This is a genomic window from Streptomyces sp. NPDC107471 (assembly GCF_055582845.1).
Map to the genome: position 1 here is coordinate 861,310 of NZ_JBVJPC010000001.1, position 56,005 is coordinate 917,314.

Genomic DNA, 56,005 nt, shown 5'->3' on the forward strand with positions numbered 1-56,005 from the left:
CCCTGGCGGCGCACGTTGTCGATGGCGAGGCGTGTTCGCGGTAAGCGCGAACCGGCCTCGCCATCGTCGTTCCTGCGCGGCTGCGCCGCGCGTGGTGGGGGCTCCGCCACCCACACCCCCTCGCCCGCCGAGCCCTCGGCCGGGAGGTCAGCCGACCGCGATCTCCACGTCCCACGCCCCCGTCGTCGTTCGGCCCGTGACCTTCACACTGACGTCCTCGCCGGGCACCTTGAAGGTCTCGCCGGGCTCGATCGGGGCGTCAGCCAGGGGTGGGTAGACGGAGTTCTCCCAGCAGGCCTCGGTGCGGGGGTGGGCGTCGATCACCTGGATCGGGCCGCCGCCGGACGCCGCGCCGCTGCGGACGCGGTAGACCAGCACACCCTGCCGGCAGATCCCCGCGTCGTTGCCGACCGCCCCGCGCGCCTCGAAGGCGAGCACACTGTCGGACCCGGTGCGCACGACCGCGAGCCGCGTGCCGCGTCCGAGCCCGAACATCCCGGCCCGGTCGGGGCCGGCCCCCACCGGCTCCAGCGTCAGCCGGGCCGGCTTCGGTCCCCGTACGCACACCACCTGCCGGCGCTCCAGCCAGCCCAGCTTCCACTTGTGCCAGGCGAACAGCTCCGGCGCCAGACCGAACTGGCTGCCCATCAGGTCCCAGTCGCCGACGTAGGTGTCCCAGTCGCCCTTGCCGTCCACCGGCCGGTGGTACAGGTCCGGCAGGTCGAAGACGTGCCCGGTCTCGTGGGCCAGCACCAGCCGGTCCGGCGGATGCTTCTCGAACACCGTGACGACCCGGCGGATGTCCGTGCGGTCGGCCCGCAGCGGCACATCCAGGTTGACCACCTTCGTGGCGTCCGAGTCGACGCCCGGCGCGTCCGGATCGGCGACGAAGTAGACGACGTCGTAGCGCGAGAAGTCGACCTGCCCGTCGGCCGCGGCGAGCGCGTCCCGCAGGTAGGCGCCCCGGTCCGCGGCACTCCAGTCGCGCTGTATGGCGTACGCGGTCGACGGCCGCGGCATCCGGATCCAGTGCCGCAGCGGATGCGGGCGCAGCGTGAAGCGGCCGTAGGAGGCGCGTTCGAAGAAGCGGGTGGTGGCCGGGAAGTGGTCGGCGGTGAGCTGGGCGGGGGTGGTGACGGGCGGGGCGTCGGGGAAGGACAGGAAGATCATCACCGCGTCGAGGGCCCGGGCCGGGCGCGGATACGCGGTGTTCCAGGTGTCCAGGCCCTCCGAGTGGTGGGCCTCGGTGCGCTCGAGGGTGCAGGGCGTCGAGGAGAAGGGTCCGGCGACCGAGGGGCCGGTGACGAGGGAGGTGGCGGCGAGGGCCGCCATGGTGGTGAACACGGCGGCGGTGCTGCGCAGTGGGGGACGCGCGAAAGTGCGCGGAAAAGGGCGCGGCAACGGGACCTCCGGGAGCGGTTCACGGGACACCGCACCCAGCCTGTGTTGGTTTGCTGTACTACGTCCTGTTTATCTGCACCGGACGAGTGACTTGGCGTGACCTGCCGAACCGGCCGACACCCCCGAATCACTCACGGAACGTCACAACCGGTCTCGGGCCTGAAGAACCCGTCCAGTCGCGGGCAGAAACGATCTGCCAGAAGGGGTTGCCGGTCCCCCGGAGTGGGCAATGGCTGGAAGGGCCTGGGGGCAGCCTCTATGATCGGCACACTTTCCTGCGCGGACAGCGATCGAGTGCACTGCGGGAGCTAGCGGTGAACGGAACGTCCGAAGGGCCGGCGCCCGCGGCAGACCTCGACGGGTCAGCCGTTACAGAGAGTGACATCGCGACATCTTTTCGTACCGAACCCCCGTCGCATCGCGAGGCCTTCGCGGCGGCGCCGCTGGCCATGGCCGTGGTGAACGGCGAGGGCACGGTGGTCGACGCCAACCCTGCCTTCGGCGAGCTGCTCGGCGCCGTACCGGAGGAGCTGACCGGGACCCCGGCCGCCGACCTGGTGGACCTGGCGTCGGACACCCGCACCTGGCACGCCTATCGCGAGGTGCTGCGCGGCCGGCAGGCGAAGCTGCGCTGCAAGCGCCGGCTCAAGCATCCCGACGGGCACTCCATGTGGGCGCAGATCACCGTCACGCCGCTGGCCACGGACCCGCAGGGCACCCCGGGCGTCCTGCTCTCCGTCGCCGACATCACCGCGCGCCGTGAACTCCAGGCGCGGCTGCGGCACTTGCAGATGCACGACCCGGTGACCCGGCTGCCCAACCGCACACTGTTCTTCGAGCGGCTGACGGCCGCGCTGGAGCCGGAGTCGTACGAACAGGGCGGCACGGGCCGGATCGGGCTGTGCTACCTCGACCTCGACGGGTTCCAGGCCGTCAACGACACCCTCGGCCACCGGGTCGGCGACCGGCTGCTGGCCGCCGTCGCCGAGCGTCTGACGCGCTGCGCGGACGAGGCCGGACAGGACCGGGCGACCGCTCCCCTGGTGGCCCGGCTGGGCGGCGACGAGTTCGCGCTGCTCGTCGAGGACTCCACCGGCACCGAGCAGCTCGCCGACCTGGCCGAGTCCCTGCTGAAGGCGATCCAGGCGCCCTTCGACCTCTCCGGCCACCGGATGTCGGTGTCGGCGTCGATCGGGGTCGTCGAACGGCGGGCGGAGGGCACCTCGGCGACCGGGCTGATGCAGGCCGCCGACACCACGCTGTACTGGGCCAAGGCGGACGGCCGGGACCGCTGGACGCTGTTCGACCCGGAGCGCAACGCCCACCGCATGACCCGCCAGGCGCTCGCCTCCACACTGCGCCCGGCCATCGAGCGCGGCGAGTTCAAGCTGGAGTACCAGCCCCTGGTGGGCATGGAGGACGGCCGGCTGCGCGGGGTCGAGGCGCTGGTGCGCTGGAACCATCCGCAGTTCGGCCTGCTGACGCCGAATCGGTTCATCGCACTGGCCGAGGAGGACGGCTCGATCGTCCCGCTCGGCCGCTGGATCCTCGCCACCGCCTGCCGGCAGGCCCGGCGGTGGCAGCTCGACCACCCCGACGAGCCGCCGATCTTCGTCAGCGTCAATGTGGCGGTCCGTCAGGTCTGGGACTCCGACCTGGTCGCGGACGTGGCGCAGACCCTCGCGGAGACCGGCCTGGCCCCGCACCTGCTCCAGCTCGAACTGACCGAGTCCGCGGTGATGGGTTCGGCGGGCCGCCCGCTCCAGGCCCTCCAGGCGCTGAGCGACATGGGCGTCGGCATCGCGATCGACGACTTCGGCACGGGCTACTCCAACCTCGCCTACCTCAGCCGCCTGCCGGTCTCGGTCCTGAAGCTGGACGGCTCCTTCGTCCGCGGCTTCCAGTACGAGGGTGAGGGCGTCGCCCCGAACCCGGCCGACGAGGTCGTCGTGGAGGCGATGATCCAGCTCGCCCACCGCCTGGGGCTCACGGTCACCGCGGAGTGCGTCGAGACCTCGGCCCAGGCCACCCGGCTGCGCCGGATCGGCTGCGACACCGGCCAGGGCTGGCTGTACTCGCGGCCGGTGTCGCCGGATCGTATCTCCGGGCTGATGGGCGTGCAGGCGTAGGCACTCCGCAGGGGTGCCGCGGTGTGCTGCCGGGCGTCCGCGGCCGTGTCGTGGCCGGTCGCGCGGCTCCCCGCGCCCCTTCCGCGCGTCGCCGAACCGTGACCGGCTCCGCCCGGCCGGCTCAGGGTGCCGTCGGCAGCCCGTAGGCGTCCGCGACCAGCTCGTACGAGCGCAGGCGCACGTCGCCGCTGTGGGCGTTGCCGGTGAGCATCAGTTCGTCGGCGCCGGTGCGCTTGTGGAGGTCGTCGAGGCCGGCGCGGACCTCGTCGGCGGTGCCGTGGATCACGTTGGCGTTCCAGGAGGTGGCGAACTCCTCCTCCATGGGGCTGAACTCGTGGGCCTCCGCCTCCTCGGGGGTGGGGACCAGCCCGGGGCGGCCGGTGCGCAGCCGGATCATGCTGAGCGCGGCGGCGCGGACCTGGCGGCGGGCCTCCTTCTCGTCGTCGGTGGCGAGGGCGGAGACGCCGATGAGGGCGTAGGGCTCGTCGAGGACCGCGGAGGGCCGGAAGGACTCGCGGTACAGGTCCAGGGCCGGGATGGTGTTCTGCGCCGAGAAGTGGTGCGCGAAGGCGAAGGGCAGGCCGAGGGAGCCGGCCAGCCGGGCGCTGAAGCCGGAGGAGCCGAGCAGCCAGACGGGCGGCCGGTGCGGGGACTGGACTCCGCCGGGCGAGGTCGCCTGGACGGGCCCGGGCACCGCGTGGATACGGCGGTAGGGGTGGCCGTCGGGGAAGTCGTCGTCCAGGAAGCGGGTGAGCTCCATGAGCTGCTCGGGGAAGTCGTCGGCGCCCTCGTGCAGCCGGTCGGTGCGGCGCAGGGCGGCCGCGGTGGCCCCGTCGGTGCCCGGCGCCCGGCCGAGGCCCAGGTCGACCCGGCCCGGGGCCAGCGCCTCCAGCGTGCCGAACTGCTCGGCGATCACCAGCGGGGCGTGGTTCGGGAGCATGACACCGCCCGAACCGAGCCGGATGCGGTGGGTGTGGGCGGCGAGGTGGGCGAGGATCACCGCGGGCGAGGAGGACGCCACGCCCGGCATGGAGTGGTGCTCGGCGACCCAGTAGCGGTGGAAGCCGCGGGACTCGGCGAGCCCGGCGATGGCGACGCTGGTGCGCAGGGCGTCGGTGGCCGTGCGTCCGGCGCCGACGGTGACCAGGTCGAGTACCGAGAGGGGTACGGGGGCGGTGCCCTGTGCGGTACCCCGGATCTCGTCTTCCGCCACGGTGGGCTCCTCCTGTGTGTGCCGTGCGCTGTCGCTCTGCGCGTAACAGGGGGACGCCCCCGGTTGTTCCCGGGGTCTGCGCGAGGGGCGGCGCGGGACGGGTCCGCCGCGGCCCTACGGAGCATCAGATTCCGTATCCGGCAAGGGAGTTCACCGCTTGCGGCGGGGTCGCGGGGGTACCCGAAATGCCCCGATACCCAACCGGAGGCAGTTTTCATGACGCGCTCTGAGACCCCGCGACCGAAAGGGCCCGGCACCCTGGAGCCCGGCACGAGACAACGCGACCAGCTCTCCGTCCGCATCGCCGACACCGCCTGGACCGCGCTGTGTGTGGTGGCCGGCCTGTGGGCGATCCTGACCTGCGTGGACGCCGTGCGCGGCTCGGGCTCGTGGGCCTACTGCGTGGTGGCGCTCGCCCTGCTCACCATCGGTCTGACGATGCGGATCGTCGGCATCCGGCGCCGGTCCCGGACCCACCTGTGAGGGGGAACACCATGGACCGCGTCAACACCTTCCTCGGCAAACATCTGTGGCTCCAGTTCGCGCTGTCGGTGCTGGTCGCCGCGGCCATGGTCCTGCTGCTGTTCCCCGGGCGGTCGGCCGGCTCGGTCCTGGTGCGCACGGCCCTCACCTCGGTCGGCGGGATCGCCGTCGTGCTCGCGGTGCGCCGCAAGGAGAAGCGGGCCGCCGGATCGACGGACGGGCTCGTCTCGCTGGACCGCAAGCTGCGCCGCGGCGAGGTCCCCGCCGCGCCCGAGGAGCGGCAGGCCATGCGTGACCTGGTGGAACAGCGCCTGCATCGCACCCGCCACCGCATCGCGGCCCAGATCTTCCTCGCCGTCATGGTGGGAGCCGTCGTGGTGCTGACGGCCCTGACCGCGGAACTGCGCCAGACCCTCGGCTTCACCGTGTTCGCCGTCGTCTTCGTGGGCTGGATGATCGTCCACGGCAACGTCCAGCACCGGCGGCTGCGCACCATGCGCGCGGCGCTCACCGCCGGGGCCCCGCAGGAGTCCCGGCGGTGAGCGCCTGCGGCCGCCCGGGTCAGACCTGGACGATCGGCTCCCTCGTGAACAGCGCCCCCAGCGAGGGAGCGTTCACCCGGCGGTCGGTCAGCCGCAGGGCCTCCCAGACGGTGACCTGGTTGGCGGTGAGGACCGGCTTGCCGAGCTCCTTCTCCAGGGCGGGGATGTGGGTGGCCGTGCGGAGTGCGGTGTCCGGGAGGAGCACCGCCTCGGCGTCCGGCGCGTCGGCCTCCCGGGCCAGCGCGAACACCTCCTCCTCGCCCCAGGTGCCGACCTCCGCGGCGGTGACGATCCCGGCGGCGCGGAGCCGGCCGACCTCGACCCCGCCCGCCCGCAGGAACTCCGCGAACAGGCCCGCCACGTCGTCCGGGTAGGTCGCCGCGACCGCCACCCGTGCGGCCCCGATCTCCTTCGCCGCGTGCACGAAGGCGAAGGAGGCCGAGGAGGCGGGCAGGCCGGCCGTGACGGCCAGGGTGCGGACCTGTTCCTGGGCGTCCTCCCAGCCGTGCACGAAGCTGCCGCTGGTGCAGGCCCAGACGACGGACTCGGCACCCGACATGCGCAGTTCCTCGACGCCCGCGGCGAGCCGCTCGGCGGAGCCCATCTCCAGGAGGGCGTCCACGCGGTGGGCGTCCGTGCCGATGTCGGTGTGCACCACGTCCAGGCGGATGTCGCTGCCCAGGAGCTGTTCGATGCGCGGATAGTCGTCCTCGGCGGAGTGGCCCGGGTAGAGGAATCCGAGTGCGGTCATGTCCAGCCTTCCTGCTGCTGTTCTCCGTCCGGCAGTTCCCGGACTGCCGGCAGACCCGGAATCTCCGGGCGCACGGGACCGGACCTCGCCGCCGGGTCGATCAGCGCCTGGTACGGTCCCACGGCTCGGGTACCCAGTCGGCGCAACGCCGCCCACATGGTCACCTGGTTGGCTGAGATCACCGGGATGCGCAGCTCCGCCTCCAGTTGCGGGATGACGTCGTACGTCGGCAGGTCGGTGCAGCTCATGAACAGCGCCTGGGCGTCGGCCCGTACGGCCTGGTGGGCGCCGGACGTGGTCAGGGAGGGGACGGCGCCCGCCCTGGTCATGGCCGCGCACATGACGCGCTCCCCGGCGATCCCACCGACGAAGCTGCCCGAGGTGCAGGCGTAGGCGACCACCTCGGGGCCGACGGCGTTGAGGGTGCGCACGGCCTCGCGCAGGGTCTCGTGCTCGCTCACGAGGCGGGCCAGGTCGAGGCCGACCTCGACGGGGACGTACGGGGTGCGGGTCAGATGGAGGGAGATCCCGTCCGGGACCGGCCTCACGGTGAGAGACGGGGGGACAGCGCAGCGTGCACAACGCCTGTGTTGACGAAGGTAGGTTCGGGTGCGAGCGTGGTCAATCCGCCCAAGCCACACGCTCCTGAACACCGGGACGGCCGCCGGTGTCCCCACCCGCGCCGGACGCCCGACAGCCCCCGCGTTCAGCACAGAAACGGTGCCTTGATGTCCGTCCCCACCCTTCTGGTCCTCGACGCCGACCCGCTCCCCCGGCTCGGAAGGCTCACCGGCCGGGCCCGTGTCGAGCACGCGGACGAAACCACGCTCGCCGAGCGGCTGCCGTCCGCCGACGTGCTGCTGGTCTGGGACTTCACCTCGACCGCCGTGCGGGACGCCTGGCCGGGCGAGGGCCCGCGGCCGCGCTGGGTGCACACCGCGAGCGCGGGCGTGGACCACCTGATGTGCCCCGAACTCGCCGCCTCCGACACGGTGGTGACGAACGCCCGCGGGGTCTTCGACCAGCCGATCGCCGAGTACGTCGCCGCACTGGTCCTGACGATGGCCAAGGACCTGCCGCGGACCCTGGAGCTCCAGCGCGAGGGCGTGTGGCGGCACCGGGAGTCCCAGCGGGTGGCCGGCACGCGCGCGTGCGTGGTCGGTACCGGGCCGATCGGCCGGGCGATCGTCGCCACCCTCAAGGCGCTCGGCGTCACGACCGCCCTGGTCGGCCGCCGCTCCCGCACCGGGATCCACGGCCCCGACGACCTCGACCGGCTGATGGCCCGCGCGGACTGGGTGATCGCGGCGGCCCCGCTCACCGCGGAGACGCACGGCATGTTCGACGCCCGCCGCTTCGGGATGATGCAGCCCTCGGCCCGGTTCATCAACATCGGGCGCGGTCCGCTCGTCGTCGAGGAGGCGCTGGTGGAGGCGGTGTCCAAGCGGTGGATCGCCGGGGCCGCCCTCGACGTCTTCGCCACCGAACCCCTTCCCGCCGAGAGCCCGTTGTGGCGGGTGCCGGGGCTGATCGTCTCCCCGCACATGAGCGGCGACACGGTCGGCTGGCGCGATGAACTGGGCACGCAGTTCGTGGAGTTGTACGACCGCTGGTCGGCGGGCAGATCACTGACGAACGTGGTCGACAAAGAACGCGGGTATGTACCGGGGCACTGACCGCCGAACAGAGGGGCAGCACATGCAGGACCTCTCGGAACTGACCGCCGTACAACTCGTCGAGGGTTACCGCAAGGGCGAGTTCAGCCCCGTCGAGGCCACCCGGGCGGCCCTGGAGCGGGCCGAGCGGGTCCAGCCGGAGGTGAACGCGTTCGTGCGGCTGACCGGCGAGGAGGCCCTGGCGCAGGCGCGCGCGTCGGCCGACCGCTGGCGGCGCGGGGAGCCGTGCGGGGCGGTCGACGGTGTCCCGGTCACGGTGAAGGACATCCTGCTGACGCGGGGCGTCCCGACCCTGAAGGGCTCCCGGACGATCCCGGAGAGCGGCACCTGGGACGAGGACGCGCCCTCCGTCGCCCGACTGCGCGAGCAGGGTGCCGTGTTCCTCGGCAAGACGACCACTCCGGAGTTCGGCTGGAAGGGCGTCACCGACTCACCGCTGTCCGGCGTGACCCGCAATCCCTACGACCCCGCACGCACCGCGGGCGGCTCCAGCGGCGGTGCCGCGGCGGCCGTGGCGCTCGGCGCCGGGCCGCTCGCGCTGGGCACGGACGGCGGGGGCAGTGTGCGCATCCCGGCCGCGTTCTGCGGGATCTTCGCCCTGAAGCCGACGTACGGCCGGGTGCCGCTCTACCCGGCGAGCGCCTTCGGCACCCTGGCCCATGTCGGCCCCATGACCCGCGACGCGGCCGACGCGGCGCTGCTGCTCGACGTCATCGGGGCGCCCGACTCCCGCGACTGGTCGGCCCTCGGCCCCGCGGCCGGCCCGTTCACGGCGGCCCTGTCGGGCGGGGTGCGCGGCCTGCGGATCGCCTACTCGCCGTCCCTCGGCGGCCAGGTGGCCGTCCGACCCGGGGTCGCGGCGGCGGTGCGGCGGGCCGTGGAACGCCTCGCCGGACTCGGCGCCTACGTCAGCGAGACCGACCCCGACTTCGCCGACCCGGTGGACGCCTTCCACACCCTGTGGTTCAGCGGGGCGGCCCGGGTGACCCAGCATCTCGGGCCGCACCAGCGGGAGCTGCTGGACCCGGGACTCCGGGAGATCCGCGGCCTCGGGTCCCGCATGAGCGCGCTCGACTACCTGGCCGCGGTGGACGTCCGGATGGAACTCGGGCGCCGGATGGGCCGTTTCCACGACTCCTACGACCTGCTGGTCACCCCGACCCTGCCGATCACCGCGTTCGAGGCGGGCCGGGAGGTCCCGAAGGGGTCGGGGCAGCGCCGCTGGACGGGGTGGACGCCGTTCACGTACCCCTTCAACATGACGCAGCAGCCGGCGGCGAGCGTGCCCGTCGGGACGGACGACGCCGGGCTGCCGGTCGGGCTCCAGATCGTGGCGGCCCGGCACCGGGACGACCTGGTGCTGCGGGCGGCGCACGCCCTGTACGAGGCGCAGGCGGCGGGCATCCGGCCGCCCGCCCTCTCCGGTGCGGGGTGAGTGCTAGGCCCGGCTGAAGCGGAGGCTCTCGCCGAGGGCGCCCGAGCGCCAGAGGTCGTTGCACCCCTCGGCCAGGGCGTTCAGCCCCTCCATCACCTGGCCCCGGACGATGCCCGGCACCCAGCCCACGTCGGCGTTCACGAGGAGGTTGTTGCGCTCGTAGAACAGGGCCAGGTCGACCACCGTCGTGTCCGGGCGGACCTCGCGGTCGTAGCCGTGGGACGCCGTGCCGAGTCGGAGACGTCACGGGCGAGCGGGAGCGCGTCCCGTACGGCGGCACAGGTGATCGGCGCCCGGTCGTCGAGGAGCTTTGCGGTCGCGGTGATCCCGCGTTTGACCAGCGAGACTTCGATGTAGCGGTCAGCCATGCACTCCATGGTCCCGCGCGGGTCAAGAGGGCCTCGGATGGAAAACAGGGCTCAAATCGATCCGCATAAGTCGCATCCGGTCGGGTAGCCGCGCCGCCATGGCTCCACCACTGGAACACGGCGAACACATATCCGGGACCACCCGCCGATCGCTGCTCGCGGGGGTGGCGGCGCTCGGCGCACTGGGCGCCGCCGGCTGCTCACGCGTGGCCACCGCCTCCACCGAAGGCGGCGGTGACCTGCTCGACCGACTCAGAGCGGCGGGTGTCGTACGGCTGGGAATCGCCGGTGAGATCCCCTTCGGATACATCGACAAGAACGGCGAACTGACCGGCGAGGCACCGGAACTCGCGAGGGTCGTTTTCAAGCGGCTCGGGGTGAACCGGGTGCAGCCCGTGCCCACCGAGTTCGGGTCGCTCATTCCCGGACTGAATTCGCAGCAGTTCGATGTAGTGGCGGCCGGGATGTATGTCACCCCGGAACGCTGCGAACAGGTGATCTTCGCCGATCCCGACTATCAGATGCTCGATTCCTTCATCGTCCGCAAGGGAAATCCAAAAGGTCTTCACAACTACAAGGACGTCGTCGAGAAGAAGGCGAAGTTCGCCACCGGCACCGGCTATGCGGAGATCGGGTACGCCGTCGAGGCCGGCTACAAGGAGAGCGACATCCTGATCGTTCCCGACCAGGTCGCCGGGCTCAACGCGGTGGAGGCGGGCCGCGTCGACGTGTTCGCCGGGACCGCGCTCACCACCCGTGAGGTGGTGAAGAAATCGGCCAAGGCGGAGGCGACGAAGGCCTTCACCCCGACCGTGGGCGGCAAGCCGCACGTGGACGGGGGTGCCTTCGCGTTCCGCCGCACCGAGACGAACCTGCGGGACGCCTTCAACGTCGAGCTGCGGAAGCTGAAGAAGAGCGGGGAGCTGCTCCGGGTGCTCAAGCCCTTCGGGTTCACACGGGCCGAGATGACGGACCTGACCGCGAAGGAGCTGTGCGGCGGATGACCTCCGGACTCTGGGAACTGGTGCTCAAAGGTGTCTGGACCACGGTCCAGCTCCTGTTCTTCAGCGCGGTCCTCGCCGCCGCCGTGTCCTTCGTGGTCGGCGTCGCGCGCACCCACCGGCTGTGGATCGTCCGCTTCCTCGCGGGCTTCTACACCGAGGTGTTCCGCGGCACCTCCGCGCTGGTGATGATCTTCTGGGTGTTCTTCGTGCTGCCCCCGGCCTTCGGGTGGCAGCTCGTCCCGATGTGGGCGGGCACGCTCGCACTGGGGCTGACCTACGGGGCGTACGGCTCCGAGATCGTGCGCGGGGCGCTCAAGGCCGTCGACCCGGCGCAGCAGGAGGGCGGGATCGCGCTGAGCTTCACGCCCTGGCAGCGCCTCCGGCTGATCCTGCTGCCGCAGGCGGTGCCGGAGATGATCCCGCCGTTCTCCAACCTGCTGGTCGAACTGCTCAAGGGCACCGCGCTGGTGTCCGTGATGGGCATGGGCGACCTGGCCTTCAGCGGCAACCTGGTGCGGCTCGCGCTCCAGGAGAGCGCCGGGATCTACACGTATCTGCTGCTCATCTACTTCGTGATCGCCTTCCTGCTCACCCGGCTGATGCGGGGCCTGGAGAAGAAGCTCAAGGCGGGGGTCGGCAAGGCGCCCACCCGTGAGGTGAAGGTGCCCGAGCCGGTCGGAGGTGGTGTCTGATGGAGTGGGACTGGAGCGCCGTGGGCGACTTCATGCCGCAGTTCTGGGACGGTCTGCTGGTCACCCTGCAGGCCCTCGCGCTCGGCTCGCTGATCTCCTTCGCGCTGGGCCTGGTGTGGGCGCTGCTGATGCGCGCGCCCTCGCGGTTCGTGCGCTGGCCCGTCGGGGTGGTCACGGAGTTCGTGCGCAACACCCCGCTGCTGGTCCAGCTCTTCTTCCTCTTCTACGTGCTGCCCGAGTGGGGCGTGACCCTCTCCGCGCTGGCCACCGGTGTCATCGGGATCGGGCTGCACTACTCGACGTACACGATGCAGGTCTACCGGGCCGGTATCGAGGCGGTGCCGGCCGGCCAGTGGGAGGCGGCGACCGCGCTGAACCTGCCGCGGGTGCGGACCTGGCAGGTGGTGATCCTGCCGCAGGCGATCCGCCGGGTCGTGCCGGCCCTCGGCAACTACGTGATCTCGATGCTCAAGGACACGCCGATGCTCATGGTCATCACGGTCCTGGAGATGCTCGGTGAGGCGCGGCTGTTCGCCCAGGAGCACTTCCAGTTCACCGAGCCGCTGACCGTGATCGGCGTGGCCTTCATCGTCATCTCCTACCTGGCCTCCCTTCTCCTGCGATCCCTGGAGCGACGTCTTGTCCGCTGACACCCCGCTGATGAAAGAACCCGACGCGCACACCAACCCGCCGGTCGACGGCAGTGAGCTGATCCGCTTCGAGGACGTGACCAAGCGGTTCGGGTCGAACACGGTCCTGGACCGGCTGAACTTCTCCGTCGACTCCGGCAAGCACGTGACGCTGATCGGTCCCTCCGGGTCCGGCAAGACCACGATCCTGCGCATGCTGATGACGCTGACCAAGCCCGACGAGGGCACGGTCACCGTCGACGGCGCGAAGCTCTTCCCGGCGCCCGAGAAGCAGCTCCGCGAGGTCCGCAAGAAGATCGGGATGGTCTTCCAGCAGTTCAACCTGTTCCCGAACATGACGGTCCTGCGCAACATCACCGAGGCGCCCGTCACCGTGCTCGGCATGTCCAAGGACGAGGCGGAGGCACGCGCGCGTGAGCTGCTCGACCTGGTGGGGCTCGCGGACAAGGCCGGGGCCCGGCCGACCCAGTTGTCCGGCGGGCAGCAGCAGCGGGTGGCGATCGCGCGGGCCCTGGCGATGCGGCCGCGGGTGCTGCTGCTGGACGAGGTGACCTCGGCGCTCGACCCGGAGCTGGTCGCCGGCGTCCTCGACGTGCTGCGGGACATCGCCCGCACCACCGACATCACGATGCTCTGCGTGACCCACGAGATGAACTTCGCCCGGGACATCTCCGACCAGGTCCTGATGTTCGACTCGGGCCGGATCATCGAGTCGGGCCCGCCGGAGAAGATCTTCAGCGACCCGGCGCAGGACCGCACCCGGGAATTTCTGAGCGCGGTTCTCTGACCGCGATAAGTGAACAGCGTTCAATCTCCGAGGTCCCGGACCCGGGTCATGCCGTTGGCATGTGCCAGCGTGTCAGCGCCCCTGCTGAGAGGCCCCGGTCCGGGGCCGGAATCTCGTCAACAGCCGCTCACTACAAGCCTTTTGCCGGTTATCGTGGAAGGGATCGCTGTCTGGATTACGGCCCAGTAGTAGTGCGACCGAGCGAGCGCAGGGGGAACACCGTGGCGCTGAAGCACGAGCCGACCGCGCCGTACCACTCGGCCCAGGACGCGCTGCGCGTCCTGGAGACCGTGGCACGGCACACCGCCGGAGTCACCGACGTCGAACTCGCCCGCACCACCGGCCTCGGCCCGGAGCGACTGACCGCGCTCCTGAGGATGCTGCGCCGCGAGGGGTACGTCGAGCAGGTCGCCGACGGCGCGTACGTGACGGGGGACGCCCTGACCAGGCTGACCTCCGCGCACGACCGCGACGAGGCCCTGCGCGACAAGCTCCAGCGCACCCTCGACGCACTGCGCGACTCGATCGGCGCGGCCGTCTACATCAGCCGGTACGTCGACGGCGAGGTCACCATCGCCCAGTACGCCGACGGTCCCGCGACCCCGGCGGTCAACGAGTGGGTGGACTTCCGCTCCTCCGCGCACGCGACGGCGCTGGGCAAGAGCCTGCTCAGCCAGCTCGACCACAACGGCCGCCGCGACCACCTCTCCCGGCACCGCATGACCCGTCTCACCTCGCGCACCATCACCAACGACAAGCTGCTGCTCTCCCGCCTGGAGGCCCAGCCGCCGACCGTCCCCCACCTCGATCTCCAGGAGTACGCGGTGGGCACGGTGTGCGCGGCGGTGCCGATCACCGCGGGGTCCTCGGTGGGATGCCTCGCGCTGTCCCTGCCGGTCGACCAGGCGCATCGGCTGCGCCAGGCGACGGACCGGTTGAACCGGAGCGCGGCGCCGGTTCTTCTGTCACTGGCGATCTAGGAGCGGTGCGGGCGCTCGCCCGTGGTCAGAAGCACCCCTTCCGACCGGGTAGTATTTTCTCTGTCGCCAGCCGCCGAAGGCGGAGGGCGAGAGTCATGCGCCGCTAGCTCAGTTGGTTAGAGCAGCTGACTCTTAATCAGCGGGTCCGGGGTTCGAGTCCCTGGCGGCGCACCGGTGAAGGGCCTTTCGTGGGAGCGAAGGGCCCTTCGGCGTTTTCCCAGGTGCCGTGAGGTCGGCTGGGGGTCTGGGGGTCATCCCCGAGAGGCCCTTCGGCGTTTCCCGAGGTCAGTCTCCGGTATGTCTTCCGGCCCGGTGGCCGCCACCACACCGGGTCCGTGCAGTGCAGGCCCTCCTTCCTGAGCCGTGCCCGCTGGACCTTGTGCGTCGCGGTGACCGGCATCCGGTCCACCACCCGTACGAACCTGGGCGCCATCTTCGTGCCGAGGTCGGGCTGGGCCGCCAGGAAGGCCGCGAAGGCGACCGGGTCGAAGGTCCCCGCGATCGTCGCCATCACCTGGTCCCCGGTCACCGGATCCGGCACCGCGTACACGGCGACGGCCACCGCCCCCTCGTAGCGCGCGAGGATGTTCTCGATCATCGCGGCGGCCAGGTTCTCGCCGTCGACGCGGATCCTGTCGTCGGTGCGGCCGGCGAAGTAGAGGTGGTCGTCGCGGTCGCGGTAGAAGAGGTCACCGGTCCAGTACCAGCCTCCGCGGCGCCGCTCCGCCTCCGCCCCGGGGTTGCGCCAGTACCCCTCGAAGGGGTTCGGGCCGGTGTTGACCAGCTCCCCTATCGCCTCGTCCCCGTTCAGCAGCCGCCCGGCCGCGTCGAAGCGCGCGGGCGGACACTCCTCGCCCGTGTCCTGGTGCAGTACGACGAGCCCCGGCCCCGCCCGCCCCACCGCGCCCGCCGGAGTCCCCGGCGCCCACTGGATCGCCGCGCCGCCCTCGGAGGACCCGTACCCCTCGACCAGCCGCACCCCGAACCGCCGCTCGAAGGCCGCCGCGTGCACGGCCCCCGCCTCGGTGCCGAAGCCGAGCCGCAGCGGGTTGTCCCGGTCGTCCGCGCGTTCCTCGGTGGCCAGCACGTACTGGATCGCCCGGCCGACATAGGTGAAGTACGTCGCCCCGTACGCGCGCACGTCCGCCAGGAACCCCGTGGCCGAGAACCGCCGCCTGAGCGCGACGCCCGCCCCGGTCGCGAGCGCGGGCGCCCAGTCGGCGATCACCGCGTTGCCGTGGAACATCGGCATGCAGACGTAGTGCACCCCGTCCGGCCCGAGCCGGAACTGGTCGGCCAGGGAACGCCCGGCGGCGGCCAGCCGGCCCTGGGAGCAGAGCGCGGCCTTGGGGGCGCCGGTCGAGCCGGAGGTGAAGCAGAGGAGCAGCCGGTCCCCGGGCACCGCGCGGGAGGCGTCCGGTTCGGCGCCGGCGTAGGGCGCGAGGAGGGTGTCGTACTCCTCGGTGCCAGTCACCAGCAGGCGGACGCCGGGGAGGTCGAGCCCCCGCAGCAACGGCAGGCGGGACGGCTCGGTGATCAGCAGGCGGCACTCGGTGTGCAGGATGTCGCGGGCCAGTTCGGGACCCCGGCGGGTGGGGTTGACGCCGGCGACCGCGGTACGGGCGAGGGCGGCGGCGCCCAGCCACAGCGGGTACTCGGGGGTGTTGTCGAGCAGCACCCCGATATGGCACCCGGCGCCCGGCAGCAGGTCGGTGAGCAGGGCCGCCCGGGCCGCGGCGCCCGCCGCCACCTCGTGGTGGGTGAACTCCCGCCCCTCGAACCACAGTCCGGGCCGGTGGTCGCCCCACCGGCCGGCGACGAGCTCCGCGACCGTACGCCTCCTGGAGTCCATGGGCGCGTACGGTAGTTGACGGTCCGTCAGATGTGGAGGGCTAGGACAACGCGAAGGCGGCCATGAGGCCGGCGCAGAACAGGACGGCCACTCCGGCGAAGACCACCACCGCGAAGGCGGCGCAGCCGTGACCGCCGCCGCCCGGGCGGGCCGTGGCCACGACGCGGGCACCCTCGGCGTAGTGCACGGTGACGACGTCGCCCTCCAGCACGGTGCCCGGGCCGCCCTCCTCCTCGAAGCGGACGATCCGCCCGTCGCGGGCTCTGAACTCGTACACATGGCGCAGGCTCGTGCGCACCCGGCTGTCGCCGCCGCCGTGCGCCACGGCGTACACCCGCAGGCACCGCCCCTCGGCGGTGAGCCCGCTCGTCCAGGCGCTGCGCATCCGCAGCCAGCGCCGCACCGCGAGGTACGCGCCGGACAGGACCACCGCCATGATCAGGACCGGAATGACGTAGAAGAAGGCACTCATGGCAGATCCCCCGAGGTCAGGCACCGATCACGGGATCGCGTGACCGTGTGGGGGAACCTACCCCGGGGGACGCCTGGACTGTCTCAAGCGATGCTCAGAACGTGACGTCCGAGCAGGCGTAGAACGCGTTCGCCGTGTCGGCGATCGTCCATACCGCGACGATCACATGCCGTCCGCTGAGCCCGGACGGCAGGGTGCCGCTGTGCGAGAGGGTGGAAGGGGGTCGCTGGCCGTTGTAGGGGACGGTCAGGAACGGGGTGAGGTTGAGGTCGGAGCGGGCCAGGTTGTGGTTCTGGTTCCAGCCCGGCTTGGTGACGTAGTACTTGAAGTCGGTCGTGGCGTGCATGGCGGTGAACTGCCAGCGGAACGTGTAGCTCTGCCCGCCCGTCACCTTCGTCGCCGGCCATGCGGCGCCCGACGGTGTTTTCGGCGCACTGAGCTGGCTGAACTGGCTCAGGCCGGCGTTGCATATCTGCCCGTCGGCGGGACCGGAGGCCGGGAAGCCCTTCGGGCCCTCGACGCTCTGCGGCTCCCACTGGATCGAGCCGCAGTTCGCCACCGTGCCGTTCTGGCAGAGCTTCTGCCTGCTGATGGGGAGGTCGGTGTAGCCGTGGCCGCTGGCGCCGCCGGAGGAGAGCACGAGGGCTCCGGTGGTGGCGAGGCCCATCACCGCGGCGTACCACTTGGTCTTTTTGCGCATGCTGCCGCTCCTGGAGAACGTGGGGGAGGTTCAGTGAGCTTGCAGGTCTAGACCAAGTCCCAGATTATTACTGACTGTTGAACATGTCCATACCAACTACGCCCCTTGTTCTCCGCGCCCGGCGCAGAACGCCACCGTCAAGTCCTTCACCAGCGCCTTGCGTTCGTAGTCGTCGAGCTCCACCAGGCCCCGCATGGTCAGCCGGGTCACCGTGTCCTCCACCGAGTCCACCACCGAGGTCAGCATGGTGGCCCGCTGCTGGGCGTCCAGCGCGGCGATCCGGCGGCGGTGCATCGCGGCGGCGACCTCGGGGGCGTACTCCACGCGCAACGGCTGCACCGAGAACACCTCGACACCGACGGGCGCGGTCTCCGCGGCCACCAGCCGGGTCAGCGCCTCCCCCGCCGTGTCGGCCGAGCCCCGGCCGGACCCCGGCGCCTCCACCGGCACCCGGGCGAGCGCGGCCTCGACGCACTCGCGCAGATACGTCTCGTGGTCGTCGACGCCGAGCGTGGCCCGCGCGGTGTCCCGCACCCGCCACACCACCAGCACCACCACCCGCAGCGCGACCCCGCTCGCGTCGGCGGCCGCCATCGGCTCGCCGCGCCAGTGCCGCAGCCGTACGTCGACCCGGCGGCGCAGCAGCAGCGGGTTGACCCACATCAGACCGGTGCGCCGGACGGTCCCCCGGTAGCGGCCGAACAGACCGAGCACCCAGGCCCGTCCGGTCCGGCCGCGGGCCAGTCCCCCGAAGCCGAACAGACCGAGGGCACCGGCTCCGGCGTACGCCCCCCACTGCGCCGGCCCCAGGGCCGCGCCCGCGAACGCCGGGACCCGCAGCGCCTCCAGGGCGAGCCGCGGCAGTACGCCGGCCCACCACGAGGTGACCGCGCAGCCGGCCAGTCCGCAGGCGCCGGCGAGGACGCCCAGCGAGCCCGGCAGCACCCGCGCGGGGCGCTCAGCCAGCCCGGGGTCGACGTCGGGGGCGGGCCGCGGGGCGACCCGGTCGGGCCTGCGCAGCCGGGGCTGTTCGCCGGTGCCCTGCCGGCGGGCCACCACCGCGGGCTTCAGCGGCACCGACACCGGGTCCGGGTCGTCACGGAAGAGCAGATGGACCGGGATCTCGGTGGTCGCCTCGTTCTGGATGAGCCGGGCGGGGCGCGCGTGGCCCTCGGACTCCGGTGTGGATGAAGTGGTCGTACTCATGCGTGTCTCCAGCCTCCGCGCCAGATGTCACCACAGGTGGTTACGAGAAGAGCCGCCGCCAGGTCTCCGGACCCGGGTAGCCGTCCGCTGCGCCGCCCCGCCAGCCCTGGGCGCGCTGGAAGGCCTCGACGCCCCGCCGGTCCGGCTCGCCCCAGCGCGGACCCGGCCCGGTCGTGTAGTACTTGCCGAACCCTTTCTTCACGAGCTGTCTGCCGAGCCGGGTGACGTACTCGTTGTTCGCGCCGGGCCGGAACATCGCGCGCCCCGGGTAGCCGGGCACGCCGTGCGAGGAGGGCACCGACGGGCCGGCCGCCCCCGTCTGTCCGCCCGCCGCTCCGATGTCCTTGCCCCTGCCGGTCACCAGCAGCGTCCAGGTCTGCGCCCCGGGCAGACCGTCGGCGTCCCCGCCCCGCCAGCCCTGCGCCCGCTGGAACGCCTGGGTGGCCCTGCGGTCCGCGTCGGTCCAGCGGGGGCCCGGGCCGGAGGTGTAGTAGCGCCCGGCGCCGCGCTGCACGAGCATGCGGCCGAGCTGGGTGACGTACTTGTTGTTGGCCCCGGGACCGAAGTACGCGGGGCCCGGGAAGGGCGTCGCGTCCGGCGCCTCCGGCTTGCCGTTGTCCGGAACGGTCGTGCCGGGCTCGGCCGGGGCCGGTTCCGCCGAGGCACCCGCGAGCCCCTTGTACCGGTAGGCCACGTACCGGTCCGAGTTGCTCCAGTAGGCGTACGGGGTGGCCTGCTTGCGGGCGTACGGGCGGGTCTCCTCGTAGGCGAGGTAGTAGGTGTGCGTGTAGTCGGTCCAGCCGCCGAAGATGACGACGTGGGAGCCCTGCTCGGGGTTGGACGGGTTGTGGAAGAGCAGGATGTCGCCGGGCTGGAGGTCGTCCTTGGCGATCCTGATGCCGTACTGGGCGAGGCTGCCGGTCCATTCGTTGCCCGGCAGGTTCCAGGCCATGGACACGAAGCCCGAGCAGTCCTGCCGGTAGCCGTCGCCCCAGTAGGCGGACATGCTGTACGGCACCTTCGCGGCGACCCACTGCTTGGCCCGCCGGATGATGTCGGCCCGGGTGGTGGTCGGCGTCCTCGCGACCCCCGGCCTGCCGCCGGGGCCGTGCAGCGGGGCCTTGCGGCCCTGCGGTGTGTCGGGCTCGTCGACCGCGGGTCCGCCCGGCCGGGCCGGGGCGTGCGGGGCGGCGAAGGCGGGGGCCGCGTGGACCGCGCCGAGGGCGGTGGAGGCCGCGGCGGCGAGGATCACGGCCCGGGTGGTGGCGGGGTGACCGCCGGTCGAGCGGGGCAGGACGCGCCGCCAGTGGACGCATCCGGGGCAGTCGCAGTCGCTCGCGGGGTCGATCTCCTCGAACACCGGAGTCTCCATGCGACGCCCCTCACACTCCAGAAAGAAATGTCCGCAACTGTGCACATTCGTCAGTTTCTCAACTGTCGCCCGGACGCGCATGCTGACGGTCCGAATGATGTACGGCGATCCGGAGCACCCTTCCGCGTCGGGTAGAGTTGTGCAGGTCAGCAGGCGCCGCTAGCTCAGTTGGTTAGAGCAGCTGACTCTTAATCAGCGGGTCCGGGGTTCGAGTCCCTGGCGGCGCACCGACGATGACAGGCCTCCCACGCAAGCGGGGGGCCTGTCATGTTTGGACGAGTTGCTTCGGCGCGCCGGGGGCACCGGGTCCGGGCAGTGGCGGCTGGGGGTCCGGGGGTCGTCCCCCGGGAAGACGCAGCATCAGCGGGTCCGGGGTTCGAGTCCCTGGCGGCGCACCGACGAAGAAAGGCCCCTCGCCCAGCGGGGGGTCTTTCTGCATGCGGGGACCTGGCCCGGCGGGGGGCGTTTCCGCAGGGAGGGTTCTCGACCGGCGGGGGCCTTTCCGTAGGGAGGGGTCTCGACCGGCGAGGGGCCGTTCCGCACGGAGGGGGCTCGACCGGTCGCGGCCCTTCCATGCGGAGGGGCGTGAACCGGATCGGGGTGGTGGACGTACGGATGTCCGCAACGACTCCACAAGGCCCCCACAGGAGCCACAATGAACGCGTATGACCGGTAAACACCGTGTTTCGCATCTTGCGATCATGATGAGCACCGTAGAACCCTGGTTTTCAAGATGCTGCGTATACGCGGCAGTTGGGGGGCAAGGAGACGGTTGCCGGTGTTGCGGGGAAAGGGGGCCCCGCCGCTGAGGATGCCGGAGGGGGCGTCTGCAACCGGAAGGTCGCTGTTACCTGTCTAATGCTGTGAAGATTGTGGTGACTGCGGCCCACCACTGATACGTCTGTGAAGGTCGAGGGGGACCAGATCAGCCGTAAGGAAACGACAACACGCGGCCCCGTCCGCGTGTGGGGGGATGACTCATGACGTCGACGCCGACGGGCGCCCGGCAGAACTTCGACCCGTCCGACACCACACAGCTCAGGCTGCCATCGCATCGGACCGGCACACTGCGCCGGATAAAGAAGACGCTTCCGAAGTACGACTACGAGCACTACAGCAGACTGGCCGGTCCCCTCACACAGCCCGACCCGAACCGGCCCTACAAGGTGCAGTACCGCTCGCTGATCTCGCAGGAGCCGCACCGCATCAGAGTCGCCCTGATGCTCGCCGCGGCCCCACTGCTCTCACTGGTCCTGCTGGCCTGGCTGCTCCAGCCCGAGCACTGGACCGAGCGCGACTACCCGGCCTTCTCGTGGCTGCCGGCGCTGGACATCGTGATGCTCGTCTCGATCGGCCTGATCGAGTTCTTCCGCTGCATGAACGTCCTGTCCAACGCGCACGCCACCCTGGTCGCCTGCGACCCGGTCCCGGTGGTGCCCGAGACCGGCACCAGAGTGGCCTTCCTCACCTCCTTCGTGCCCGGCAAGGAGCCGTTGGAGATGGTGACGAAGACCCTGGAAGCCGCGGTCAGGATCCGCCACCGCGGCCTCATGCACGTCTGGCTCCTCGACGAGGGCGACGACCCGGCGGTCAAGGAGGTCTGCGCCCGCCTCGGCGTGCACCACTTCTCCCGCAAGGGCGTCGAGAAGTGGAACCAGCCCAAGGGCCCGCACCGCGCCAAGACCAAGCACGGCAACTACAACGCCTGGCTGGACGCGCACGGCGACCAGTACGACTTCTTCGCCTCCGTGGACACCGACCACGTGCCGCTGCCCAACTACCTGGAGCGGATGCTCGGCTTCTTCCGCGACCCGGACATCGGCTTCGTGATCGGCCCGCAGGTCTACGGCAACTACGACAACTTCGTCACCAAGGCCGCCGAGTCCCAGCAGTTCCTCTTCCACGCGCTCATCCAGCGCGCCGGCAACAAGTACGGCGCCCCGATGTTCGTGGGCACCTCGAACGCCGTACGGATCAAGGCGCTGAAGCAGATCGGCGGCCTGTACGACTCGATCACCGAGGACATGGCGACCGGTTTCGAGATCCACCGCCACAAGAACCCGGCCACGGGGCGGAAATGGCGCTCGGTCTACACGCCGGACGTTCTCGCCGTCGGCGAGGGGCCCAGCGCCTGGACCGACTTCTTCACCCAGCAGATGCGCTGGTCGCGCGGCACGTACGAGACGATCCTCAAGCAGTACTGGAAGGGCTGGTACTCGCTGCCGCCGAGCAAGCTCTTCAACTACACGATGATGATCATCTTCTACCCGATGTCCGCCCTCAACTGGATCCTCGCGGCCCTCAGTTGCGCGCTGTTCCTGGGCCTGGGCGCCTCGGGCGTGAACATCGACCCGACCGTGTGGCTGATGCTCTACGGCAACGCCTCCGCACTCCAGATCGGCCTGTACATCTGGAACCGCCGGCACAACGTCTCCCCGCACGAGCCCGAGGGCTCCGGCGGGGTCGCGGGCATGGTGATGTCGGCGCTCTCCGCCCCGCTGTACGCGAAGGCGCTGGTCGACTCGATGCTGCGGCGCAAGAGCAAGTTCGTGGTGACGCCCAAGGGCGACTCGGCCAGCCCCGACCGGTGGTTCGGCACCTTCCGCTACCACTGGTACTTCATCGCCATCTTCGGCGGCTCGATCGGCGCCGGCATCACCCTGGGGCACTCGCACCCCGCGATGATCATCTGGGCGACCTTCGCCATGCTGATCACCGCGACCCCGATCCTCACCTGGCGGCACATGCTGCGCCAGGCGAGGAAGAAGCCCGCCGCACCCGCCGAGGCACCCCAGGCACCGGTCGTCCCGGCACAGGTGCCGGCTCAGGTCGCGGCGCAGTACCAGCCGCAGCCGCTGCCCGTCCAGCACCCGCCGGCGCAGCACGCCCCGGCCCACCGGCCGACCTGGGCCGCCGCCCCGCAGCCGGGCTCCGGGGGCCCCGCGGACGACGGGGGCAATGACCAGACCATGCAGATCGCCCTTGGTGGACTTGGGGGACGTAAGGAATGAACGACCGTGCAGGCCGCCGCCGCGCCCGTCGACTCGCGATCGGTACGGCGGTGGTGCTCGCGCTGGCCGGGATGAACGGCCCGTGGCTGTACCGCTTCGGGACGGAGAAATACCACCAGTACCAAATCAACAAGCCCGAGTACAAAGCCGAGAACGGCAAGTGGGAGATCGTCGACTTCCCCGAGAAGTACCGGCAGAACACCATCCACGCGGCGCTGCTGCGCACCGGGAAGGTGCTGCTGGTGGCGGGGTCGGGCAACAACCAGGACAACTTCGACGCGAAGAGGTTCGACACCCGGATCTGGGACCCGGTCAAGGGCACGATCAAGAAGGTGCCGACGCCCAGCGACCTGTTCTGCACCGGGCACACGCAGCTCGCCAACGGCAATCTGCTGATCGCCGGCGGCACCAAGCGGTACGAGAAGCTCAAGGGTGACGTCACCAAGGCCGGCGGCCTGATGATCGTGCACAACGAGAACCCGGACCGGCCGATCACCCTGCCCGCGGGCACCAAGTTCACCGGCAAGGAGAACGGCAGGACCTTCGTGTCCAAGGACCCGGTCGTCGTGGAGCGGGCCACGAAGGTCTTCGACAAGGCGACGGGGAAGTTCCTGCGCAACGACCCCGGGCTCGGGCGCATCTACGTCGAGGCGCAGAAGAGCGGCCGGAAGTACGAGACCGGCACCCAGGACAACTACCGGATCCAGGGGCTCACCGGGACGGACGCGCGCAACACCTACGGGATCGCGCAGAAGCTCGCGCTCGACAAGAAGGACTTCCAGGGGATCCGGGACGCCTTCGAGTTCGACCCGGTCGCCGAGAAGTACATCAAGGTCGACCCGATGAAGGAGGCCCGCTGGTACCCGACGCTCACCACCCTGAGCGACGGGAAGATCCTGAGCGTCTCCGGGCTCGACGACATCGGGCAGCTCGTCCCGGGCAAGAACGAGGTGTTCGACCCGAGGACCAGGAAGTGGACGTACCTCTCGAAGGTCCGTCAGTTCCCGACCTACCCCGCGCTGTTCCTGATGCAGAACGGCAAGGTCTTCTACTCGGGGTCGAACGCGGGCTACGGACCGGACAACGTGGGGCGCGACCCGGGCGTCTGGGATGTGGACAGCAACAAGTTCACGAAGATCCCGGGGCTCAGCGACGCCGACGAGATGGAGACCTCCGGGACCGTGCTGCTGCCTCCGGCGCAGGACGAGAAGTTCATGGTGATCGGGGGCGGCGGGGTCGGCGAGTCCGCGCAGTCCAGCAACCGGACGCGGATCGTGGACATGAAGGCGGACAGCCCGAAGTTCGTCGACGGGCCGACCCTGGAGAAGGGGACGCGGTACCCGCAGGCGTCGATCCTTCCCGACGACTCGGTGCTGGTGTCCGGAGGGTCGGAGGACTACCGCGGACGCGGTGACTCCAACATCCTCCAGGCCCGGCTGTACCACCCGGACACCAACACGTTCGAGTCGGTGGCCGATCCCCTGGTGGGCCGCAACTACCACTCGGGGTCGCTGCTGCTGCCGGACGGGCGGGTGATGTTCTTCGGGTCGGACTCGCTGTACGGGGACAAGGCCAACACGAAGCCGGGGGTCTTCGAGCAGCGGATCGAGATCTACACGCCGCCGTACCTGTACCGGGACTCACGTCCTTCGCTCTCCGGGGGCCCGCAGACGATCGCCCGGGGTGCTTCCGGGACGTTCTCCTCTCCGCAGGCTTCCGTGATCAAGAAGGTGCGGTTGATCCGGCCCAGTGCGTCGACTCATGTGACCGATGTGGACCAGCGGTCCGTCGAGCTGAAGTACACGGTCTCCGGGGACAAGGTGAAGGTGACCGTGCCGGAGAACAAGAACCTGGTGCAGTCGGGGTGGTACATGCTGTTCGTCGACGACGACCAGGGGACACCGTCGAAGGCTCAGTGGGTTCGAGTTCCCTAGCGCTGAAATGCTCCCGCACCTGTGCTTTTCGGGTGCGGGAGCATCGCGGCTTGTCGCGCCCCTAACTGCTTGAAGCCCGGGCCAGTTTCAGGGCGTAGTCGGACCACCACTGGCCCGCCTTCGGGCCGCCCTTGCACTCGCCGTCCGACTCTCCCGGGCGCTTGACCCACAGGTACGCGTCGACCAACGGGTCCGCCGTCTTTATGGTCGGCGTCTCCCCCAGGGCCCTGCCCGGCGGGTTGCACCAGCGCTCGTTCTCGTCACCGTCCTGGTACGGGCCGTTGCCGTTGCGGCTGGTGTCGATGACGAAGTGCTTGTTGCCGACCTTGGCGGAGAGCTGCTTGCCGTAGGCGATGGAGTCCTCGGTGGAGTAGAAGTTGGAGACGTTCACCGAGAAGCCGTCGGCCTTGGCGATGCCGGCCCATCGCAGGGGCTCGAAGATCTGGTCGGGGTGGCCCCAGCCGGCGTTGCCCGCGTCCAGGTAGACCTTGGTGTTCTTGAGCGACTTGAGCTTCTCGACGGCGCCGGTGAGCAGGTCGTAGCGCTCCTCGTGGAACTCCTCCTCGGTGCAGCCGTCGACCAGGTGCAGGATGGCGTCCGGTTCGAGGATCACGGTCGCCGACCGGTCGCCGATGCCCGCGGCCACGCCGTCGATCCAGGTCCGGTAGGCGTTGCCGTCGGCGGCGCCGCCCTGGGAGTACTGGCCGCAGTCGCGGTGCGGGATGTTGTAGAGGACGAGGAGGGCCGTACGGCCGGCCTTGTCCGCGGCCTCGGTGAAGCCGCGCGCCTCCTGCTCCGGGTTCTCCGGGCCGATCCACTCGCCGGTCGGCTGCTGGGCGATCTTGCGGATCTGCTCGGCCTCGTCGTCCTTGCCGCTCTTCAGGTACGCGGCGACCTGTTCGGCCGCGTTGCCGTCCGGGTTGACCCAGAACGGGTCGGCCTCCTTGGGCTGCTGGGTGATCCCCGCTGCGGCCTTGTCGCCGCCGTCCCCCTTGTTCGGATCGTCGGGCGTCGAACACGCGGCGAGCAGCAGTGCCGCCCCCAGCACCGCCGCCGAAGCCCGTGCGCGGGCCGCCCTCCTGGCCCCCCTGCTGACGTACATCCAATTCCCCCCTGGGTGCACCGTGGCAAGTCTCAATCGTGACACACCGGTCGCGCCGCCCACGAGCTCGCCCGAGCCTTGTCCAGGAGCTGTTACAGCCCCGAAGGTCGGGGTAGGTGCGCGCCGTACGGGGGCGCTCGTCGATGAAGGGGAGTGCTCAGCGATGCGGTACGCCACCAGGGAGATCCGGCTGGCCTCGGCACTGGTGGAGGCGGCCGACACCCTCGTCGACGGCTTCGAGGCGACCCGGTACTTACAACGGGTCTCCGACCACTGCGTGGAGCTCCTCCACGCGCGGGCGGCCGGGGTGATGCTCGTCGACGGCGGCCGGTCGGTGTCGCTGGCCGCCAGCAGCCGGCACGAGCGGGTGGCGCTGGACCTGCTGGAGGCGCAGCACGGCGGCGGCCCCTGTCTGGACAGCTACGGCTCGGGCCGACCCGTGCCGCCCGTCTCCATACGGGTCGCCCACGCGGACGCCCGCTGGCCCGACTTCACCGAACGGGCCCTCAGCCACGACATCGTGACCACGTTCGCGGTGCCGCTGCGCCGCCGCGAGCACCTGCTGGGCGCCCTCAACGTGTTCGTGCCCACGCTGCCCGACCCCGCCCCGGCCGACGACATCACCACGGAGCTCCAGGTCGCCCAGGCCCTCGCCGACGCCGCCGCCCTCGGTCTGCGGAACCGTCACACCTACGCCCGGTACCGCACCCTGTCCGGGCAGTTGCAGGAAGCCCTGTCCAGCAGGGTCCGCATCGAGCAGGCCAAGGGGATGCTCGCCGAGCGCTGGAGCGTCCCCGCCGACCGGGCGTTCATGGCGCTGAGGCAGTACGCCCGACGCCACCGGCTGCCCCTGGACCAGGTGGCGAGCGCGGTCATCGAGGGTGTCGGGGACGACGCCGGACTGCGCCGGCAGCTCGGCGGCAGCGCTGACGGACCCGTGTAGAACCGAGGGCCACCAGCGGGTGTGACGGAGAGCCACGAGCAGGGGACTTGGGGTCAGTCGGCCCCTAGGCCCAAGCGCTCATCCGTTCTAGAGTCTTCTCATACGTATACGGCCCCAGCCCCTGGCCGAGTCATCACCACCGTGCCTCCAGGCCTCCCGCGCCGTCGCCGGGTTACTCCCGCAGCCCGAGCGTGCGCGGTCGAGGACCAGCCCGGTCGGCGGCTTCGGGGGGAGCGGGTCGCCGACCGGGCCAGGTGGTGCTCCGGGAGTCCTACAGGCCCGTGCCCGTCAGATACGCCGAGACGACCACGTTGGCCGTGTAGCTGCGGCTCGCCCGGTCGAAGGTGCCACCGCAGGTGACCAGGCGCAGTTCGGCGCGGCCCGGCTCGCGGGGGCCGTAGGCCTGGCGGGCGTCGAAGTTCTCGCGGCTGAGGGTCCGCACGTCGTCGACGGTGAACTCGGCGACCCTGGCGTCGTCGCGGATCACCCGGATCGTCCCGCCCGGCCGGAGCGAGCTGATCCGGAAGAACACGGCGGGCCGGGTGTCGGTGTCGAGGTGTCCCACCATCAGCGCGGTCCCGGCGGCCCCGGGCCGCGCGCCGGCCGCGTACCAGCCGACGACGCCGGGCTGGTCGAAGGGCGGCGGGTCGAGGGCGCCCCGGGCGTCCAGGCCCCGGGCCACCACCGGCGCCTGCACGCCGAGCTCCGGGATGTCCAGGCGCTGCGGCCGGGCTCCCGCCAACGGCCGCACGGCGGGCGGCAGTTCGACCGCACCGGGCGGGCGCCCGACCGCGGCCACGTCACCGGCGGCCGGCGCCGACGGGCCGTGCCGTACGTCGGTGACCTCGCGGCCCCACAGCCACAGCCCGAGCAGCAGGACCGCCCAGGTCACGCCGGTCAGCAGCCGTGCGGTCCCGGAGGGGCGGCCGTGCGGGGCGCGGTCGCCCTCCCGGTCGGAGAAACGGTGGGACATCGCCGCTCAGTCCGCCTCGCGGCTCCGGCGGCTGCGGCGCAGCACGACGGCCACCGCCGCGACCCCGGCGAGCACCAGACCCGTCACCGCGTGCCCGGTGCCGGGTCCGGCGGCGTGCGGTTCCATGGCGGACAGATGGGTGGCGGTCCAGCCGCCGCCCGCGTCGACGGGGGCGGCGGGGGACGCCGGGGTGCTGCCACCGGTCGCCGACGCGACGGTGATCCTGCCCCGCACCTCGGAGTCGGCGCAGGTGATCCGCACCTCGTAGGGTCCGGGCTCGATCGAGGAGCGGACGCGGGTCTCGCCGGCGAGGCTGCCGTCCGTGCCCGTCAGCCGGGCGTCCGCGACGAACGCGGCCGAGGCGGCGGTGGCCGTCTTCCCGGCGCAGCCGGTCACCCGCAGCGCGAGGTCGGTACCGGCGGCGGGGATCGACGGGGTCACCGAGACGCTGCCGCCGTCCCCCGCCTGCGCGGGCGGGGCGAGGGCGACGACAGCCAGGGCGGCGGTACAGAGCGTGAGGCGTAGTGAACCCATCGTGAACCTCCAGATATGTGGAGGGTCTCCCGGGACCTGCCGGCCCGCATCCCGAGGGGGCGCCGCGTTGCTCCGTTCGGGTCGGCCTCAGATCCGGTCGACGAGGTCCGCGATGGAGTCCACGACCTTGGAGGGCCGGTACGGGAAGTCCTCGACCTGCTCGGGCCGGGTCAGGCCGGTGAGCACCAGGAAGGTCTGCATGCCTGCCTCCATGCCGGCCAGGACGTCGGTGTCCATGCGGTCGCCGATCATGGCGCTGGTCTCGGAGTGCGCCCCGATGGTGTTCAGGCCGGTGCGCATCATCAGCGGGTTGGGCTTGCCCGCGAAGTACGGCTGCTTGCCGGTCGCCTTGGTGATCAGGGCGGCGACGGCACCGGTGGCCGGTAGCGCGCCCTCGGCGGAGGGGCCGGTCTCGTCGGGGTTGGTGCAGATGAAACGGGCGCCGTCGTTGATGAGGCGGACCGCCTTGGTCATGGCCTCGAAGGAGTAGGTGCGGGTCTCGCCGAGGACGACGTAGTCGGGCTCGTGGTCGGTGAGGATGTAGCCGATGTCGTGCAGGGCGGTGGTCAGACCGGCCTCGCCGATGACGTACGCCGTCCCCTCGGGCCGCTGGTCGTCCAGGAACTGCGCGGTGGCCAGGGCGGAGGTCCAGATGTTCTCGATCGGGACGTCCAGGCCCATGCGGCGCAGACGGGCGTGCAGGTCACGCGGGGTGTAGATGGAGTTGTTGGTCAGCACCAGGAAGGGCTTGCCGGACTCGCGGAGCTTCTTGAGGAAGGCGTCGGCGCCGGGGATCGGAACGCCCTCGTGGATGAGTACACCGTCCATGTCGGTGAGCCACGAATCGATGGGCTTGCGGTCTGCCATGTGCGGGATCTCCTGCCGTACGCGTGTACGCCTTGCTGCGTCGGCCCCAGCCTAGACAGTGGCCGGATCTTGGGGGAACGGCCGGTCGGGGACGGGTCCCTGAAGGTCCGGGGTCAGCGGCGGCCCCGCGCCCGCAGGATCGCACCCGCCGTGACCAGGAGGAGGGCGGCGGTCCCGAGGACGGCGGCGGCCACGGCGGGGCCGGTGCTGGCCAGTTCCTCGGCCGCGTCCGTGAAGGGGAGGCCCTCGGGGGTGGGGGTGGGGTCGTGCGGCGCGGAGCCGATGCCGAAACGGTAGTCGTCGGACTGCCCCACCCAGTCGCCGTCCGCCCCGTGCCGCTGGACCACGGCCGCGTTGGCGGTGACCTCGTTCGGTACGGCGTCCTCGCTGACCGCGAGCCGCACCTTCACGGTGAGCGTCCTGCCCGGCCCCACGGTGAGCCCGGGGCCCTCGAACGCCCCCACGAGCTCGTCCTCGTCGGTGCTCTCGAACCGCACGGCGCGCCTGCGGTGGCCGTCCTGGAACTCCAGCCGGACCTGCGAGGGCTTCAGCGCGTGCCGCTCGTCGACCAGCACGACGACCGGGTGGATCCCCGCACAGGTGTCCCGGGTCGTGTTGACGAGATCCAGATACCAGACCCCGAACTCCCCGCCCTCGTAGACCTCGGGCCCCCCACGAATCCGCGTCGCGAGGGGGAAGGAGCGGCCTACGGGGGCACAGGAGGGGTCGGTGAGGGCCGCGGGGGTGGCCGCCGCCCCGGAACTCAGGGAGGCAGCGGCTGCTGTGGGGGGCGCGGGCAACAGGGCGGGGGCGGGGAGGGGGGCGGCAGCGGCGGGGGCGGGGAGGGGGGCGGCAGCGGCGGGGGCGGGGAGCGGGCCGGCAGCGGCGGGGTACTTGGCCGGGGCCTGGCCGGCGGCAGCGGGCAGCGCGACCGGGGCCAGGCCTGCGGCCGCGGGCAACCGGGCCGGAGCCAGGCCTGCGGCCGCGGGAGCAGCGGGCAACAAGACCGGTGCCTGGTGGACAGCCGCGGGCAACCGGACCGGAGCCAGGGCGACCGCCGCTGGCAACCGGGCCGGAGCCTGGCCAGCAGCCGCGGGGGGAGCGAGCAGCGCGGCCCGCGCCGGAGCCGCTGCTGGCGCCACGGGCAACAGAGCAGGAGCCAGGGCGACCGCCGCCGGCAACCGGGCCGGGGCCGGGGCTGCTGTCGCGGGGGGCGCGGGCAACAGGGCGGCTGCTGTCGCGAGGCCGAGGAGGGTGGGCTTGTATCCGTGCACATACCGTCGCATGAACACATGACCATGCCGGGCGACCGCGGCCGGCGAGGGATGCCGCTCCGTACGGCCGGGGAAGTCCCCTCGATCAGCGGACGCCGAGGGCGTTCACGCGTCGGATCGGCCGAAGAGCGGGGCCAGTACGAGCTGTGCCGCGCCCTCGGCGACCTCACCGGTCGCGACGCGGACGGGGACCGGGTCCTCGCCGGTGCGCCGGGTGCGCTCGTCGAGGACGGCCGCGACACCTCGTAGGAAAGGCTCCGGCGCGGTGGTGACCGTACGGCCGCCCAGCAGGACCAGGTCGATGTCGAGGAGCGCGACGAGGTTGCCGGCCGCGATGCCGAGGACCCGGGCCGCCTCGGCGAGGTCGCCGCGGGCCACCGCCGCCAGGCACAGCGCCTCCACGCAGCCCCGGTCGCCGCAGCCGCAGGGCGGTCCGTCGAGCTGGACGACCTGGTGGCCGAACTCCCCGGCCCCGGTCCGCGCGCCCCGGTGCACGGCCCCGCCGATGACGAGCCCGGCGCCCAGCCCCGTACCGAGGTGCAGGTACGCGAACGACCCCCGCTCCCCCGCGACCGCGAGCCCCAGCGCGGCCGCGTTGGTGTCCTTGTCGACCACGACGGGCACCCCGAGCCGTCGCGCGAGGGCGTCCCGCAGGGGGAAGCCGTCCCACTCGGGGAAGCCGGTGACGCGGTGCAGCACGCCGCTGGTGTGGTCGAGGGGCCCCGGGAGGGCGACGCCCACGCCGAGGAGGGAGGGGAGGGAGGGGAGCGAGCCGACAGGGGTGGGTGAGGTGATGCTCTCGGCGCCGGGGCCGGGGCGCGCCTCCGTCACCAGCCCTTCCACCTCCCCCGCGACCGCCGAGACGACGGCATCCGCCCCCGCCCCCAGGTCCAGCGCGGCACGCCGCTCCCGGACCACCGCCCCCGCGAGATCCACCAGCACCGCCCGCAGCGCGTCCCGGTCCAGGTGGAGGCCCACCGCGTGCCCCGCTCCCGGTACCAGCCGCAGGACGGTACGCGGTTTGCCGCCCGTCGACGCCCGGTGCCCCGCCTCCACCGCGAGGCCGGCCCCCCGCAGCCGCGCGGTGATCTTGCTGACGGCCTGCGGGGTCAGCCCGGTCCGCTCCGCGAGTTCCAGCCGGCTGATCCCCCCGGCGCCCGCGCCCCGCAGCAGGTCGAGCACGAGCGCGGTGTTGTGGCTGCGCAGGGCCGGGAGGTTGACTCCGCCGTTCGTCCTGTTCACACCGGCCATTCTCCGGCACGCTTGCACTTTGGCAACACCGTTGCGAAAGTGGAGGGCATGACTGCTGCTGACCTCCGCGTGGGCCTCGTCGGCTACGGCCTCGCGGGCTCCGTCTTCCACGCCCCGCTGATCGCCGCCACCGAGGGCCTCACCCTCGACACGGTGGTCACCTCGAACCCCGAGCGGCAGGAACAGGCCCGCGCCGAGTTCCCGGACGTCCGTACGGTCGCCGACGCCGACGAGCTGCTCGCCCGCGCCGCCGACCTGGACCTCGTCGTCATCGCGTCCCCCAACAAGACGCACGTCCCGCTCGCCACCGCCGCCCTGGACGCCGGCCTCCCGGTCGTGGTCGACAAGCCGATCGCCGGCACGGCCGCCGAGGCCCGTGCGCTCGCCGCCCGCGCCGAGGAGCGCGGCCTGCTCCTGTCGGTCTTCCAGAACCGCCGCTGGGACAACGACTTCCTGACCCTGCGCCGACTCCTCGACGAGGGCGAACTGGGCGACGTATGGCGCTTCGAGTCCCGTTTCGAGCGGTGGCGGCCGCAGCCCAAGGGCGGCTGGCGGGAGTCCGGCGACCCCACAGAGATCGGAGGTCTCCTGTACGACCTCGGTAGCCACGTCGTCGACCAGGCCCTGACGCTCTTCGGTCCCGCCGCCTCCGTGTACGCCGAGGCGGACGTCCGCCGCCCGGGTGCAGAGATCGACGACGACACGTTCATCGCGATCACACACGCGAACGGCGTCCGCTCCCACCTGTACGTCTCCGCCACCACCGCCCAACTCGGCCCCCGCTTCCGGGTGCTGGGCTCCAAGGCGGGCTATGTGAAGTACGGCCTGGACCCGCAGGAGGCGGCACTGCGCGAGGGCGAGCGACCCGGTACGGCCGCCGACTGGGGCCGCGAGCCCGAGTCGCTGTGGGGCCGGCTGGGCGCGGGGGAGTCCCCCGTGACGGGCGGCGGCAGCCCCGTCCCCACCCTCCCCGGCGACTACCCCGCTTACTATGCGGCCGTGGCCAGGGCCCTTGCCGACGGCGGCACCAACCCGGTGACCGCGCTGGAGGCGGCCGCCGCCCTCGACGTACTGGAGGCGGCGCGCCGTTCGGCCCTCGACGGAGTGGCGGTGGAGCTGTGACGCACAACACCGAGCTGACCCCGAAGTTCCACCCGGAACTCACCCCGCCGCTGGAGGAGCTGGAGGCGCAGGAACGCCGTCTGGTCTTCCGGCAGTTCACCTACGAGGACGCGTGGGCGCTGGGCTCCCTGCTGGTCGGCATGGCCCGGGAGCGGCAGGCGCCGGTGGCCGTCGACATCCGCCGCGGCGGCCAGCAGCTCTTCCACGCGGCCCTGCCGGGTTCCACCCCGGACAACGACGCCTGGATCGAGCGCAAGCGCCGGGTCGTGGAGCGCTACGGCTCCGCGTCCTACCTGGTCGGGGCCCGGTTCCGCGCCAAGGGGAGCACCTTCGAGGAGTCCTCGCGCCTGGACCCGGACGTGTACGCGGCCCACGGCGGCTCCTTCCCGATCACGGTGGAGGGCGTGGGCGTCGTCGGCACGGTGACGGTCTCGGGTCTGCCACAGCTCCAGGACCACCGGTTCGTGGTCGAGGCGCTGGAGGAGTTCCTCGGCAAGGACCGTTAGCGGAACCGGAATTATCGCCGGGGCCTCCCGCGTTGGCACCTGCCATGAAGGAGACCATCGGAAGGCACGGCATCTGGAACGGCGGCGGTCTGCGCGCGGAGGACCCGTCCCGGCGAGGTGAACGCGCCGAGGCCGCCGCCGAGTTGGAGGAGCTCGGGTTCGGGGCGATCTGGCTGGGCGGCAGCAGTTCGGCCGCCAACGCCGCCCCGCTCCTGGAGGCGACCTCCCGGGTCCTCGTCGGCACCAGCATCCAGAGCATCTGGGACCACGAGGCCGGGGAGGCCGCAGCGCGCTTCGCCGACCTGGAGGCCGCCCACCCCGGCCGCTTCGTCCTGGGCCTGGGCGTCAGTCACGCCAAGCTCGCGGAGCAGTACCGGCGCCCGTACTCGGCCCTGGTGGCCTACCTCGACGCCCTGGACGCGGCGGGAGCGCCGGCCGAGGGCCGCGTCCTGGCCGCGCTGGGCCCGCGGACCGTCGAGCTGGCCCGGGACCGCTCGGCCGGCTCGATCCCGTACCTGATCACCGCGGAGCAGACCGCGAAGTCGCGCGAACTCCTCGGTGCGGAACCCCTGTTGGCGCCGGAGCTGAAGGTCGTCCTGGAGTCCGACCCCGCCCGGGCCCGCACCCTGGCCCGCGACTACCTGGCCATCTACCTGGGCCTGCCCAACTACACCAACAACTTCCTCCGCAACGGCTTCACGGAGGACGACCTGAAGGACGGCGGCAGCGACCGCCTGGTGGACGCCGTCTTCGCCTGGGGCACGGAGGACAGGATCCGCGCCCGCGTCGACGAGTACATCGAGGCGGGCGCGGACCACGTGGCCCTGCAGATCGTGGACGGCGCCCCTCGCTACGAACTCCCGAGGCAGGCCTGGCGCAAGCTCGCCTCTCTGCTCGGGTGAGCTGCCGACGCGCAGTCCCCGGCTCACCCGGCGGAGCGTCTACGCGTCCTTGAACTCCTGCCGCTGACGCCCCAGCCCCGAGATCTCCAGCTCCACCACATCCCCCGCCCGCAGATACGGCTTGGGCTCGGGCTTCCCCATCGCGACCCCCGCGGGCGTACCCGTGTTGATCACGTCACCCGGGTACAGGGTCATGAACTGGCTGACGTACCGCACCACTTCACCGACGGGGAAGATCTGCTCGGCGGTCGTGCCGTCCTGCTTCAGCTCGCCGTTGACCCACAGCCTCAAGGACAGGCTCTGCGGGTCCGGGACCTCGTCGGCCGTCACCAGCCACGGTCCCAGGGGGTTGAACGTCTCGCAGTTCTTCCCCTTGTCCCACGTCCCGCCGCGCTCGATCTGGAACTCCCGCTCGGACACGTCGTGCGCCACCGCGTACCCGGCGACATGGGCGAGCCCCTCCTCGGCGGACGACAGATAGCGGGCCGTACGCCCGATCACGACCGCCAGCTCGACCTCCCAGTCGGTCTTCACCGACCGGCGGGGCACCAGCACCGTGTCATGGGGTCCGACCACGGTGTCCGCGGCCTTGAAGAAGATCACCGGCTCGGCGGGCGGCTCGGCCCCCGTCTCCCGGGCGTGGTCGTGGTAGTTCAGGCCGATGCAGACGATCTTCCCGATCCGCCCGACCGGCGGTCCGACGCGGAGCCCCGTGGCGTCCAGCGCCGGCAGGTCCCCGGCCGCCGCGGCCGCGCGGACCCGGCCGAGTGCCGCGTCGTCGGCGAGCAGCGTCCCGTCGATGTCTCCCACGACACCGGACAGGTCCCGCAGGACCCCGTCGGCGTCGAGCAGCGCGGGCGTCTCCGTCCCCGCCGTACCGACTCGCAGCAACTTCATGATCACTATCTCCCTCGATCGCGGGGCGCCCTCCGACGGGTGCAGCCATCGGATGACTGGTCGATCCTCCAAGCTGAGCGTCCCGTCCGCAATACCCGGTTCACGGACTGGACCGGTCAGCGGTAGAGGGCGGCCCTCTCGACCGCGGCCCAGGTCGAGCTCGTCACCACGTACAGCGCGGCCGCCAGGGGCACCACCGCCACGGTGAAGAGCGTGAAGAAGGACATGAAGGGCATGACCCTGGTCATCGCGCCCGCTCCCGGCACCGGCTGCCCGTCGGTCACCGGCACGACCGGGTTCGCGGCCATCATCCGCTTCGTGCGGCGGTAGTTGAAGGTCGCCACCACGACCACGAACGCGAAGAGGCAGACGTACACGAGGCCCGCTCCCCCGAACACCCCGCCGTCACCGAGGGCGTCCGCCCAGCGTCCGCCGAGCGGGGCGGCGAACAGTTCGTGGCCGAGCAGTTCGTTGGCCCTGCCGCCGATCGTGGTGTTGGAGAAGAGGTGGTACAGCAGGAAGAACGCGGGGAGCTGGAACAGCCCGGGCAGACAGCCGGACAGCGGTGACACCTTCTCCTCGGCGTGCAGCGCCATCACGGCCTTCTGGAGCTCGGCGGGATCGTCCTTGTGCCGCTTCCGCAGCTCGGCGATCTTCGGCTGGAGCCGGGTGCGGGCCTTCTGGCCGCGGGCGGCGGCCCGGGACAGGGGGTGCACGAGCAGTCGTACGAGAGCGGTGAACAGGACGATCGCGGCGGCGGCCGCGGTGGCGCCGAAGAGGGGGTAGAGCAGGTCGGCGAGATGCTGGACCAGATCAGCGAAGACGGACATGGGTGAGCCCTCCGGGGGTCTCGTCGTGCCGGGAACGGGATTGGCGGCATGACGACCCGCGCGGGGTGTCCGTACTGGAGTGAGCCCCTACGCGGCGGTCGCCGGGAGGGCGTGGCCGGGCGCTCGGGGACGAGGGCGGCCCTTGGCGTCGGGATCGCGTTGCGGGAGGAAGGCCGTACGGCGGTCGCGGTCGCGGATGGCGGTGCGGACGCGGGTGGGCGGTACGGCGGGCGCGCAGCGCGAGGCGATCAGCGAGCAGGCGGCGAACGCGGAGCCGGCCGCGGCGGTCGCGGCGAGCGCGACGGCGGCGGAGAGGCTGCCGGCGTCGAGGAGGACCACGTCGAGGACGAGGAACAGCAGCACGGCGGCGAAACGCGGTGTCGTCCAGCGGCGCGTCATGCCCCTCCCCCTCTCGCTGCGAGTCCTCCCCCGGTTATACCTGATCGACCGCGACCGGCTGCAGGAGCCTGCGCGGGCCGAGCAGGGCCCGGCTGACCGGATCGGCCGGCTCCGGGTCGAGCCCGGGGCCGGGCAGCATGAGGACGTCCTCGACCGGTACGACGGTGGCGCAGGCGGGGCATTCGCCGTAGGAGCCGAGTTCGGTGCCGCACTCGGCGTGGTGGAAGGTGCGCAGCGCGCTCTCGCCGTGGTGCTCGCGGCCCCAGCGGCCGAGGGCGCGCAGGGTCGGCCACAGGGCGGTGCCGCGGTCGGTGATCACGTACTCGTCGCGCGGCGGGGACTCCTGGTAGCGGCGCTTCTCCAGGATTCCCTCCTCGGTGAGCATCTGGAGGCGGGCGGCGAGGACCGCGCGCGGGATGCCGAGGTGGACGAGGAAGTCGTTGTAGCGCCGGACGCCGTAGAGGGCGTCGCGGACCACGAGCAGGGTCCAGCGCTCGCCGACGATCTCCAGTGCGCGGGCGATCGAGCATTCCTGTGTCGCGTAGTCCTTGCCCAGTGCCATGCCGCCCACTGTAACCATTTTCCCGTGCTTGGTTCAATGACCGAACCTACTCTGCTACGGTTTTCGCCATGACTAGGTTCAATGAACGAACTTTGATCCCCATGGCGCGGGCGAAGGCCCCGTCCGCCCCGGCCACCCCGGCCCCGGCGGAAGCGCCCTCGCGCCCCTCCGCGACCCTGGCCCTGACCAGCGCCGCCACCGCCGTGGCCCTCATGACGTACACCGCGCCGATGGTCCAGCTCCCCGACGTGGCCGCCGACCTGCACACCCCGCTGTCCGCGCAGGCGTGGCTCCTGAACGGCACCCCGCTGGGCCTCGCCGCCCTCCTCCTGGTCGCCGGCAGCCTCGCCGACGACTACGGCCGCCGCCGGATCTTCGTCGCGGGCACCCTGGCCCTCGGCCTCACCACGGCCCTCGGCGCCCTGACCTCGTCCACCTGGCTGTTCACCCTCGCCCGGATCGCCCAGGGCGCGGCCAGCGCGGCGCTCCTCGCGAGCAGCCTGGGCCTGATCGTGCACGCCTTCCCCTCCCCCAGAGGCCGTCTGCACGCGACCGGCGTCTGGGGCGCGTTCGTTAGCGGCGGCATCGCGGTCGGCCCCGTACTGAGCGGCGCGATGCCGAACTGGAGAGTGTCCTACGCCGTCCTCGGCGCCGCCGCCGTGCTCGTGGCCGCCCTGTCCGCACGGCTCCTGACGGAGTCCCGGGCCCCGCGCGGCGGCCGCCCCGACCTCGCCGGAGCCGTCACCTTCGGGCTCGCCCTGGTCGCCCTGGTGGCCGCGCTGACCCTGGGCCGCGACGGCTGGCTCAGGGCCCCGGTCGGGCTGTTGCTGCTGGCGTTCGTGGTCCTGCTCGCCGCGTTCGCCGCGGTGGAACGCCGCTCGGCCACCCCGATGATCGACCTGGAACTGCTGCGCCACCGCCGATTCCTCGTGTCCTCCTCCAGCGGACTGTTCACCGGTCTCGCGGTGATCGGCCTGTTCAGCTTCCTCCCGGCCCTCCTCCAGCAGACCGTCGGCCTGTCCGCGATGGACACGGCCTGGCTCTTCCTCCTCTGGTCCGGCCTGTCCTTCGCGGTCGCCCTCCAGGCCCGCCGCCTGGCCGGCCGGGTGCCGCCGCGCTGGCAGCTCGCGATCGGCTTCCTGCTGCACGCGGCGGGCGTGCTGACCATGCTCGGTTCACTGGACGCGGGCTCCTGGGTACGGCTGCTGCCCGGCCTGGTGATCGCCGGCGTCGGCAGCGGCCTGCTGAACGCGGCGCTCCCGCTGGCCGCCGTGGAGTCCGTCCCGGCCACGCGCGCGGCGATGGGCTCGGGCGCCCAGCAGACCTTCCGTTACATCGGCTCCTGCGCCGGAGTCGCCCTGACCATCGCGATCGCCACCTCCTCCGGCGGCGGCCTCGCCCACGGCGCGGACATCGCCATGGTGGTCTCGGCGGTGCTGGCGCTCGTGGCCGCCGCGAGCGTGGTGGGACTGCGGGAGCGCGGCATGGAGGGAGTGCGGGAGCGGTGACCCCGTCAGCGGGCTCGCGCCGAGACGAGCTTGCCCCACACCACCAGCCGGTACCGGGACGTGTACTCGGGGGTGCACGTGGTGAGGGTGAGGTAGTGGCCGGCCGCGGTGTAGCCGTAGGAGGGATGGACCGTCGAACGCGGGACGGGGTCGATCACCCCCGAGTCGCGGGCCGAGGTCCGGCGCAGGGTCCGGTCCACGGCGTACGTGTACACCGCGCCCCGCGTCTCCACCCGGACGGTGTCGCCGGGCACGAGCCGGTTGACGTACCGGAAGGGCTCGCCGTGGGTGTTGCGGTGCCCGGCGAGCGCGAAGTTCCCGACACCGCCCGGCTGTCCGGTGCCGGGGTAGTGACCGACGTACCCCCTGTTGAGGACACTCCGCTTGCCGACACCCTCGGCGACGGGGACACGGAGGTGGAGGCGGGGGATGCGGAGGACGGCGTAGGCCTGGGACAGGCCCGGGGCGGTTCCGTACGGGGTGTTGGGGTCCGGGGTGTCGGAGTCCGGGGTGTCGGAGTCCGGGGTGTCGGCGGGGAGGTCCTGATCGGTCCGGGACCCCGGGCGCTGCCGGGATCCCTCGGGCGGGGATGCGGACCCCGGGTCGCCTCCCCCGCCCTGCTCCCACTCCCGCTCCAGTGCCTCGGCCCTCCGCTGGGCGCCCTCACTGGCCTCCCGGTTGGTCCACCAGAGCTGGTGCACGACGAGGAGCAGCAGGACGACGCCCACGGTGACGAGGAGCTCGCCGCCGGTCCGCACCGCGCGCCGACGACGTGCGCGCCGACGCCGGGTGCCGTGGTGCACGATGCGCTGCCGCACGGGTCACACCTCCTCGGCCGGGGCCCGGGCCGCCCGCACGATAAGGGCGGGACGTCCAACTCACCAGGCCCGAGGGCCTCGTATAGCCGACAGCGTGGGCTGTCCGTGGAGCCCGAGCTGTGATCGCGTCCGATATACCGAACTTCCTCCACTGGTTTTAAGAAGGGCTGTCAGAACCCTCGACAAGCTCACCGACCGCACCCGATGCTTCGTCGTGGCATGAACGGGGCAGGCCACGACGCGGGTCAGAAGGCCGCGTCGATCCATCGGAGTTCGGAGTAGCCATGATCCGACGCAGAACGCTGCTGACAGCCGCGGGAGGCACCCTTCTCGGCAGCGCCCTGGCCACCGGTACCGCCCGTGCGGACGCCACGATCGCCGTCAGCCCGGGGACGTCGTACGGCACCTGGGAGGGCTGGGGCACCTCGCTCGCCTGGTGGGCCAACGTGTTCGGCGCCCGGGACGACTTCGCCGACATCTTCTTCACCACCAAGTCGACCTCGTACAACGGCACTTCGCTCCCCGGCCTCGGCCTGAACATCGCCCGCTACAACCTGGGCGCGTGCAGCGGGAACAGCGTGAGCGGCTCGTCGATGGTGGCGTCGCCGAACATCCCCGCGTTCAAGCAGATCGAGGGCTACTGGCAGGACTGGAACAACGAGGACCCGACGTCCTCGGCCTGGGACTGGACGGCGGACGCGACCCAGCGGGCGATGCTGGTGAAGGCGACGCAACGCGGGGCCGTCAGTGAGCTGTTCGCCAACTCCCCCATGTGGTGGATGTGCCTGAACCACAACCCCTCCGGCGCCTCCGACGGCGGCAACAACCTCCAGTCCTGGAACTACCGCCAGCACGCCTCCCACCTGGCCGCGGTGGCCCTCTACGCCAAGAACAACTGGGGCGTGAACTTCTCGACGGTCGACGCCTTCAACGAGCCCTCCTCGTCCTGGTGGACGGCGACCGGCACGCAGGAGGGCTGCCACATGGACGCGAGCGTCCAGTCGGCCGTACTGCCGTACCTGCGCAGCGAGTTGAACAACCGCGGCCTGACCGGCGTGAGGATCTCGGCCTCGGACGAGACCAGTTACGACCTCGCCCGCACCACCTGGAACTCCTTCAGCTCGACGACGAAGGGGTACGTCAACCAGGTCAACGTGCACGGCTACCAGGGTTCGAACGGCCGCAGGGACCTCCTCTACACGGACGTGGTGACCACGGCCGGCAAGAAGCTGTGGAACTCCGAGACCGGTGACGGCGACGGCACCGGTTACACGACGGCGTTCAACCTCCTCTACGACTTCCGCTGGCTGCACCCGACGGCCTGGGTCTACTGGCAGGTCATGGACCCGACGGCGGGCTGGGGCGTGATCAAGTACGACGGCAGCACCCTCCAGGCCGGTGCGATCGAGACGAAGTACTACGTCCTGGCCCAGTTCAGCCGGCACATCCGCCCCGGGATGAAGATCCTCGACACGGGGGTGAGCAACGCGGTCGCGGCCTACGACTCCACGGCCAAGCGCCTGGTCGTCGTGGCCCTGAACACCTCCACCTCGGCCCAGACCCTCACCTTCGACCTGTCCCGCTTCACGACGGTGACGGGCGGTTCCGGCGGCGTGGTCCCGCGCTGGAACACGGTGACGACGGGCGGCGACAAGTACGCGTCGTACTCCAACACCTTCCTGAGCGGGAAGTCGGTGGCGGTGCCGTTCGCGGCGAAGGCGGTGCAGACACTGCAGATCGACGGCGTGACGATCTGAGTCCTTGGGCGTGACGCTGGGCTTGACCCTGGGTGCGGGCGCCGGCCGGGGTGCGGGCGCGGGCCGGGGCGGGCCTCTTCTGCGGTTGACCGGGCCCTGGCCTGCACCTCTCTCTCCTTTGACACTGATCGGCAGTACGGTGTCCCCCATGCGCCCCGACACGCCTGCCGAGAACGTCGACCACAACGCCGAAGCGGCGCGCCTGGAGCGGACCGCCGACCGGTATCCCGAGGACGCCGAAGCCCTGCTCCTGCAGGCCGCGGCCCATCTGGAACTGGCCGGCGACCGCACCGCCGCGTCCTCCCTCTACGACCGCCTGCTGGCCGCACAGGACGGCTTGGAGAACCCGTTTCTCGTCCGCGCCCTGAAGGCCGCGAACCTGTGGGAGTACGGCCACGAGGCCGAGGCCCGCGCGATCATCGAGGGCGTCCGCGTGGCGTCGCCCCGGGACCCGGCCCCCTGGGTGATCGTCGCGGAGGCCCTGGAGTCCCACGACGAGCTGGAGCAGGCGCAGGAGACGTTCACGGAGGGGGCGAGGGCCCTGCTGACGGACGTGGCGGAGCCGCCGTACTCCACGCATCCCTTGCTGTTCGGCCGTCACCGCGTCCGCCGCATGCTGGGCCTGGCCCACGACGAGTGGGACACCCTGGCGGACAGCCTGCACTCCTCCCCGGTGTCCCTGGACGAGCTGCACGACCCGAAGCGCGTGTGGTCCCTGGGCTCGGAGAACCCGGCGGAGCTGGAGGCGGAGATCTCCCGCCTGCGCGCCGAACTCGGCACCTACCGCGAGGCGTTGTCCCGCCCGTTCCCGGTGGCGGTCCTGCACTGGCCCGCATCCGAACTCACGGAACTGGTCGAGGCCTACCCGTCCCTCTCCTCGGAGTACCCCTCCCACGAGGAGCACCTCGCGACCATAGAGGCGTCCCTGCGCGAACTCGCCGCCTCCGGCACGCCCAACCTGGGCATCGTCTCGGGCACGGTCCCCTCCTACGAGGCCTTCGCCGCCTCGGAGGGCACGTCCCCGGCGGAGGTATCCCTGCTCCCCCAGTACGCGACGACCCTGGCGGCACGAGGAAGGGCAGCGGAGTGGCCGCCGCAGCGGGGGGCGGGGTGCTGGTGCGGGTCGGGGCGGGGGTATGGGGAGTGTCACGGGGAGTGACGCGGTGAGGGGGTCGGGGAGTTCCGACTTGGCCCCCTCACTGATTTCTCGGCTCGGAGGGGTTCAGGCGCACTGGCCGAACCCGGCCCTCTTGACAGCCGAAGGCCTTGAGCCCCTCCCCGCATCCCCCGAAGCGTGCCGATCGGGTCAGGCCGAATCCCGCAGGAAGGCATGAACAGCCGAAGCGACCGCCATGCCGAGTGGGATCGGAACCGCATTCCCGATCTGTTTTGCGATCTCCGTCTTCGAGCCACACCAGCGGAATTCTCGCGGGAAACCCTGGATGCGGGCGGCCTCGTAGTGGGTGATCGGGCGGGGCTCCGCCGGATGGAGGTACCGGCCCTTTTCCGGCTTGAAGAACTCGGTGCGGATGGTGACGGACGGCTCACCGAAGCGGAGCCGACCCATGACGTCACCGGTACCGGTCGTGTGATTGTCCCAGCTCTCGGTCGACAGGTACTCAACCTTGGTCTTCACGCCCGAAGGATTCGGCACGGTGTAGAACTCAAAAGCGCCGTTCTCGTTCACCGTGTACCACTTGCCCTCCAGATCCTTGCGATTGCCACCCGGAGGGATGGCCAGGTAGCGGGCCACCGAGAGCTGTTTGGGTTGCCGCTTGAAATGCAGATCATCGGTCGTGAAGATGCCCGGGACGTACGCCCCGATGTCCTCGATCAGCTCCTCGCCGCTGGGGAGTTCGGTACCGGAGAGAGGGAGTTTCGCAGACTCCTCGAACACTCGGTCCACGGACTCCCAGTAAAGGGGCTCGGCACCGATGCCCGCGAGCATCTGTGCAGCAACGCCCGCGCCGTTCTTCGGCCGGCGCCTCCGGACCGGGGCCGGATAGGACATTGCATGCCCGTTCTCGGTGTCCTTTCGGACACCGATGACGATGGTCCGCCGGCGCGCTTGCACGGCGCCGTAGTCAGCCGCGTTGAGGAGGTAGCGCTTGATCTTCTCTGCCTCGGATTCGAGGGGCGTGTGACCCGGAGGATCGACCAGCCGGTACTCGGACAACTTGCCGCCCTCCTCGACCTCCTTGAGCAGGTTGAGGAATTCATCCGACTTGAGGAAGCGATCCACGTTCTCGATCACGAAGACCCGGGGGCGAACCTTCGCGACGATACGGACGTATTCCTCCCACAGACGATTGCGCTCGGTGCCCTTCTTGTTCCGATTCAAGGCCGAGAAGCCCTGGCAGGGAGGACCCCCGACCACGACGTCCGCATGCAGGTCGTCCTCGGTCGGCTCCCACTTCTCGATGTCCCCGAAGTGGATACGGGCGGCAGGAAGCCTCTTGTCGAGCCGCTCCCTGCCGAAGTTGACTGCGTACGTGGCAGCAGCGGCGGCATTGTGCTCGACCGCCGCGATGCTGTGGAAGACCGGCCCGTCGTCCTCCGCCCCTTCAGGCCGGAACTCATGAAATCCCTGCGTGAAGCCACCACAGCCCGCGAACAGGTCGAGTACGGTGATCATCTTCGGGCTGCCGGAGGAGGACGCGTGCATGGCCCGATCTTAGCTTCGTAGGGCCGCGGCGATGGCGTGTCCGACCGCAGTGGCAAGGGGTGGGGGCATGGCGTGGCCGATCTGCCGGTAGCGGGACGTCTTCCCACCGGCGAAGGTCCACTCCTCGGGGATCGATTGGATCCGTGCGGCTTGCTCCACAGTCAGTTTGGGCATCTCACCCGACGGGAAGTCCGCGCCTGGAGGCTCATCGCCCACGCTGTTGCCGTTCACACCGAGCACGGCCCACGCCTTCTTGCTCCCGGTGGGCCCCAGGTCGGCGCCCCCTCTCCGGTCGGATCCGCCGACGAGTGCGGGTGCGATGCGGTCTGCACCCTTGGCCCACTCCTCGGCTCCCGGCCAACCCCGCGAGGCCATGGAGGGGCCGAGCACCTGCCCCACGGTCGGAGCGGGCCTGCCGTCCGGCTCCGGCCACGAGAAACGCGGAAAATACGGCTCCTGCAAGGCGACGAGGAAGCTGCTCCGGCGATTCTGCGGCACACCGAAGTCGGCTGCGTTGAGGATCTTCCACGTCGTGCGGTACCCGGCTTCTCCGAGTTGCTCTCCTATCCACTCACGATCGATCTCGAACTCCGGGCTTTCCGCCAGGTCCGGGACGTTCTCCAACAGCACGGCCTTCGGCTTCACCGAGCGGACCAGTGCGATCACGGCCCGCAGAACCCTGCGCTCCTCGGTGTCCTCGTCACGACCGACCGTTGCCATGGACTTGACCCGTGGAAGGCCGCCGCTGAGAAGGTCGACGCCCCTGATGTCCGGGCGCTCGTCGAGGGGGAACTCCAAGAGGTCGATGCAAATGGTGTCCCATTCGGGCCTGTTCCCCCCGATCGTGAAACAGGCATCGGCCTTGCTGTCGATGAGCACCACAGGATCGAATCCGGCCCGCTCCAGGCCGAGCGCCTGTGCGCCACATCCTGCGCACACCTCGACGGAACGAAAACGACGGGCTTCGGCCGGTGCCGCCGGGACGGGCTGCACCGATGCAGGGGGCGTTTCCTCTGACGTGGCGGGATGCGCGGCATCGACAAACGCTGCGCTCCGGGGCCCGTCTCGCTCGGCAAGCGACGACGCGGGGCGCTGCGCATCGACAGATTCCTGGGCCACCGACCGAAGTTCGTCGTCCAGGGCGCGCTCCTCGATCCCGTCGAAGAGCACGAACGGTGCGAGCCTGAGCAACCTTTTCAGGAAATCGCGAAGCGTCTCCCGCTCGTTCAGGCCCTGGAGATCGAGATCCTTCCAGACACGGAGAATTGCGCGAACCATGTGCGGACTACCGCCGAGTGCGGCACGTCGGGCGTAGATCTGGTCGAACGCCGCCTCCCCGAGGATGCTGAGCGCACCGTACGGCTCCGGATCGTCGGATGCTCGAACAAGCTGGGCGCGCCACCACAGGCGACCGAGGACATGACGGGTGAGGTCCGTGCCGAGGACACGGTCCGTCGGCGGCTCGGGATAACGCCAGAACGCCACATCCGGCAGGACGACAAGGGCAAGGAAAACCCAGACGTCCCGAGAAGCAGCCTCGGCAGGGACCACTCCCATCTCGGCGTGCAGCAAAGCAGCAAGTCGGAGGTCGAACTCGGCGTTGCGTGCACGATCGGAGTCGTCGGGAAAGCCCGCACTCTTGGCCAGGTCCACGACTGCTGCACGCAGTTCGCGGAGCTGGGCGGTGGAGATCCTGTCCCCGCCGGTGGCCACGTAGACCGCCGACGGGTGGGAGAAATCGACGCGACCGGCCAGTTCGGAGATCGGCAGGTGCCGGTACTCCTCGAAGAGCGGCTTGGCCTGCTCCGCGAGCAGTCGGGGGTACAGGAAGCTCATCACGCCCCCTCGAAGATCTTGACCGCCGCCTGCAGATCCGAGGCGAACAGAGAAGGCGACTGTCGTTGCCGCAGGCGGATGTCGGTGACCGACTGATCCGGGAAGAGCCGGTCGAAGAGACCCACCATGGTCGCGCCGAGGGAACCCTCCGGAAAATCGCCGTCCTCGCTGAAGTCGTCGTTGGCCAGCGCATGCTCGATCATGGTGCGTGCGGTGTCCGCGTACACCGCGGAGAGAACGACACGATCGACCGGGCGGGGCTTGCCTGCGTTCTCGAACGCAGTGGCGGTGACGGTGTTTCGCTCGTTGACGAGCAGGAGCAACGAGCCCATGGTTGCGTTCTCCAAGCCGCCGCTGATCTGCAGGTGCCATGCGGCTTCGTCGGGGAATGACGTCAGCGAGAAATCGATCACCGCCATGGGGAACTGCGGTGCGTCACCTTGCAGGCGCAGCTCCTCCCGATCGCTCCAGAGCACCGAGCCTGCACGACGAGGCGAGGACGGGCGGGCATCAGGACGACGTTCGGCCAGGACAAGCGCGGTGTCGAGTGCGAGCAGACCGCCCAGATCCGCGCCGCGCAGGACGATGTCGAACTCCGCGATGATCGTGCCGCTGTCGGCCAGACGCGCATGTTCCGCCGGTCCGCTGAGGTTGGAACCGGTGGCTGTCCACACCACGGCGAGGGTCAGTGCCGCATCGCTCGGCAGGCCCGTCTGGGCACGTGCGCGATCGAGATCGACAGTGACGGTCCGGCGGAGGTGCAGGTCCATCTGATAGTCCCAGTCGGGCAGCGCCTGCGGCATCGGGACCTCACCGTCCTCGGTCACCAGCAGCCACGGCTCGGCGGTGACGACATCCTCGGACGGTACGCGGTACGGAAGAACACGGCGGGTCACGACTCCTTCACCGCCTCGACCTTGATGCCGATCTCGGTCACGGTGTCCGGGGCCGGGCGTACGAGTGCACGCCATACGGTCTCGCCGCCCTCGATGACGCACGCGTCGACGGTGTGCAGACGACCGTCACCGTCCTCCCAGCCGACCAGGGCGGGCATGCTCGCCCCGATCGGGGGATCGGTCTCACGCCCGCCGGTTCCGGGGAGCGTGATGGCGAGGTCGATGCGAACCCTTTGCGCGCCGTCCATGGGCAGGCGAAAATCCTGGACGAGCAGTTCGTCGTCGCCGCGATCCTCGTAGTACGGCTCCCCCACGTACTGCACACGCGGGCGCCGCCGTACGGTGCTCGTCCCGTACGGCTCTCCCTGAGCACCTGAACCGGTCGGGCCGGCGGAGTGTCCCTCCTCACGGCCGGACAATGTGCCGTTGGCTGCAGGACTGCCTGTCGTACGGCGGGAGCGCTCCTCCTGCTTCGCGGCGCGTGTGGCGGTGCTGCCCGGCTTGGAATAGGCCGTGGCCCCCCCAATGCCCCAGGCTCCGCCCACGAGACCGGAGAAGAAGGAACTGGCCGCCCCCAGCGCGACATTGCCGGCGCCGGAGCGAGCGCTCCCGCTCAATGACAGCAGATCGCTCAACGCCTCGCCGATGCGCTGGAACGTCGTCCTCACGAAGGTGCTCTCGGGCCGGTCCAGCGACTGCGGGTGCCAGGCGTCGTGCGTGGGCGGCTCGGCCTTCGCGTAGACGTCGTCCATGGTCTCGTCCGCGCGGAAGACCCCGGCATAGCCCAGGTTCACGCTCGGCGGCTTCGGCCCTGCGTGGTAGGTGACGACGAGTTCCGCGGGCCGCATCAAGCAGACGTGATGCACAAGATCCTCGATGTCGAGCATACGGGCGGCTCGCGTTGGCTCCAGCGGTGGCATGATCCGCTTCACCAGCCCGAGTCGCCCGAGGTGCTGCTTCGGTTTGAGACACGCAAGATCCTTGCCGCCCGGCCCCGTCATCACCTCGTACGCATCGACGAACATGTTCAGCGGACGTGTGTCCCGTGGGTCAGGCACGGGGTGTTCGATCCCGTCACAAGTGACGGAGAAGCGCATTGCCGGCCCCTTGCCGTCCGCAGAGATCATCTTGGGCCACAGATGCCAGGCGATGGTTTCGGCCAAGTAGTCGGCTGCTGCGGCCGGTTCCAGTTCGTCCAGATTGGGGTCGATGACGACGATGGTCGATCCGGTCTCCTCCGGACCGAACCCTCGAAGCCCGAGATGTTGGGCTGCCGCCTCCGCCGCCGGGCCGATCAACGGTTCGACGACTTCTCCTGAGGTGTCGCCCCACCAGTGCCGGCCTGTGTATCGGCGCTCCCCGTCACCCTCCTGGGCCACGTAGCTCTTCCAGAGGGTGCAGCCGATCAGCCGTGTCTCGTAGCCGCCCTGAGGCGTACGGCATCGGGAGTGGACGAGGACGGTTCCTGAGCCCGACAGCAGGTAGAAGATGCCTTTGCCGAATCCGTACGTACCGCCGCCGAGGGCGGTGTCGCGGGGCTCCCCTATGTTGCGGATGAAGGAGACGAAGTCGCGCTCGGGGCCGACGGCATCGTCGGCGCGCGTGGGGCCGCCGAGCCCTCTGGTTCCGCGGTCGGAGACGGCGAGTACTCGGGCGGGACGGTGCCTGAGGGTCTCACGCAACGGAAAGTGTTCCGCGCTCACGGGTGCGCCGTCGAGGAGAAGCTCTCGCCAAGCGCCGGCGTGAGCCGGGCCGACCGTCCACATGTCGATGCGGAAGTCCACCGGATCGGGAAAGTGCTCGATCCGGGCGTCCCAACTGTTCTGCGCGGATTCACGCACCAGGATGGTGAGCAGATCGAGCTCCGGGCGTCCGAGCTGGTTGCGGATGCCTTCGGCGGCGCTGGCACCTTCCGGCGGATACGGCTGGGAGAACCAGCGAGGCTCGGTCACGCGGGCTCCTGGACAAGGCTCTCGATCACTCGGGACACCTGCTCGGGCCCCATCGGTGCGGGAAGCTCACCGGACAGGTCGATGGTGTACTCGACGTCCAGGACGGACACCGGCACACCGGCCGTGGCGAGCGCTTCGCCGGTCAGGCCCGGGAAGTCCGCGTCGACTCGGTACCACCGCTCCTCACCGATCACGAAACGCACGTCCTCATAGAGGTCGGCGTCGGCGAGCCGGTAACCGGCCTTCGCGAGAAGTTCGAGGATTGCTCCTTCGTCGTCGCACAACCGAAGGGCTTCGTCCACCGAATCGACGAATCGCGTGCCCAATCCGCTCGTCGTGGTGCGGTGCAACCGGAACCAGGCCAGACAGAGCGTTCCACCGACCGGTGCTTCGAGTTGGTCGAGCCCATGGATCCGCGCTCGCCGGCCCTCGGTGCTCGTACTCGCCTTCACCTCAACGGCGTTGAACGCGGCCGAGAAATCGTGCCGGTACTTCTGGGGCCCGTGCCAGATCCGGTGTGCGCTCGGATCCTTGGCAAGAAGACGGTTCAACACCGTCAACTCTCCGAAGAGTCCGGCCAATTCCTGCGGCCCCAGGGGCGGACCCTGCGTCCGGAAGAGCGACTTCCAGCGGTCGAGCACCCGGTACAGCGCCTTGACTGGATTGGCCGACAATGCGAGGGCTTCCTCCAACACGTCCACGCACAGCTCGGTGAACAGATCGTTGAGATCGTCACGCAGGCAGCCCAGATCCGCGTAGGTCTGGTAGCTGTCCGCATCCTCCAAGGGGCGCTTGCGCAGCCGGAGCACCGGACCGTCCAGGCCGGTACGAACCTTTATGTGCGTGTGGATCGGCACCAGGAGATGGCGGTGCCCGTCGTGGTCAACGGCCACCGCCAGCGTGCCGCCGGCGGTGTCGACGGACAGTTCCGCCACCCGCAACCGACGCTCCCCGGTCGTGCGTTCGGCCTCCAGCGCCGCCCAGTGCTGCTCGACGAGGCCACGGAACTCATCCTCGTTCATGCGTCCTCACCGTCGACAAGGCTGTAGTCGTCCTCCTCGATTTCGACGTTCACCTTGGACAGGTCCGCCGAGATGTAGCTCTCGACCGTGCTGTCGCCGTCATCCGGCTTGGGGAAGACCAGGCCGACGCCGATCACGTGCTCCTCCGCGTCGAGCGGCGCTCGGAGCCTCTTCGACGGGCTGGGCGCAGAGAGCTTGTCGATCGGGTACAGAACCAGCAGTCCTGTGTCGGGGAGCTGCTTTCGCCGTTCCTTCGCGATCTCCTTCTCGGTGAGCTTCCCGATGTCCCCTGTGAGGTCGACCGCTGCGTCCCGGCGGCTCATCAGGGTCTTGATGTCCGCGAAGTCCGGGTCAGGATTCTCCAGGGCAAGGCGAGCACGGTTGTTCCGCCCGACGGTCACGTTGGGAGCGAAGGTGAAGTCCTCGCCCTTTCCCGCAGGGTTGCCCACAATGGCGACATTCCAACGACCCAGTGAACCCGCGACGACCCGCTTGCGGATGTAGTTGGCGATCAGCTTGGCGTCGTTCTCCGGGGACTTCTTGTGGAACTCGTAGTTCGACAGGAAGTCGAGCACGAAGTCGTGCGGAACGTCGCGGAAGACGAACCGTCCCTCTGCCGGCCGCGTCTCCACGCGACGGGCATTCGAGACCGCGGCGGTGACCAACGTCTGCGCGGCGGCGATGTTGTCGCGCAACCACTCGGCGTTCGTGTGGAAGTAGTGGGTCTGGACTCGCTGGCCGCCGTACGAGGAGGCTGCAACGACGGCATCACGCATTTTGGCGGCAGCGGTCACGCGCAGCGAGGGGTGCGTACGCAGGCGCACCGCGAACGTCTTCGGGTTCTCGTCCTCGGTCATGTAGATGTCGATGTCTCGGCGCATCTCGGTCTCGACCGTGGCCAGGTGCCGGAACCACTCGGCGAGCTCGTCGGTCATCCAGATCCTCGGCAGGTCGGCGTACCCGTTGCGGAAGCCGAACCAGCGCCCCATCTGGAGCAGAGTGTCGTACGCCGAGACGGAACGGACGAAGTAGCTGACGGACAACCCTTCGAGGGTGAGTCCCCGCGAGAGAGTGTTGCCGCCCACCGCGATCGCGACCACGGGTCCGTTCTCGTAGTCGAGACGGTCCTCACTGCTGGAGTTGTCCGTGATGACGCGACAGCTATCGAGCACCCCGGACAGATGCGGGACCAGTTCTTCGAACGGCACCTTCGTCTCGCCGAAGTCCTGAGCCGGGACGCGCGTGGTCTCCGTGTCCCACAGAGCACGCAGTCCCGAGAGATAGTCGGAGCTCTCCAGGGACCGCGCGGCGCGCTTGCGCAGGAACTCCAGGGGCCTCCTGAAGCTGTTGTGGACAGCAGTGTTGACGCTGGTGTGGATCAGCATCGTGTTGTGCGGGTTGCCGGTGCCGCGCACGCGTCGGGCCGCGGTGACCAACCAGAAGTACTCGATGGCTCGTCGCAGCGTGTCGGTGATGTACGGCTCGAAGCCCTCGACGTCGGCCCTGGTCTTGGGGCGCACTGCGGGAACGTCGTCCTTGGGTACCGAGCGGATCATGTCGTACCCGTCGTCGACCTGCTCCGGATCCTCGCCGTCGAGGGCGTAGCGACCGAAGAGGACCTCAGTGCCGAAGTGCCCTGCGGGCTGGGGCAGGTTGACGACGAAGTCCTTGGGGTAGAGGTCCTCGGCGCTCGGGTCGATCAACAGGTTCGCGAAGGGGGAGGCCGTATAGCCGACGTACGCCGACTTGGGCAGGTGACTCATGATGCTCAGGATCAGCGGGTTGATCGACGCCGTGGCCACGGTGGCCTGGTCGGCCTCGTCATCGATGATCAGCGCAGGACAGTCCTCCAGGTAGGCAGAGGCCTTCTCGAGCCACTTGGCGAGTTTGCGCAGGACCGTCGCGTTCTTCTTCACCACGCACAGCACGTGCGTCTTGTTGCTCTTGCCGAAATAGGAAGCCGGATTCTCCTGTGGAGTGAAGTCCGTCTCCAACCCGGTCAACTGCGACCACATGGAGGGGTTCGGCTCCACGAGCTGTTGCACGAGCCGGGCCTGGGTCTGTCGACGAAGTCCGTTGTGGATACCGGCCAGCACGATGAAGAGCTTGTAGCCGCGGTCCGCGGCCTTCGCCATGACGGTGGTGAAGTTGGTGGTTTTCCCGGACTGCACATAACCGACCACGAGGCCCCGTGTGGAGAAGGACTTCTCCTTCGGATGGTTCAACAAGGAGACCACACGCGTCGAGGAGTCGTCGAGGCTCTTGATCGCCGGGTCCTGGGGCCAGCCGTCCTTGCGCAGCAGGTCGACGATCGCCGGCCAGCACTTGTCCTTGGCCTGCGGTCCTGTGTACCAGGTGTCGCGGTTGCCGAGGATGACCGCGTGCGGTTCCTCGAGCTCCTTGATGCGGATCGTCTGTTGCTCGTGCCGCTCGCGGATCTGCTGCACGATCTCCGCCGTGATGCCGAACTGCTCCAGCCGCTTGACCGCCTCCGCCGGAGGAAAGGAGTCGAGCAGGGCCTTGAACGTGTCGTACATTCCGTCGAGTTCATCGGTCATGGGAGTCGACCGTTCCCCGTTTCTGTTCGCTGGAGACAACTGGACTGCGAGGTGCTGCGCCTCGTCGTTCAGCCGTCCCGCGACACAGGCACCTTGAAATGCACCAGGACACGCCCCCGTGCACACAATATCTACACGATATTGTGCAGGGCAGGTCCTGATACGCGGAATCGTGGCCCCGATTCGGTCCGGCGACCCGGCGTTTCACGAAGTCCACGCGGAGACACGGACTCGCCACAGCCAGGGACGGCATGCCGACAGCGCGGGCCCCCGGGTCAGGAGTCGCCCGAGGCCGATCTGCGCGACTGCACCGTGGCCTCGATCCGGTGGGCGACATCATCGGCCGACTCGTGCTCCCAGAACCTCAGTACTGTCCAACCAGCAGCAGTCAGATGGTCGGTCGTCTCACGGTCACGCACAATGTTCCGTTCGAGCTTCGTGCGCCACCACTCGGCGTTGGCCCGCGGATGCGTGGCGTGCTCCGGGCAGCCATGCCAGTAGCAACCGTCGAGAAACACTGCGATCCGCAACCTGCTGAAGGCGATGTCCATGCTCCGCCGCGGCATGCCAGGTACCGGATAGTGCACGCGGTACCGCAGCCCCTGGGCGTGCAGCAGGCGTCGTACGATCAGCTCGGGCTGAGTGTTCCGTGACGCCTGGCGACTCATACGAGCTGCAACGGCTGCCGACGATGCAATCGGGTGCATGCGACCAGTCTCCCGCGTCCACGGTCACGTGCAAACCCTGCCCCGTCCTCCCCAGGCGTACCACCGGGCCACGAGACCGACGGACTCACTCCAGAAGGATCTCCTCGGGACGCCGGCTGGTGATCGGTACGCCTTGGGCGTACAGGATGTGGTCAAGGCACGCCGCGAGGTCGTTGCCGTGATCGTCTCGGGCCATGCTGCGCAACTCCCGCGCCAGATCCGTGCCGTTGACGAGAACAACCGGGTACTGGTCCTCCACCATTTCGAGTTGCGCCGGCTCCTAGAAGGCTCCGGTGGTGACGTAGGCACCGATCCAGCCGCGGCGCAGGTTGGCGACCACTCGCGCTATCTGTTCGGCGGAGACAGTGACGTCCGGACGTATGCATTTCGCTTGGCCGAGGAAGACGAGGCTGGTACCGGCCATGCGAGTATGAAAAGTCAGTGCTTGCCGAAGTTGTCCACAGCGGGCTGCGGCCGGCACGCCCGCCGTCGCCCTGAGAACGCGTAGTCCTGAGCCCCTCGGCCATGCGGGCACCTCAACGTGCCGAACCGATCCGTCCGCTCCGACCCAACCCGTTCACCTGTTGGCAACTCCCGTCATCCCTGCAAGAGTTGAGCCACACCACCGATGCTCACGGGACGCGGGGCGACAGTGCAGGTATGGAGACAGATCTGGCTGTTCCTGTGCGCCGTGGGCCTCGCGTTTCTCGCTCTCGCCTACCCCCGGGCCCATGACGACGTCGTCGACGCGACCCAGTTCAGCGTCGCGTTCTTCGCGACCCTGCTGACCGGTGAGGCGGTCATCTTCGCTCTGACCTTCTCCGCGGCGAGTTCCTGGCCGTCGTTACGGGCGATCGACGGGCACATCGCGTTCCGGGAGTGGGTGCTCATCGGATGGTTCGCCGCGCTGTTCACCGGCTGCGGACTGCTCGGCGGCAACGCCACCAGTGCCACCTACGGCGCGCTGCTGTTCCTGCTGGCCAACATCTACGGAGTCTTCTCCTTCGTACGGCTCTTCGGGCTGGCCAGCATCGGCGGACGCAATCGACTGCTGCGCCGCACCCTGGCCGAGGCACTCTCCGGCCCGGGAGCCGGCCGAGGCACTGGAGCAGGCAATCTCGAACACGATCCCATCGTCAACTCCTACCTGGGGACCGTGAGCCAGGCCGCCACCGGCAACGACCCGACCGCGATCCAGCATCTCGTCGACCAGTTGGTGGGGGCCGAGGTGCCGGTGGAGGCCCTCGACGACGCCATCACCGTGCATCTCGACGTGCTGCACCGCCTCGCGCGGGCCACTCTCGCCGGCGGTGCCGACCCGATCCAGGTCGTCTCCTGCGCCCACGCGCTCATCGACTCCGTGATCGGTCACTGCCGACGGCTGTCCGACCCCGCCCCGCCGCTCGGCGCCCTCAGCCGTTACCTGGCGTGGCTCGCCAACACCGCACTGCTGATGTCCGTACGTGGTGTCGCCGGCAGTCGGGCCGCCCGTGAGCTGACCGCGCTCACCACCGATGCCCGGCTGAGGATCCTGCGCTGCGTCGACCCCGACCCCAAGTCCGCCGCGCACCAGGACGAACTCGGCTCCATACTCACCAGCCCGCTCCAAGCTCTGCTGTGGACCGGCGACTTCACCGAGTTCCACGGCGCCCACCAGGCAGGCGCGCTGTACGGGACGTACGAGCTCCTCACCGGCACCAAGTTCATGGGGAACTACTGGGACGGGGCCTCCATCCTCAGCCAGTTGCGGCAGTCCCTGTACGGCGACCAAGGCCGCGTCTCGACGCCCGAAGCCGACGCCACCCGACGTGCCTTCGGTCCGGTGGAGGACTACGACCACTTCTGGGCCCTCGTCTCGGTGACTGCCCTCGCGACCCTGCGCGACGCCCGGCTGCCTCATCCACCGGAACTGATACGCCCCGAATTCACGCCCGACCACCAGTTGTTGGGTGCCTATCTGCGGACCTTCGCCACCCACCGCTACTTCACCACGGCGGCCGGGGCCCGCGAGGCGCTCCTGAGCCTCGTCTGCCGCGCCGACCCTCCCGGTTCGGCCGGCGCGGGGATACGGGAGGCCCGAGGCGGCCGCACCTACCGCCTGCCTGTCCCCCTCGTCGAACCTCAGCGCCGGCCGGCCGCCATGGTGCTCGCCGTCGCCTGCCGCCTCGCCCCGCTGGCTCCCGGCGAGAGCGCCTCTGAACTGCGCGACTTCCTCGCCGTACTCCCCGCTCCCGCCCTGCACGCGACCGCTCGCCTCGCCCACCGGGTCCTGCCCGGAGCCGCCGAGGAGGGCGACCCCGTCGAGGCTCTCGTCACCGGCCTGACCGTCCTCCAACTGGTGGGCGCCCACACCCGGGAGGGAACGTGACCGAACCCGTCGTGGACATGGCCTCCTGGCGTGAACGTCTCGCCGAGCTCGAAGCTCCGCACGTGACAGCGGCCGTGGTCGTGCAATGCGGTCAGGTCTGGCTCCGACCCGAGTTCACGGCCTTCCGCAACGAGGTCGACCTGGCCCTGATGACCGCCCAGTTGCGACGCGGGGACCGTCTCGCCCTCACCCGCGTCATCCTGCACAACCTCCCTCTCACCCCCGAGACCGTCTCCCGGCCGCCCGCTGTCGACCGGGCCTTCGCCGAGTGGCACGAACGGCTGTCCGCCACCGCCGTCCTGCTCTGCCCGGCCGGCTCGTCCGCCGTCCCGCGCATCCACCGGCTCATCCTCCGCGGCGACCAGTCCGGCGCAGACATCCCGGATATGGTCGAACTGCTGAAAAACGGGAACTGGACCGACCCCCGGAAGGCAGAACTGGCGTTGCACACCGTCACCACCGCCGGAGCGACCACGCCCCTCACCGGCTACGACATGGATTTCGACGGCCCCTTCGGCGACGCCGACCCCTCCATCCACATGTAAGCGCACCCGCAACCGGCTCGACGGAACACTTGGAGAAAAGGTGCCCTACGCTCCCGAGACCCCTCAGGACCACGACTTCCTCACCCAGGCCATCGAGCTGTCCCGCCACGCACTCGAGGACGAGGGCAAGACCCCGTTCGGCGCGATCGTCGTCATCGACGGCGAAGTCGTCGCGACGGGTACGAGTTCGGTCGTCGAGCTCCGTGACCCCACCGCACACGCCGAGGTCATGGCCCTGCGGGCAGCCGGTGCGAAGCTCGGGCGCCATCTGATGGAAGACGCGGTGATGTACTCGAGCAGCGAGCCCTGCCCCATGTGCCTGACCGCCTGCTACTGGGCGCGCCTCCCTCGTCTCGTGTACGCCGCCACCAGCCACGACGTCGCCGTCAACGGCTTCGAGGACCTCCAGTACTACCGCGAACTCGCCCTCCCCAATGCCGAACGGACCCTCCTCGCGGAGACCTCCGCGGGCGGCGAGGCCCGCGAGACCGCAGCCTCGGCCCTGGCCGGCTGGGCGGACAAGCTGCCGTTCCCCGTGGAGCCCAAGCTCTGA

The 56,005-nt window shown here is 70.5% G+C and carries 50 protein-coding genes, 2 tRNA genes and 2 pseudogenes; 24 read left to right on the forward strand and 30 right to left on the reverse strand.

Annotation, left to right across the window (positions count from 1 at the left end):
* Positions 1 to 147 precede the first annotated feature (147 nt).
* Positions 148 to 1,431, reverse strand: a complete 1,284-nt coding sequence (locus tag ACZ66S_RS03790) for a M6 family metalloprotease domain-containing protein (protein WP_469899422.1) — start codon at positions 1,429 to 1,431, stop codon at positions 148 to 150.
* Positions 1,432 to 1,715: 284 nt separating this feature from the next.
* On the opposite strand from ACZ66S_RS03790, the gene ACZ66S_RS03795 reads away from it, so the two are divergent.
* Positions 1,716 to 3,530 carry a putative bifunctional diguanylate cyclase/phosphodiesterase gene (locus ACZ66S_RS03795; protein ID WP_469899424.1) on the forward strand — a complete coding sequence of 605 codons (1,815 nt, stop codon included), beginning with the start codon at positions 1,716 to 1,718 and terminating at the stop codon, positions 3,528 to 3,530.
* A gap of 121 nt (positions 3,531 to 3,651) precedes the next feature.
* Here ACZ66S_RS03795 and ACZ66S_RS03800 read toward each other — a convergent pair whose 3' ends face one another.
* Positions 3,652 to 4,743, reverse strand: a complete 1,092-nt coding sequence (locus ACZ66S_RS03800) for an LLM class flavin-dependent oxidoreductase (protein ID WP_469899426.1) — start codon at positions 4,741 to 4,743, stop codon at positions 3,652 to 3,654.
* Positions 4,744 to 4,959: 216 nt separating this feature from the next.
* On the opposite strand from ACZ66S_RS03800, the gene ACZ66S_RS03805 reads away from it, so the two are divergent.
* Positions 4,960 to 5,226 (forward strand): hypothetical protein, encoded by a 267-nt coding sequence (locus ACZ66S_RS03805; RefSeq protein ID WP_469899427.1) that lies wholly within the window; start codon positions 4,960 to 4,962, stop codon positions 5,224 to 5,226.
* Between the two features lie 11 nt (positions 5,227 to 5,237).
* Complete coding sequence (locus ACZ66S_RS03810; protein WP_469899429.1) at positions 5,238 to 5,768, forward strand: hypothetical protein; 531 nt, start codon at positions 5,238 to 5,240, stop codon at positions 5,766 to 5,768.
* A 19-nt stretch (positions 5,769 to 5,787) separates the two neighbouring features.
* On the opposite strand, the gene ACZ66S_RS03815 is transcribed toward ACZ66S_RS03810, so the two are convergent.
* Entirely contained in the window at positions 5,788 to 6,519 is a 732-nt protein-coding gene (locus ACZ66S_RS03815; protein ID WP_469899430.1) for a maleate cis-trans isomerase family protein, read from the reverse strand.
* A pseudogene (locus tag ACZ66S_RS03820) lies at positions 6,516 to 7,064 on the reverse strand (aspartate racemase/maleate isomerase family protein); the annotation flags it as partial. The gene ACZ66S_RS03815 and the pseudogene ACZ66S_RS03820, both read right to left, overlap by 4 nt.
* A gap of 183 nt (positions 7,065 to 7,247) precedes the next feature.
* On the opposite strand from ACZ66S_RS03820, the gene ACZ66S_RS03825 reads away from it, so the two are divergent.
* Both ACZ66S_RS03825 and ACZ66S_RS03830 read left to right on the forward strand, forming a co-directional pair.
* On the forward strand, positions 7,248 to 8,195 hold the full coding sequence (locus ACZ66S_RS03825; RefSeq protein WP_469899431.1) for a D-2-hydroxyacid dehydrogenase: 948 nt from the start codon (positions 7,248 to 7,250) through the stop codon (positions 8,193 to 8,195).
* Positions 8,196 to 8,217: 22 nt separating this feature from the next.
* A complete protein-coding gene (locus tag ACZ66S_RS03830) occupies positions 8,218 to 9,630 on the forward strand; it encodes an amidase (protein WP_469899432.1) in 1,413 nt (470 codons plus the stop codon).
* A 3-nt stretch (positions 9,631 to 9,633) separates the two neighbouring features.
* Here ACZ66S_RS03830 and ACZ66S_RS03835 read toward each other — a convergent pair.
* Positions 9,634 to 9,998: pseudogene (locus ACZ66S_RS03835) on the reverse strand (DUF3830 family protein).
* Between the two features lie 98 nt (positions 9,999 to 10,096).
* Here ACZ66S_RS03835 and ehuB point away from each other — a divergent pair.
* From ehuB to ACZ66S_RS03865, 6 genes are all read left to right on the forward strand, one after another.
* Positions 10,097 to 11,002 (forward strand): ectoine/hydroxyectoine ABC transporter substrate-binding protein EhuB, encoded by a 906-nt coding sequence (gene ehuB / locus ACZ66S_RS03840; protein WP_469899434.1) that lies wholly within the window; start codon positions 10,097 to 10,099, stop codon positions 11,000 to 11,002.
* Complete coding sequence (gene ehuC / locus ACZ66S_RS03845) at positions 10,999 to 11,694, forward strand: ectoine/hydroxyectoine ABC transporter permease subunit EhuC (RefSeq protein WP_469899436.1); 696 nt, start codon at positions 10,999 to 11,001, stop codon at positions 11,692 to 11,694. Before ehuB ends, ehuC begins: the two co-directional genes overlap by 4 nt.
* Positions 11,694 to 12,344: an ectoine/hydroxyectoine ABC transporter permease subunit EhuD gene (gene ehuD, locus ACZ66S_RS03850; protein ID WP_351988270.1), complete on the forward strand. Its 651-nt coding sequence runs from the start codon at positions 11,694 to 11,696 to the stop codon at positions 12,342 to 12,344. Before ehuC ends, ehuD begins: the two co-directional genes overlap by 1 nt.
* 10 nt (positions 12,345 to 12,354) lie before the next feature.
* The gene (gene ehuA / locus ACZ66S_RS03855; RefSeq protein WP_469899676.1) at positions 12,355 to 13,131 is read left to right on the forward strand and encodes an ectoine/hydroxyectoine ABC transporter ATP-binding protein EhuA; all 777 of its coding nucleotides are present in this window, start codon (positions 12,355 to 12,357) and stop codon (positions 13,129 to 13,131) included.
* A gap of 221 nt (positions 13,132 to 13,352) precedes the next feature.
* Entirely contained in the window at positions 13,353 to 14,111 is a 759-nt protein-coding gene (locus ACZ66S_RS03860) for an IclR family transcriptional regulator (RefSeq protein WP_469899438.1), read from the forward strand.
* A 97-nt stretch (positions 14,112 to 14,208) separates the two neighbouring features.
* Positions 14,209 to 14,282 (forward strand) — tRNA-Lys (locus tag ACZ66S_RS03865).
* On the opposite strand, the gene ACZ66S_RS03870 is transcribed toward ACZ66S_RS03865, so the two are convergent.
* The 5 genes from ACZ66S_RS03870 to ACZ66S_RS03890 all read right to left on the reverse strand — a co-directional run bounded on the left by ACZ66S_RS03870 (position 14,248) and on the right by ACZ66S_RS03890 (position 19,713).
* The gene (locus tag ACZ66S_RS03870; RefSeq protein ID WP_469899439.1) at positions 14,248 to 15,963 is read right to left on the reverse strand and encodes an AMP-binding protein; all 1,716 of its coding nucleotides are present in this window, start codon (positions 15,961 to 15,963) and stop codon (positions 14,248 to 14,250) included. The two genes, ACZ66S_RS03865 and ACZ66S_RS03870, sit on opposite strands and share 35 nt — an antisense overlap.
* Positions 15,964 to 16,003: 40 nt before the next feature.
* The gene (locus ACZ66S_RS03875) at positions 16,004 to 16,435 is read right to left on the reverse strand and encodes a hypothetical protein (protein ID WP_469899440.1); all 432 of its coding nucleotides are present in this window, start codon (positions 16,433 to 16,435) and stop codon (positions 16,004 to 16,006) included.
* Between the two features lie 94 nt (positions 16,436 to 16,529).
* Complete coding sequence (locus ACZ66S_RS03880; protein ID WP_469899441.1) at positions 16,530 to 17,135, reverse strand: lytic polysaccharide monooxygenase auxiliary activity family 9 protein; 606 nt, start codon at positions 17,133 to 17,135, stop codon at positions 16,530 to 16,532.
* A gap of 96 nt (positions 17,136 to 17,231) precedes the next feature.
* Positions 17,232 to 18,341 carry an SPFH domain-containing protein gene (locus tag ACZ66S_RS03885; protein WP_469899443.1) on the reverse strand — a complete coding sequence of 370 codons (1,110 nt, stop codon included), beginning with the start codon at positions 18,339 to 18,341 and terminating at the stop codon, positions 17,232 to 17,234.
* Positions 18,342 to 18,381: 40 nt separating this feature from the next.
* The gene (locus tag ACZ66S_RS03890; RefSeq protein ID WP_469899444.1) at positions 18,382 to 19,713 is read right to left on the reverse strand and encodes a peptidoglycan-binding protein; all 1,332 of its coding nucleotides are present in this window, start codon (positions 19,711 to 19,713) and stop codon (positions 18,382 to 18,384) included.
* Between the two features lie 153 nt (positions 19,714 to 19,866).
* Between ACZ66S_RS03890 and ACZ66S_RS03895 the strand changes: the two genes are divergently transcribed.
* The 3 genes from ACZ66S_RS03895 to glxA all read left to right on the forward strand — a co-directional run bounded on the left by ACZ66S_RS03895 (position 19,867) and on the right by glxA (position 24,658).
* Positions 19,867 to 19,940: transfer RNA gene (locus ACZ66S_RS03895), tRNA-Lys, on the forward strand.
* A gap of 753 nt (positions 19,941 to 20,693) precedes the next feature.
* Positions 20,694 to 22,724, forward strand: a complete 2,031-nt coding sequence (locus ACZ66S_RS03900) for a glycosyltransferase family 2 protein (RefSeq protein WP_469899446.1) — start codon at positions 20,694 to 20,696, stop codon at positions 22,722 to 22,724.
* Positions 22,721 to 24,658: a radical copper oxidase GlxA gene (gene glxA, locus ACZ66S_RS03905; RefSeq protein ID WP_469899448.1), complete on the forward strand. Its 1,938-nt coding sequence runs from the start codon at positions 22,721 to 22,723 to the stop codon at positions 24,656 to 24,658. The genes ACZ66S_RS03900 and glxA overlap by 4 nt, the downstream gene beginning before the upstream one ends.
* Before the next feature lie 61 nt (positions 24,659 to 24,719).
* Here glxA and ACZ66S_RS03910 read toward each other — a convergent pair whose 3' ends face one another.
* Positions 24,720 to 25,760 (reverse strand): glycoside hydrolase family 6 protein, encoded by a 1,041-nt coding sequence (locus ACZ66S_RS03910; RefSeq protein ID WP_469899450.1) that lies wholly within the window; start codon positions 25,758 to 25,760, stop codon positions 24,720 to 24,722.
* Positions 25,761 to 25,923: 163 nt separating this feature from the next.
* Between ACZ66S_RS03910 and ACZ66S_RS03915 the strand changes: the two genes are divergently transcribed.
* Positions 25,924 to 26,703 carry a GAF and ANTAR domain-containing protein gene (locus ACZ66S_RS03915; protein ID WP_469899452.1) on the forward strand — a complete coding sequence of 260 codons (780 nt, stop codon included), beginning with the start codon at positions 25,924 to 25,926 and terminating at the stop codon, positions 26,701 to 26,703.
* A gap of 271 nt (positions 26,704 to 26,974) precedes the next feature.
* Here ACZ66S_RS03915 and ACZ66S_RS03920 read toward each other — a convergent pair whose 3' ends face one another.
* The 5 genes from ACZ66S_RS03920 to ACZ66S_RS03940 all read right to left on the reverse strand — a co-directional run bounded on the left by ACZ66S_RS03920 (position 26,975) and on the right by ACZ66S_RS03940 (position 31,593).
* Positions 26,975 to 27,676, reverse strand: coding sequence for a class F sortase (locus tag ACZ66S_RS03920; RefSeq protein WP_469899453.1), 702 nt, complete (start codon positions 27,674 to 27,676; stop codon positions 26,975 to 26,977).
* A 6-nt stretch (positions 27,677 to 27,682) separates the two neighbouring features.
* Positions 27,683 to 28,210 (reverse strand): hypothetical protein, encoded by a 528-nt coding sequence (locus tag ACZ66S_RS03925; protein WP_469899455.1) that lies wholly within the window; start codon positions 28,208 to 28,210, stop codon positions 27,683 to 27,685.
* Between the two features lie 87 nt (positions 28,211 to 28,297).
* Positions 28,298 to 29,077, reverse strand: a complete 780-nt coding sequence (locus ACZ66S_RS03930) for an HAD-IIA family hydrolase (protein ID WP_007382293.1) — start codon at positions 29,075 to 29,077, stop codon at positions 28,298 to 28,300.
* 113 nt (positions 29,078 to 29,190) lie between these two features.
* On the reverse strand, positions 29,191 to 29,880 hold the full coding sequence (locus ACZ66S_RS03935; RefSeq protein ID WP_469899678.1) for a hypothetical protein: 690 nt from the start codon (positions 29,878 to 29,880) through the stop codon (positions 29,191 to 29,193).
* Between the two features lie 576 nt (positions 29,881 to 30,456).
* Positions 30,457 to 31,593, reverse strand: a complete 1,137-nt coding sequence (locus ACZ66S_RS03940; RefSeq protein WP_469899457.1) for an ROK family transcriptional regulator — start codon at positions 31,591 to 31,593, stop codon at positions 30,457 to 30,459.
* Between the two features lie 57 nt (positions 31,594 to 31,650).
* Between ACZ66S_RS03940 and ACZ66S_RS03945 the strand changes: the two genes are divergently transcribed.
* Genes ACZ66S_RS03945 through ACZ66S_RS03955 form a run of 3 tightly spaced genes read left to right on the forward strand, consistent with a single transcriptional unit; the run spans position 31,651 to position 34,132 of the window.
* Positions 31,651 to 32,724 (forward strand): Gfo/Idh/MocA family protein, encoded by a 1,074-nt coding sequence (locus tag ACZ66S_RS03945; RefSeq protein ID WP_469899458.1) that lies wholly within the window; start codon positions 31,651 to 31,653, stop codon positions 32,722 to 32,724.
* Positions 32,721 to 33,230 (forward strand): heme-degrading domain-containing protein, encoded by a 510-nt coding sequence (locus ACZ66S_RS03950; protein ID WP_469899460.1) that lies wholly within the window; start codon positions 32,721 to 32,723, stop codon positions 33,228 to 33,230. The genes ACZ66S_RS03945 and ACZ66S_RS03950 overlap by 4 nt, the downstream gene beginning before the upstream one ends.
* Before the next feature lie 44 nt (positions 33,231 to 33,274).
* Positions 33,275 to 34,132 (forward strand): LLM class F420-dependent oxidoreductase, encoded by an 858-nt coding sequence (locus tag ACZ66S_RS03955; protein ID WP_469899461.1) that lies wholly within the window; start codon positions 33,275 to 33,277, stop codon positions 34,130 to 34,132.
* 39 nt (positions 34,133 to 34,171) lie between these two features.
* Here ACZ66S_RS03955 and ACZ66S_RS03960 read toward each other — a convergent pair whose 3' ends face one another.
* The 4 genes from ACZ66S_RS03960 to ACZ66S_RS03975 form a co-directional block, all read right to left on the reverse strand.
* Positions 34,172 to 35,029: a fumarylacetoacetate hydrolase family protein gene (locus tag ACZ66S_RS03960; RefSeq protein WP_469899462.1), complete on the reverse strand. Its 858-nt coding sequence runs from the start codon at positions 35,027 to 35,029 to the stop codon at positions 34,172 to 34,174.
* A gap of 116 nt (positions 35,030 to 35,145) precedes the next feature.
* The gene (locus ACZ66S_RS03965; protein WP_469899463.1) at positions 35,146 to 35,859 is read right to left on the reverse strand and encodes a YidC/Oxa1 family membrane protein insertase; all 714 of its coding nucleotides are present in this window, start codon (positions 35,857 to 35,859) and stop codon (positions 35,146 to 35,148) included.
* Positions 35,860 to 35,946: 87 nt separating this feature from the next.
* A complete protein-coding gene (locus ACZ66S_RS03970) occupies positions 35,947 to 36,258 on the reverse strand; it encodes a DUF6412 domain-containing protein (protein WP_469899464.1) in 312 nt (103 codons plus the stop codon).
* 34 nt (positions 36,259 to 36,292) lie between these two features.
* Complete coding sequence (locus tag ACZ66S_RS03975) at positions 36,293 to 36,820, reverse strand: winged helix-turn-helix transcriptional regulator (protein ID WP_469899465.1); 528 nt, start codon at positions 36,818 to 36,820, stop codon at positions 36,293 to 36,295.
* A 101-nt stretch (positions 36,821 to 36,921) separates the two neighbouring features.
* Here ACZ66S_RS03975 and ACZ66S_RS03980 point away from each other — a divergent pair, with 101 nt between their 5' ends.
* Complete coding sequence (locus tag ACZ66S_RS03980) at positions 36,922 to 38,328, forward strand: MFS transporter (protein ID WP_469899467.1); 1,407 nt, start codon at positions 36,922 to 36,924, stop codon at positions 38,326 to 38,328.
* A gap of 5 nt (positions 38,329 to 38,333) precedes the next feature.
* Here the strand turns inward: ACZ66S_RS03980 and ACZ66S_RS03985 are convergent, their stop codons facing one another.
* Positions 38,334 to 39,146, reverse strand: coding sequence for a class E sortase (locus ACZ66S_RS03985; protein ID WP_469899468.1), 813 nt, complete (start codon positions 39,144 to 39,146; stop codon positions 38,334 to 38,336).
* Between the two features lie 284 nt (positions 39,147 to 39,430).
* Here ACZ66S_RS03985 and ACZ66S_RS03990 point away from each other — a divergent pair, with 284 nt between their 5' ends.
* Both ACZ66S_RS03990 and ACZ66S_RS03995 read left to right on the forward strand, forming a co-directional pair.
* Entirely contained in the window at positions 39,431 to 40,903 is a 1,473-nt protein-coding gene (locus tag ACZ66S_RS03990; RefSeq protein ID WP_469899470.1) for a glycoside hydrolase, read from the forward strand.
* A 148-nt stretch (positions 40,904 to 41,051) separates the two neighbouring features.
* Positions 41,052 to 42,062, forward strand: coding sequence for an SEC-C metal-binding domain-containing protein (locus tag ACZ66S_RS03995; protein ID WP_469899472.1), 1,011 nt, complete (start codon positions 41,052 to 41,054; stop codon positions 42,060 to 42,062).
* Positions 42,063 to 42,209: 147 nt separating this feature from the next.
* Here ACZ66S_RS03995 and ACZ66S_RS04000 read toward each other — a convergent pair whose 3' ends face one another.
* The 9 genes from ACZ66S_RS04000 to ACZ66S_RS04040 form a co-directional block, all read right to left on the reverse strand.
* Positions 42,210 to 43,568, reverse strand: coding sequence for a DNA cytosine methyltransferase (locus tag ACZ66S_RS04000; RefSeq protein WP_469899473.1), 1,359 nt, complete (start codon positions 43,566 to 43,568; stop codon positions 42,210 to 42,212).
* Between the two features lie 9 nt (positions 43,569 to 43,577).
* Positions 43,578 to 45,404 carry a DUF6339 family protein gene (locus tag ACZ66S_RS04005; RefSeq protein ID WP_469899475.1) on the reverse strand — a complete coding sequence of 609 codons (1,827 nt, stop codon included), beginning with the start codon at positions 45,402 to 45,404 and terminating at the stop codon, positions 43,578 to 43,580.
* Entirely contained in the window at positions 45,404 to 46,300 is an 897-nt protein-coding gene (locus tag ACZ66S_RS04010; RefSeq protein ID WP_469899476.1) for a hypothetical protein, read from the reverse strand. Before ACZ66S_RS04010 ends, ACZ66S_RS04005 begins: the two co-directional genes overlap by 1 nt.
* The gene (locus ACZ66S_RS04015) at positions 46,297 to 48,252 is read right to left on the reverse strand and encodes a hypothetical protein (protein ID WP_469899477.1); all 1,956 of its coding nucleotides are present in this window, start codon (positions 48,250 to 48,252) and stop codon (positions 46,297 to 46,299) included. The genes ACZ66S_RS04010 and ACZ66S_RS04015 overlap by 4 nt, the downstream gene beginning before the upstream one ends.
* Entirely contained in the window at positions 48,249 to 49,274 is a 1,026-nt protein-coding gene (locus ACZ66S_RS04020) for a PD-(D/E)XK motif protein (protein ID WP_469899479.1), read from the reverse strand. Before ACZ66S_RS04020 ends, ACZ66S_RS04015 begins: the two co-directional genes overlap by 4 nt.
* Positions 49,271 to 51,832 (reverse strand): Z1 domain-containing protein, encoded by a 2,562-nt coding sequence (locus ACZ66S_RS04025; RefSeq protein WP_469899481.1) that lies wholly within the window; start codon positions 51,830 to 51,832, stop codon positions 49,271 to 49,273. The genes ACZ66S_RS04020 and ACZ66S_RS04025 overlap by 4 nt, the downstream gene beginning before the upstream one ends.
* Before the next feature lie 275 nt (positions 51,833 to 52,107).
* Positions 52,108 to 52,500 (reverse strand): very short patch repair endonuclease, encoded by a 393-nt coding sequence (locus ACZ66S_RS04030; RefSeq protein WP_469899679.1) that lies wholly within the window; start codon positions 52,498 to 52,500, stop codon positions 52,108 to 52,110.
* Positions 52,501 to 52,624: 124 nt separating this feature from the next.
* On the reverse strand, positions 52,625 to 52,801 hold the full coding sequence (locus ACZ66S_RS04035; RefSeq protein WP_469899482.1) for a hypothetical protein: 177 nt from the start codon (positions 52,799 to 52,801) through the stop codon (positions 52,625 to 52,627).
* An 18-nt stretch (positions 52,802 to 52,819) separates the two neighbouring features.
* A complete protein-coding gene (locus ACZ66S_RS04040) occupies positions 52,820 to 52,963 on the reverse strand; it encodes a hypothetical protein (RefSeq protein WP_469899483.1) in 144 nt (47 codons plus the stop codon).
* Between the two features lie 228 nt (positions 52,964 to 53,191).
* Between ACZ66S_RS04040 and ACZ66S_RS04045 the strand changes: the two genes are divergently transcribed.
* Genes ACZ66S_RS04045 through ACZ66S_RS04055 form a run of 3 tightly spaced genes read left to right on the forward strand, consistent with a single transcriptional unit; the run spans position 53,192 to position 56,005 of the window.
* Positions 53,192 to 54,907: a hypothetical protein gene (locus ACZ66S_RS04045; protein WP_469899484.1), complete on the forward strand. Its 1,716-nt coding sequence runs from the start codon at positions 53,192 to 53,194 to the stop codon at positions 54,905 to 54,907.
* Entirely contained in the window at positions 54,904 to 55,452 is a 549-nt protein-coding gene (locus tag ACZ66S_RS04050; RefSeq protein WP_469899485.1) for a hypothetical protein, read from the forward strand. Before ACZ66S_RS04045 ends, ACZ66S_RS04050 begins: the two co-directional genes overlap by 4 nt.
* Before the next feature lie 40 nt (positions 55,453 to 55,492).
* Positions 55,493 to 56,005: a nucleoside deaminase gene (locus ACZ66S_RS04055; RefSeq protein WP_469899486.1), complete on the forward strand. Its 513-nt coding sequence runs from the start codon at positions 55,493 to 55,495 to the stop codon at positions 56,003 to 56,005.

Bases quoted from the DNA above. Each gene is read 5' to 3' on its own strand.
- ACZ66S_RS03805 (WP_469899427.1), top strand. From the start codon at position 4,960: ATGACGCGCTCTGAGACCCCGCGACCGAAAGGGCCCGGCACCCTGGAG.
- ACZ66S_RS04000 (WP_469899473.1), bottom strand. From the start codon at position 43,568: ATGCACGCGTCCTCCTCCGGCAGCCCGAAGATGATCACCGTACTCGAC.
- ehuA (WP_469899676.1), top strand. From the start codon at position 12,355: ATGAAAGAACCCGACGCGCACACCAACCCGCCGGTCGACGGCAGTGAG.
- ACZ66S_RS03960 (WP_469899462.1), bottom strand. From the start codon at position 35,029: ATGAAGTTGCTGCGAGTCGGTACGGCGGGGACGGAGACGCCCGCGCTG.
- ACZ66S_RS03890 (WP_469899444.1), bottom strand. From the start codon at position 19,713: ATGGAGACTCCGGTGTTCGAGGAGATCGACCCCGCGAGCGACTGCGAC.
- ACZ66S_RS03815 (WP_469899430.1), bottom strand. From the start codon at position 6,519: ATGACCGCACTCGGATTCCTCTACCCGGGCCACTCCGCCGAGGACGAC.
- glxA (WP_469899448.1), top strand. From the start codon at position 22,721: ATGAACGACCGTGCAGGCCGCCGCCGCGCCCGTCGACTCGCGATCGGT.
- ACZ66S_RS03975 (WP_469899465.1), bottom strand. From the start codon at position 36,820: ATGGCACTGGGCAAGGACTACGCGACACAGGAATGCTCGATCGCCCGC.
- ACZ66S_RS03930 (WP_007382293.1), bottom strand. From the start codon at position 29,077: ATGGCAGACCGCAAGCCCATCGATTCGTGGCTCACCGACATGGACGGT.
- ACZ66S_RS03915 (WP_469899452.1), top strand. From the start codon at position 25,924: ATGCGGTACGCCACCAGGGAGATCCGGCTGGCCTCGGCACTGGTGGAG.
- ACZ66S_RS03910 (WP_469899450.1), bottom strand. From the start codon at position 25,760: ATGTACGTCAGCAGGGGGGCCAGGAGGGCGGCCCGCGCACGGGCTTCG.
- ACZ66S_RS03945 (WP_469899458.1), top strand. From the start codon at position 31,651: ATGACTGCTGCTGACCTCCGCGTGGGCCTCGTCGGCTACGGCCTCGCG.
- ACZ66S_RS03830 (WP_469899432.1), top strand. From the start codon at position 8,218: ATGCAGGACCTCTCGGAACTGACCGCCGTACAACTCGTCGAGGGTTAC.
- ACZ66S_RS04040 (WP_469899483.1), bottom strand. From the start codon at position 52,963: ATGGCCGGTACCAGCCTCGTCTTCCTCGGCCAAGCGAAATGCATACGT.
- ACZ66S_RS03965 (WP_469899463.1), bottom strand. From the start codon at position 35,859: ATGTCCGTCTTCGCTGATCTGGTCCAGCATCTCGCCGACCTGCTCTAC.
- ACZ66S_RS03920 (WP_469899453.1), bottom strand. From the start codon at position 27,676: ATGTCCCACCGTTTCTCCGACCGGGAGGGCGACCGCGCCCCGCACGGC.
- ACZ66S_RS03825 (WP_469899431.1), top strand. From the start codon at position 7,248: ATGTCCGTCCCCACCCTTCTGGTCCTCGACGCCGACCCGCTCCCCCGG.
- ACZ66S_RS04005 (WP_469899475.1), bottom strand. From the start codon at position 45,404: ATGAGCTTCCTGTACCCCCGACTGCTCGCGGAGCAGGCCAAGCCGCTC.
- ACZ66S_RS03900 (WP_469899446.1), top strand. From the start codon at position 20,694: ATGACGTCGACGCCGACGGGCGCCCGGCAGAACTTCGACCCGTCCGAC.
- ACZ66S_RS03870 (WP_469899439.1), bottom strand. From the start codon at position 15,963: ATGGACTCCAGGAGGCGTACGGTCGCGGAGCTCGTCGCCGGCCGGTGG.
- ACZ66S_RS03810 (WP_469899429.1), top strand. From the start codon at position 5,238: ATGGACCGCGTCAACACCTTCCTCGGCAAACATCTGTGGCTCCAGTTC.
- ACZ66S_RS04025 (WP_469899481.1), bottom strand. From the start codon at position 51,832: ATGACCGATGAACTCGACGGAATGTACGACACGTTCAAGGCCCTGCTC.
- ACZ66S_RS03885 (WP_469899443.1), bottom strand. From the start codon at position 18,341: ATGAGTACGACCACTTCATCCACACCGGAGTCCGAGGGCCACGCGCGC.
- ACZ66S_RS03925 (WP_469899455.1), bottom strand. From the start codon at position 28,210: ATGGGTTCACTACGCCTCACGCTCTGTACCGCCGCCCTGGCTGTCGTC.
- ACZ66S_RS03980 (WP_469899467.1), top strand. From the start codon at position 36,922: ATGGCGCGGGCGAAGGCCCCGTCCGCCCCGGCCACCCCGGCCCCGGCG.
- ACZ66S_RS03880 (WP_469899441.1), bottom strand. From the start codon at position 17,135: ATGCGCAAAAAGACCAAGTGGTACGCCGCGGTGATGGGCCTCGCCACC.
- ACZ66S_RS04030 (WP_469899679.1), bottom strand. From the start codon at position 52,500: ATGAGTCGCCAGGCGTCACGGAACACTCAGCCCGAGCTGATCGTACGA.
- ehuC (WP_469899436.1), top strand. From the start codon at position 10,999: ATGACCTCCGGACTCTGGGAACTGGTGCTCAAAGGTGTCTGGACCACG.
- ehuB (WP_469899434.1), top strand. From the start codon at position 10,097: ATGGCTCCACCACTGGAACACGGCGAACACATATCCGGGACCACCCGC.
- ACZ66S_RS03990 (WP_469899470.1), top strand. From the start codon at position 39,431: ATGATCCGACGCAGAACGCTGCTGACAGCCGCGGGAGGCACCCTTCTC.
- ACZ66S_RS04020 (WP_469899479.1), bottom strand. From the start codon at position 49,274: ATGAACGAGGATGAGTTCCGTGGCCTCGTCGAGCAGCACTGGGCGGCG.
- ACZ66S_RS03875 (WP_469899440.1), bottom strand. From the start codon at position 16,435: ATGAGTGCCTTCTTCTACGTCATTCCGGTCCTGATCATGGCGGTGGTC.
- ACZ66S_RS03955 (WP_469899461.1), top strand. From the start codon at position 33,275: ATGAAGGAGACCATCGGAAGGCACGGCATCTGGAACGGCGGCGGTCTG.
- ehuD (WP_351988270.1), top strand. From the start codon at position 11,694: ATGGAGTGGGACTGGAGCGCCGTGGGCGACTTCATGCCGCAGTTCTGG.
- ACZ66S_RS03970 (WP_469899464.1), bottom strand. From the start codon at position 36,258: ATGACGCGCCGCTGGACGACACCGCGTTTCGCCGCCGTGCTGCTGTTC.
- ACZ66S_RS03995 (WP_469899472.1), top strand. From the start codon at position 41,052: ATGCGCCCCGACACGCCTGCCGAGAACGTCGACCACAACGCCGAAGCG.
- ACZ66S_RS04035 (WP_469899482.1), bottom strand. From the start codon at position 52,801: ATGGTGGAGGACCAGTACCCGGTTGTTCTCGTCAACGGCACGGATCTG.